The organism is Photorhabdus africana, assembly GCF_035181445.1.
GTDB classification, from domain to species: domain Bacteria; phylum Pseudomonadota; class Gammaproteobacteria; order Enterobacterales; family Enterobacteriaceae; genus Photorhabdus; species Photorhabdus laumondii.
In genome coordinates this window covers 1-57671 of the sequence record NZ_JAXBVE010000030.1, presented here as the reverse complement: position 1 = coordinate 57671, position 57671 = coordinate 1, and the positions used below count along the sequence as shown (strand labels likewise).

The window sequence follows — 57671 nt, the reverse complement described above, 5'->3', positions numbered from 1 at the left end:
GATAATAATCTTGAGTTGCCTTTATCATGGCTTGTGGTTTGAGAGCAGTGGCTGCACTATCCAGAAATACCGTCTGTTGTTGTGATGGAAATTGCTGTGATGGTAATTGTTGTAGCGCTGGAAATTGCTGGCGGAACTGTTCCGGTTCGAACTTTTTCATAGATGTATTAATTTTTTGTTATGGTTATGTATTTGTTGTTTTGGTGGTGATGGTGTTTAACCATTTGTTTCTAGCTGAAAATGGATATACCTGTCATCTTTCAAGTTGCCTCTTTGTTGGCTGCACTCTCTCACCCCGGTCACATCGTTATCTATGCTCCCGGGGATTCGCTCCCTTGCCGCCGCGATGCATCTTGAAATCCATAGGGTATATAGGTTATTACATTGAATAATATTGCCATGTTCCGGCCTTTATGCCAAAAAAAAGCACCGCAACTGCGGTGCATTAAAAAATCACTATGGACAGACAGGGTAAATGTACAGGAAGTGAAAAAAAAACAGTAGCTTGAGCTACAGGGTCTGGTTTCCCAGACAACTTGCAAACACAACATCACAACCATAAAGCCAAAAGTTTCATAGCGTTAAGCTGATTCACTTTTCGTTCCGGCTTAGGAAGTGGCGCCACTATAGGGATTTACTGGTGTATCCTCAATGGACAATTTATAATGATTCGGATTACAAAAACTAATAACTAAATATAAAGAGTTACCGGTATCTCCAACATTACATAAGGGCTCACATGTCCAAACGTTTACCTCCACTTAATGCGTTGCGGGTTTTTGATGCCGCAGCGCGCCATTTAAGTTTTACTAAGGCGGCTGAAGAGTTATTTGTGACGCAGGCCGCAGTTAGCCACCAGATGAAAAGTCTGGAAGATTTTCTTGGATTGAAGTTGTTTCGTCGTCGCAACCGATCACTATTGTTGACTGAAGAAGGTCAAAGCTACTATCTGGACATTAAAGAGATATTCACGGCGATAAATGAAGCAACACGTAAACTTCAAGCCAGAAGTGCCAAAGGTGCTTTGACGGTTAGCCTTTCACCTAGCTTTGCTATCCAGTGGTTGGTTCCAAGGCTATCCAGCTTTAATGTAGCTTATCCCGGCATTGATGTCAGGATACAGGCGGTAGACAGAGAAGAAGATAAGCTTGCTGATGATGTTGATGTTGCCATATTTTATGGTCGTGGAAATTGGCCGGGGTTACGCACTGATCGTCTTTACGCAGAATATTTGCTTCCTGTTTGTTCTCCTTCGTTACTGACCGGAGAAAATCCTTTGAAGACCCCCGCGGATTTGGCGCGTCATACGTTGTTACACGATTCTTCTCGTCGTGACTGGCAAGCGTATGTGCGCCAGCTTGATATGCAGCAGCAGATAAATGTTCAGCAAGGACCGATATTTAGCCATAGTGCAATGGTGATCCAGGCCGCTGTTCATGGGCAAGGTATTGCACTGGCAAATAATGTCATGGCTCGGACTGAAATTGATGCGGGGCGCTTAGTTTGCCCATTTAATGATGTGTTAGTGAGTAAGAATGCATTTTACCTTGTTTGTCATGACAATCAGGCTGAATTAGGGAAAATTGCCGCATTCAGACAATGGGTTTTGGCACAGGCAGCCAGTGAGCAGGAGAAATTGGGCTTTATTACCAATGAGTAAGAGCGGAATAAGGCATTCGAGCTGTAAGAGCTCTCAGATAGAAGAAAAAGGAAGATAACAGTGAATAGTCGTTTAATGCTTATCTTTGCTGGCTTAAGTGGGTTTTTCTATGTGGCGTTTGGTGCTGTAGGGTCACATTTATTATCTCCGATGATGGAGAAATATCAGATAAGTTGGATTGATCTCGGTCTGCAATATCAGGGTATTCACACTCTGGCAATGATGGCGATGTCTGCCATGCTAATGCGTAAAGTTGTGCTCTGGTTTTACTGGAGTGGCGTTTTTTTTGCAGTAGGTATTTTGTTGTTTAGTGGCAGTCTCTATTGTATGGCCTTATTGCAGGTTAAATTTTTCGCTTATATTACGCCAGTTGGAGGATTTAGCTTTCTTATCGGCTGGTTTTTAGTATTAATTGGCGCTTTGCGTCTAAGGAAATCGGCGCTTCGCCATGAATAAAATTGCTTTATATTGCCGCCCTGGTTTTGAAAAAGAGTGTGCAGCAGAAATCACCGATAAGGCGGGTCAAAAAGAGATTTACGGTTTTGCCCGGGTGAAAGACAACAGTGGTTATGTCCTGTTTGAGTGTTATCAATATGAAGACGCCGATCGGCTGATTCGTGAGATCCCATTTCGGGAGCTGATTTTTGCCCGCCAGATGTTGGTCGTGGGTGAATTATTGCGAAATTTACCTCCTGAAGATCGGATAAGCCCGATTGTAGGTATGCTGCATGGCGTCATTGAACGTGCAGGTGAGTTACGGGTTGAGGTGCCTGATACTAATGAAAGTAAAGCGTTATTAAAATTCTGTCGAAAATTTACTGTTCCGCTGCGTAATGCTATGCGTCAGGAAAAGATTTTGCTGATTCGGGAAAACGTTAACCGCCCGGTGATACACGTTTTCTTTATCGCTCCGGGTTGCTGTTATGTGGGTTATTCTTACAGTAACAATAATTCGCCATTTTATATGGGTATTCCGCGGTTGAAATTTCCTTCGGATGCACCAAGTCGTTCAACATTAAAACTGGAAGAAGCCTTTCATGTTTTTATTCCAGGTGACGAATGGGAGGAGCGGTTGGCTAGCGGTTTGTATGCGGTTGATTTAGGTGCATGCCCTGGTGGTTGGACTTACCAACTGGTGAAACGTAGTATGATGGTGCATGCGGTAGATAATGGCACGATGTCGAAAAATTTGATGGATACGGGGCAAGTTAAACATCACAAAGTTGATGGTTTTAAGTTTGAGCCTTCGACAAAGAACATTTATTGGCTGGTATGCGACATGGTGGAAAAACCAGCAAAAGTGACGCAGTTAATAGCAGATTGGTTAGTTAATGGTTGGTGCCGGGAAGCTATTTTTAATCTCAAGTTACCCATGAAAAAGCGTTATGAAGAAGTTGCTCATAATTTGCAGAAAATGAACTTGCAATTAAAAGAGGGGGGTATAAATGCACAAATTCAGGCAAAACACCTTTATCATGACAGGGAAGAAATAACGGTTCATGTTCGTCGTATTTGGTCTGCTTATGCAGCTAGCCGGAATGATTACTGATTCACGGCTGTTCGTCATCATTCTGGAATAACGCATAAAATAAGATTTCTTAAATCGCCTCAGCTATACCCTGGGGCGTTTTTTTTCAGTAGTGAATGACATTATTGCATTTTATCTCTTATTACCGTGCGGAGTAAAATGAGTGTATTAGCATGATTTAATTTATTTTCTCAGCTAAGAAAGTATTACATAATACTATATATGGGGTGATTATGATTTAATGTAACAATGAATATTGTATGATTTATGTCGTAAAATTGTTGATTTTTTTACTTCACTTAAGGTAAATAGAAAAATAAATATATTATTATAATCGTTTAATTAAACGTGAAATAATTAAATAAATTAAGATTATAAAATGAAAAATAATGAAATAGATTGTTTTTTTAATTGGTTCAATTAATGTTTTAAATATGGCGTTTAATTATGTCATTAAATGTGAATAATATTTATTTAATATAAATTTAAATTTTTGCTTTATATTTAATATATTTATGAATTAATCAGCTATGTTGATGTTATTATTTTATATTCAAAAACTACAAATATAAATTGATTATATTGTGACAGCGCGTTTTAGAATAAAGGAAATATTAACTACTCTGTGATATATGTTTTTTATTGATTTAATCAAGTTGTTATTAATTTTTTTAATAATATATATACCCTATGGATTTCAAGATTCATCAAGACGGCAAGGGAGTGAATCCCCGGAAGCATAGCTAACTATGTGACTGGGGTGAGCGAGTGCAGCCAACAAAGAGGTAACTTGAAAAATTCATATAACGGCTTGGGATAATCTCCGATTAAAATTATTAAAAATAATGTTATAAATTTTTTAAAGTTTACTTCATGGATAGTTAAATAAATAGATAATTAATTCGTAATAAAATACCGATAAGAAATTAGCGGTATTTTTTTTCGCCTTAAATAGTTATGTTATATAAAACAATCGCTTATTTGTTTTATGTTATTTTTATCACGTTTATATTAAAAAAATATGTTAATTGCTTTTTACATAATTAACTTTAGTGTTACGTTTATGTGAAAGGGATTTTAGTTGTTAATTTGTATGACCAGGGGCGGTCTGTTGTTTTCAGGTTTTATTGACTTGTATTTAATTAAATAAAAAGAGTTTTATATCTAAGTCCTGATTTTATGGAGAAATATATGTCTTTAAAGAAGAAAATTTCACACTCGGAAGACGTTAGCGGTTCAGAAAAGGCAAATGAGTTGCTGAAATGGTTACAGGCTTATATACCCGGTAAAGATTCTAATATTGTCGTTGAGCATGAGCCCAGTAAAGATGCTGCTAAAGAATTAATCCGGGGTGATTATCGTTGGGGGCATCAGGACGACGATAAATCTAAAGCTTTCCAATTAAAGTATACTTTCCTGGAAAGTAAGCCGGATAATATGCCGTGGCATATTTCTGAATTTTCAGCATTTAATGAAAAGCAAAAAGCTGCTGCAAAACTGTCAATACAATCTTGGGCTGATGTTGCTAATATTAATTTCGTTGAAACCACTGATGTCAAAGAGGCAAATGTCACCTTTGGATTCTTTGATGTTAGCTTGACGGGGAGTTATGCGTTTGCTTATCTGCCAACCCCTGAGAAGACCCAGATAGGAACTTGGTATAACGCGAAAAGCCGTACTTTCTTAAACAACGATATTGACGTGAATGGTTATGGCCGTCAGACGTTTACTCATGAGATTGGCCACACTCTAGGGTTGCAACATCCGGCTGATTATAATGCGTCTGACAAGGTAAGCCCGACTTATAAGAACAGTGCGACTTATTTTGAAGATAGCCGTGCTTATACCGTCATGAGTTATTTTGGTGAGAAAAATACCGGTCAGGACTTTAAAGGTATTTATTCTTCTGCACCATTACTCAACGATATTTCTGCCATTCAGGCGGTATATGGCGCGAATAATACCATCCGTGCTGATGACACAGTATATGGTTTTAACTCCAACACAGATCGTGACTTCTACACCGCAAAAGATGAGAACAGCAAACTGTTGTTCACCGCTTGGGATACCGGGGGTAATGATACGTTTGATTTCTCTGGTTTTACTCAGGATCAACGTATCAATCTAAATGAAGCGTCTTTCTCTGATGTCGGTGGGCTGAAAGGCAACGTTTCTATTGCTCGTGGTGTCACGATTGAAAATGCGATTGGTGGCAGTGGTAATGACGTTTTAATCGGGAATGATGCCGCCAATACTCTGAAGGGTGGAGCGGGTGATGACATCATTTACGGTGGCTTGGGAGCCGATAATCTTTGGGGTGGGGAAGGCAAAGATACCTTTGTCTACCTGAGCGCCAAGGAATCACCGCCTCTTGAGCGTGATTGGATCCATGACTTTGTTTCCGGTGAAGACAAGATTGATGTGTCACTGTTTGATTTGGGTGAAGCCGGGAAGGGTGGCGTTAAATTTGTAAGGGAATTCACGGGTGAAGTCGGAGAAGCGGTGCTTCGTTATAACACGGTTGATAAGGTGAATGATTTCGCGATTAACTTGGGTGGCAAATTTTCCTACGATGATTTTTGGGTGAAGATTGTTGGAGAACCCATATTAGAGTCTGATTTCATCCTTTCGTAACACAACAACACAACCGCATCTGACTTAGATGCGGTTATTTGTTTGGAGGCGGCGTGGTTTTTGCGGCTTGGTATCTGAAATTTGCATGCTTTGTTGCTCTGACATTCAGCATTATTGGAGGAAGTATGGCGAGTAGTCTTGATCTCCCACACGCGAGTGAATTGAAAGGCGTGTGGCAATTGTCGGATAAACATCAACAATGCGATGTGTTATTGACTGACCATCCCTTACCAGAGGGATCAATTTGGTCACTTAATGGTGATAACGATTGTTTAGCGTATATGTTTGGCGAAGTGCCTGCCGGTTGGCGGCCAACGCCAGATGGGCTCACAATTACTGATGAACAGGGGAGTGGTTTGGCTTTCTTTGCTCATGAGCCAGATGGTTGGTTTGCCCGCTTTGCCGATGGTCGGGAATTAATGATGAAGCCCAATAAGACTAATAAGAAAAATGAATAAGAAAGGAAAAAATTAACATCAGATAGTTATATTTTTAAAAAAATAAAAATAAGGAAATAGTGTGAAATTACTGCTCCCGAAGGATGAAATTACTGATGTCATTCGTGCTCGTAGCCGGGTATTTTGGGCTATCGGGTTGTTCACTGCTTTTATTAACCTGCTGATGTTAGTTCCGTCTGTTTATATGTTGCAGGTTTATGACAGAGTATTGCCGTCGGGCAATGAAATCACTTTGCTGATGTTGACTCTGATTACCCTTGGCATGTTTGCCATGATGGGAATGCTGGAATATATCCGTAGCATGATTGTTATCCGTATTGGCAGCCAGCTTGATATGAAGCTGAATAACCGGGTTTATACTGCATCTTATGAATCGAATCTGAAAAATGGCACGACTGATGCCGGTCAGATGCTCAATGACTTGGCCAATATCCGCCAGTTTTTGACGGGTAACGCCTTGTTTGCCTTCTTTGATGCCCCTTGGTTTCCAATCTATTTGCTGGTTATTTTTCTTTTTAACCCCTGGCTTGGTCTGTTGTCACTGGGCGGTGCACTGGTATTGATTGCCTTGGCTGTGTTGAATCAGTGGTTATCAAGTCAGCCGTTATCCGAAGCCAGTAAGCTCTCTCTACGTTCAGCAAGTCTTGCCAGCACTAATTTACGTAATGCCGAAGTCATAGAAGCGTTAGGTATGTTGCCAGTGCTACGTCGGAGATGGTTTGGATTACATGAGCGTTTTCTCGATTTCCAGCGCATTGCGAGTGAGCGGGCTTCAGTGATTAATTCAGTCACTAAAACAGTGCGTTTGGCCTTGCAGTCACTGATCCTGGGGTTAGGGGGCTGGTTAGCGATTGATGGGCATATTACGCCGGGCATGATGATTGCGGCTTCAATTTTGATGGGACGTGCACTTTCACCGATTGAACAACTGATTCAAGCCTGGAAAGGCTGGAGTGGTGCTCGTTTGTCATGGCAACGGTTAACTAACTTGTTGGAACAACAACCGGAACGCAAACCGGGCATGTCATTGCCTGCGCCAAAAGGAAATTTAGCCGTGGATAAAGTTTCCGCCGCGCCGCCGGGAAGAAACAATAAGGTTGTTTTACAGGATATTAGCTTTTCGTTGGATGCCGGTGATGTGATGGGATTAATTGGTCCCAGTGCGTCTGGGAAATCGACGCTTGCCCGGTTACTGGTCGGAATATGGCCGACACAGGAAGGCGTTGTTCGTCTGGATAATGCCGATATTTATCAGTGGAATAAAGATGAACTGGGCTCCTCAATCGGTTATTTACCGCAAGATATTGAGTTGTTTGGTGGCACTATCGCTGAAAATATTGCTCGTTTTAATGAAGTTGAACCCGAAAAAGTGGTGCGGGCGGCAAAGAAAGCGGGCGTTCATGAGCTGATATTAGCATTTGATAAGGGCTATGACACCGTGATTGGTGCTGGCGGAGTGGGATTATCGGGTGGGCAGAAGCAGCGAATTGGCCTTGCTCGTGCGCTATATGACGAGCCGTCATTGGTCGTGTTGGATGAGCCTAATTCCAGCCTGGATGAGGCGGGGGAAAGAGCATTGAATGAGGCGATTTCTCAGTTAAAGGCACAAGGAAAGACAGTGATTGTGATTACTCACCGCACCTCATTGCTATCACAGACAAACAAAATATTGTTACTGGTTCAAGGGAAAATGAAGATGTTCGGTTCATCTCAACAGGTGATGGCCGCTTTATCACAAAGGAATAATAGTCAGGAACATTCCGCGACCAAGGCAGTCGCACAGGCATCATAGATAAATGTGCATTTAATTATAATAATATCAAATAGCTGAGACGGAGATTTCTGTCCGGGAGTGGATATGTCTGATCAGATTACGCCGGTAAGAGATGAAAAAGGATTGCTGCCTTTGGAAGAAAGGCATTTTTTACGACTAGGATGGTTAGTGATTGGTGTGGGGATTCTGGGATTTCTCATTTGGGCCGCGTTAGCACCGTTGGATAAAGGGGTGGCATCTTCAGGTGTGGTGGTGGTGGATGGTAATCGTAAAACAGTTCAGGCCCCGGCAAGCGGTATTATCAGCCAGATTAAGGTTGTTGAAGGCGAAACAGTAAAAGCGGGTCAGACACTCGTCCAGCTCAGTCAGGTGCAGGCAAAGGCACAGGTCGATGCACTTCAAGATCAACTGTATACCACGCTGGCAACGGAAGCCCGTTTATTAGCCGAGCAGCATGGTGATGAAGCGTTAATTTTCCCCGACCTATTACAGCAATTACACTCTGAACCGCGGGTGAATGAGATTATTGAACTGCAAAAGCAACTGTTTGTATCACGCCGTGACGTGCTGAGAAGCGACTTGGCAGGGCTTGAGCAGTCTGTCGAAGGAATAGATTTCCAAATTAAAGGGCTGAAATCTTCTTTTCTCAATAAACGCATGCAGCAGGCGGCGCTTAAAGAGCAAATAACTAATCTGAAATCTTTAGCGGATGAGGGCTATTTTCCGCGTAATCGTTATCTGGAACTTCTGCGTGAACAGGCTGAGCTCAACAGCAGCATAGCGGAAATGGAAGGACGAGCCGGTCAGCTTGAAAAACAATTACAGGAAACACAGCAGCGTATTATTCAGCGCAAAGCAGACTATCAGCGGGAAGTGCGCACACAATTGGCAGAGGTGCAGGTCTCTGCCAGTGAATATAGAAATAAGCTGGATACAGCACAGTTTGAACTGACTCATACCTCAATTGTTGCGCCGGTTGACGGCACTGTTGTGGGATTAAATATTTTTACCCAAGGTGGGGTTGTTGCTCCCGGCGAAAAACTGATGGAAATTCTGCCGGACCAGATGGCATTTGAAGTAGAAACTCGTGTTGCGGTTAATTTGGCGGATAAGATTAGTAAAGGGTTGAATGTGGATCTGATGTTCACCGCTTTTAACCAGAATCGGACGCCAAAAGTTGAAGGAAAAGTTGCCGTGATTTCCGCAGATAGGTTGGTCGATCCCGCGACTAGTCAACCTTATTATCAGATGAGAGTGGTTGTCTCTCCTGAGGGAATGGAAAAACTGAAAGGGTTGGATATCAGGCCAGGGATGCCGGTTGAGGTCTTTGTCAAAACGGGTTCCCGCTCTCTGTTAAGTTATCTGTTTAAGCCATTGTTGGATCGGGCTTCAACATCGTTGATAGAGGAGTAATGATGAAACTGAATAATGCTTCTTTATCAATGGGTTTGCTGATTTTTTTCTGTGTCAGTTTGTTCTCTTTTCCTGCATGGGCATTGAGTTTGACTGAAGCCTATGCGCTGGCGTTAGAAAATGATCCCACTTTTCTTGCCGCCGTGAAAGAGCGGGAAGGCGGTGAAGAGTATGAAAAGCTCGGCAGGGCAGAATTGTTACCTAAAGTAATCATGTCTTATCAGAATTCACCGCGGAATTGGCAACATATGGAGTCTGTTGGGTATGACCTCTGGGGCAGGAAGACAACTAGCAGCCGGGATCGCCAATATAGCAGTTATAACGCGGCTGTTGTGTTGACTCAGCCGTTGATCGATTTTGAAATATGGGCGCGTTATAAAGCCAGCCAGGCTCACACTTTGATGAGCAATGAGCGTTTTCGGGCAGATTTTCAGCAACTGGCTGTTCGGGTCGTGAATGCTTACGTAGATGTGGCTTATGCTCAGGATCAGATTGATTTAGTCATACGGCAGAAAATGGCTTATGAAAAACAACTGGAACTGAATAAGAAATTGTTTACTTCTGGTGAAGGGACGCGCACTGATGTGGTAGAAACACAATCGCGTTACAGTCAGGCGATTGCCGATGAGATAGCGGCCAAAGATGATTTGGATGCAGCAATCCGAAATTTACAGCTCATTGTGGGGGTTTCTCTCCCGGTTGATTTACCGGTGCAACGGTTATCAAATAAAAAACGATTCCAGATATTGAAGTTGTTACCTGAACGTTATGAGGCGTGGGAAGAGTTGGCATTAGCCAACAATCCGCTTCTGGCCGCTTCGCGTCAGGAAGTGAAAGCCGCGTACCATGAAGTGCAACGTAACCGGGCGGGCTATTTACCCAGGCTAGAGTTGTACGCTTCCCACTCTGAAAACGAATCCAGCAGCGATAATACCATCGATCAAAAGTATCGAACCGATACCATTGGTTTGCGGATGAGCATGAATATCTATAATGGTGGTGCTACGTCTGCCGCTGTACGTCAGGCGGCGGCCCACTATGGCAGGACTAAATATGATCTTGATGCTCAGGCGGGAGAAATCCTTAATGCATTACGCCGCAATTATAATCAGTACTTAAATAGTGAAAAACGAATTAGTGCTTATGAAATGGCGGTTGAATCAGCTAGCTTACAGGTAGACGCAACCAGTAAAAGCGTTGCGCTTGGGCAGCGGGTTAATGTGGATGTCTTGAATGCTGAACAGCAGTTATATACTGCCCGACGTGATCTCTCACAAGCAAAATATAATTATATTAAGGCTTGGATCGGCCTGCTGAGTGAGGCCGGAGAATTAAAAGGCGAACATCTGGATAAGATAGCGAAGTATTTTCGTTAGGTTGCTATTGTCAGCCGGAGTTGTTGCAAATTACCCTTTAAAGCCAGATCGGTACGTAATGACGCAACATCCCGGCTGATAAACGCCATTTCTTGATTTGACTCTAGTTTATTGCGCCATTTATCGGGTTGTTGGTCGAGGTTCTGAAAGAGGTTATCTAGTGTGCTGGCCTGTTGCAATAAAATGGCGGCGGTTTTAGGCCCAATCCCCTGAACTCCTGGGATTTTACTGCTACTGATCCCTGCCAGACCCCAATAATCAGGCAATTGCTTTGGTAAAACCCCAAATTCTTGTTGAACAAAGGGCATATCCAACCAGCGTTTCTGGAAGTAGTCGCGGATACGGATATTGGGTGAAAGTAACTGGCAATACCCTTTATCAGTAGAAACAATCGTCACGTTGTGACCAACAGAAGCTACCTTCACGGCTAGTGTTGCTGCCAGATCATCAGCTTCATGCCCTTTGGCATGCCAGCAGGTAACCCCTTGTTGCTCAAATGAGGCTCTAATTTGCGGCATTTCTTGTTGCAGATTGTCAGGCATGGGCGAACGGCCAGCTTTGTAGTCAGGTAATATCTGATGACGCCAACTGTGACTGCGATTCTCTTCATCGAATACTGCGACGGCATGTGTGGGATGAGAATGTTGGATAAGTTGCCTTAGCGCATGTTCACAAGCAGGAATGCATGGGCTGCCCTGTACAGCATGAATGCGTCGGATAAGGTTAAGAGCATCAACAATAAGCAGGTGTATCATATGGGATCACTTTAAATAACATAATGCTCCATCCGTGGAGCGTGGATATTTTTTCAGATAATTTTATTTGATGATTTCGTAGCAAGGTTCGTAGGCAGTACCTCCCGGTAGTTTCATTCGGTGCTGTTCCACAAAGTCTTTCAGTAGCTTATCCATATGGCGCATTATTTTAATATCCCCGTGGATTTTGAATGGACCTTGTTGTTCAATCGCTTGAATACCCACCTCTTTTACATTGCCTGCAACAATTCCGGAAAAAGCCCGGCGCAGTGACGCTGCCAGTTTTTCAGGTGGTTGATCAGGATAGAGATTAAGATTAGCCATGTTTTCATGGGATGGTTCAAACGGTTGTTGCAAATCATAATTGATCTTCATTGACCAATTAAAACTGTATGCATCACCGGTACTGTGGCGGCTATCTCTCACTAATGGCATCGCTTCTTTCATTATTCTGGCAACTTCAGGCGCATTATCAATGATGATGTGATAGTAGCGTCGCATATCTTCGCCCAATGTATGAACAATAAATTCGTCCAGAACTTGAAAATAGGCCTCACTCTGCTTCGGTCCGGTAAGAATCAATGGCAGTATTTGCTCCTGATTTTCTGGATTCATTAGAATACCTAGCAAATAAAGCAATTCTTCTGCTGTACCGACACCTCCTGGGAAAATAACGATACCATGAGCAATACGAACAAAAGCTTCCAGACGTTTTTCGATGTCTGGCATGATAATCAGCTCGTTCACTAATGGATTTGGGGGTTCAGCCGCAATGATTGATGGCTCGGTAATACCAATAAAACGGCTATTTTTATAATTCTGTTGGGCATGGCCGACAGCCGCACCTTTCATTGGTGCTTCCATTGCTCCGGGGCCACAGCCGGTACAGATATTCAGTCCACGTAACCCAAGCTGATTACCGACTTTACGGCCATACTGATACTCTTGCTTACTGATTGAGTGGCCTCCCCAACAGACGATCATGTTGAGATCTTCATCGGTATGCAGCGCTCTGGCGTGGCGCAGAATAGAGAATATTCTGTTGGTGATATGTGCGCTATTCTCTGAATCGGAATAACCCTGTTGTTCTGGATCGGTAATCTGTGTATGAACAAACAAGATATCCCGTAGCACTGCGAACAGGTTAGCTTGTAGTGAATGAATAATTTTTCCATCAACGAATGCATCTTCTGGTGGCTCCACCAGTTCCAGTTTTACCCCGCGCTCACGGCGCAATACGTTAATCTCAAAATCGGTGTATTTAGAGAGCAGCTCTTTGCTATTGTCGGTTTGGCTACCTGAATTGAGTACGGCCAGTGAGCAATTACGGAACAGGCGATACAGATCACTTTTTGCGGTACTCTTTAGCATATCTACTTCAAGTTGAGATAATAAATCCATCGAGCCGAGTGGGTTGATATGTGTGATCAAGAATGACTCCTTGTATACCGTGTATGGATTACATATCAATATCACTAAACTGAATGTATTACATGTCCTATTTCAGCTTATTTTTCACAAATTGCGCTTAGGAAAGCAGATTTAAAATGGATTTATTGACGTGCCAATCTGCCTGCTGCTGGAACAAAGCCTTCACTATTTGTACGCCACGGATTGATATCTAGCCCCCCACGACGGGTATAACGAGCGTAGACTGAGAGCTTTTCGGGTGCACATAATTGTTGTAAATCGTTGAAGATACGCTCGACACATTGCTCGTGAAACTCATTGTGATGCCGGAATGATATCAAGTAACGTAACAATGCTTCCCGATTGATTTTTGACCCTTTGTAGTGAATCTGGACAGATCCCCAGTCAGGTTGATGGGTGATCAGACAATTAGATTTCAGCAGATGGCTAACCAAAACTTCTTCTACCTGCGGGCCTTGCGCTGCATTTTGCAGATAATGACGATTGAAATCATATTCAGTCACTTCAATGTCCTGATCATCAATACATTCCCCTGTAAAAGCGGAGATTGGCTGATTATTGAAATGATCTAAGTGATGAAGTGCCACTTCCACCTCACCTTCAGCACAAGCAGCCAGATCGCGCTGTAGTGTTTCTTCGACGGTTTGCCAGTTTTCAAAGCGAGTTTGGTTAAAGCTGTTCAGATAGAGCTTAAAACTTTTAGATTCAATCAGGTTTTTGCTTGCTGCATTTAAACTCACATGCCCGACAGCAACTTGTGGTAAACCACGGCTATTTAGCCATGACAGCTCATACAGTGTCCAGATATCAGCGCCATGAAACGGCAAATTATCAGGGAAAATTTCCAGCGGTTCACGGTTCATATTGCGGGGTACAGCTTGCAATAAGCTGGCATCATATTGGTCACGATATAAAGTGGTTTTACCCAGAGTAAGCTGCTCAAGAGCTTGGTGATCCCGATATAACGACATGTTATTCCTCAAAATCTGATAGTAGTGATTGCTTAAGTTTAGCAAGTTAGCGCGTTTGTCTGAATTTTATTTATGCGCTCAATTCATTATATTTGGTTTACCATGACATGATAATCACCCCTAACAGTTACCGGTTGAAAATAATATGATTTCTAATGTTACAGAAGCGTTGTCTAATTTTACCCGTTGTTATGTTGATTTGTGGCAAAAGGAAACCGGGGCCCCTCCTGCCAGCCGTGAACTTTATGGTGTGCCATCACCTTGTATTACCCAGACTGGTGACAACGAGGTTTATTGGCTTCCTCAGCCTTTTCCTTTGGAGGATAAGCTGGATAGCGTCGAAGTTGCACTGGATATACAATTGCAGCCGGCAATTCATGATTTTTATACATCACAATTGGCTGGTGATATGACGGTAGCGTTTGAAGGTCAACGGTTTAGTTTAATTCAGGTTTGGAGTGAGGATGATTTTATCCGTTTACAGGAAAACCTGATAGGACATTTAGTGACGCAGAAACGGCTGAAACTGTCGCCAACGGCGTTTATTGCGACGATAGAATCAGATGATATGGGTATCATTTCTCTGTGTAATTTGACCGGTGAAGTGATCTTGGAACAGTTTGGCAGTCATAAACGAGAGCGCTTATTTACCGACTTAATTGGGTTTCTTGGCGCGATTGAACCTGTCTTGATGCGTTAGGCCCCGATTTTTAACGCTGCCTTTGTGAGATATCTCTTACACTTCATGTAAGAGATATCATTGTTTACTTTTGTGAGTTTCACATTAGTTTATTATTTTCATTTTATTTCAATAGGCTATAAATAATCACAGATTTTATTCTCTGTTCTGACTTACTGGTTCCATTATGTGTAGCTTGTTTCATCGAATGAATTAATTCATTCTGTCCTCAGCAGGAAAGGAATCATTGCGCACAATTTCTCAAGGATAGATGAGTGATGATGGTCAGGATGACAAATGCATAACAGGATCGTATGCAACATAAATAAAATGATGGGTAACGGATAACCAACGAGGGACAATTTGTCAAGGAGTGAGCAGGGAGCATATTATTAGCGGGATTGCTATAAAATCAACTTAAGGGGAGCGCTTATGCGCTCCCTTCTCTTTATTCGGTGGAACAAGCAAATTTTCAGCTTAAGGGGTATCGATGGTATTCTTGCTAACTTGGTTGTTTTGAGTAAAAACTGAGTCAGGCTGAAAATATGAGTACTGCAAAACAAATTCTGCATAAATTACAGTTAATTGAAGAAGCCATGAGGGAAATTGACCTGTGGCAAGTCCATCCGCCTAAACCGGAAGCTTTCGAAAGTGTTGAGCCGTTTTCCATTGATAGGATGTTAGCTGAAGAGTGGTTGCAGTGGGTATTAATTCCGAGAATGTATACATTGTTGGAGCAGGGATTGGCGTTACCTACGGCATTTGCTATCGCGCCTTACTTTGAGGAGTCTTATAAAGAAGATACTACTGGGCGTTACCAGCAACTGTTTGAACATCTTCGTGCGTTGGATCGCTTATTTATGCAGGATAACGTCTGATATGTTGGAAGTGTTATATCAGGATGATCATATTGTGGCAGTTAACAAGCCAGCGGGGTGGTTAGTTCATCGTAGCTGGTTGGCGCGCCACGAAACGGTCTTTGTTATGCAGACATTGCGTGATCAGATTGGTCAGCATGTTTTTCCTGTACACCGTCTGGATAGACCGACATCAGGCGTATTGCTGATGGCGCTTTCCAGCGATGTTGCCCGCCAGCTCTCCCAACAGTTTGAACATCATCGGTTACAAAAAACTTATCATGCTGTCGTGCGCGGTTATGTGTTGGAATCAGCTATTATTGATTACGCTCTGGTTGAGGAACTGGATAAGATCGCGGATAAATTTGCAGAGGGCGATAAAGAAGCTCAACCCAGTGTGACTTATTACCGACCACTGGCAACGGTGGAATGTCCGGTAGAGATAGGCCGTTATCCTACATCACGTTTTAGCTTGTTGGAATTGACACCGAAAACAGGTCGAAAACATCAATTAAGACGCCATATGGCACATATTCGTCACCCCATTATTGGTGATACAACACATGGCGATTTACGGCAAAACAGAGGCGTTGCTGTTCATTATCAAACCAGCCGGTTAATGCTTCATGCCAGTTATCTTGAGTTGGATCATCCTGTTACGGGGGAGAAATTATCGCTTACGGCAAAATGGGATGCATCATGGCAGCATTTAATACAACAATTTGGCTGGCAAGGTATTATCCCCGATTTGGAGTATGATAGTAATTAGCGAAAGCCGTCGTTGACTCTCTCCACCTCGCCAGTACTACAAGCAAAGCAAGCTCTCTACGGTAGTAACCTAGTCTTGTTTTGTATCCGTAAATAGATATGTTGCTGGCGTAGTAGATGGAATGTTTCACCCTGACAAAACCCGAATTACCTATTGTAAAGTGCAAAGACGAGAAACAAAAGGACGGGTATGGACACACCCGTTTCGACTTCCTTCGATATACCTTTTCAGCCGAGGCTTAGTAAAGCTACAAGAGAAACGATCTGCTCAAAGTATTATTGCGTTGAGTTAGGCGTAAATTTAAGAACCAGTCTGGTGATACTGCTGAAATTCTGGCTTGTATGTGATCTGACTTTGAATATGTTTCGTGCGGAAACAACAAAAAAGCCAGTATTCGCGGCAAACGAAAACAGGCCAACACATGAATAGCGCCTATATGGATAAGGTACTGATAGTTGGTTTTAATACGATGAGTAATAAACAAACACTCAGTTTCTACCTTGTTTAGATTAAAAGTTTCCTAGTGTAATATTACGTTAGTATTTAAATAAAAAATGCATGATTTTTTGAAAAAATGGATTTAAATATTATTTTCGTAAATATTTCGTTCGATTTGAAAAAAGATGTTTTTTCTACAACGATAATTTAAGTTTTTGAAATTTATGAATAAAATAAAATTTTGGAAATAATAAAAATGTAAATAAATGTAAAGTAAATTTTGTTTTAAACTAAAAAAATATAAATTCCCTGAACCAAATTGGTTTTTATTAAATTAACTATATTAGAGTAGGAAGATGACATATATTAAGGAAATTAAACCTGATCATAATGAAAGTAAAGTGATTAAAGGTTTAATAGATCATATTGTTTTTGATGAGAAATTAGATAATCAATATGACTTTCTAGAAAGAGCCCCAATTTTCGCACAAGAGTTGCCTCGTAGTATTAGAGAAGAGTTTTATCATTTTAAGCGGTATGAGAAATATGCTGCTATTCATGTTAAAGATAACCCTGTTTTACTTAATGGTGTTCAACCAACTCCGAGAAAATTAATAGAATTAGAAGATGGATATAAAATTAATGATGCAAAAATATTATTAGGTCTATATGGATCTTTATTGGGAGAAGGTATGGGATTTACCTCCCAACGAAATGGTAGTATATACAATAATATTATCCCTTTCGAAGAATTACAAAATGTCCCTAATTCAAGCAGTGGTTCAAATAAAGATTTTGGGTTTCATGTAGAAGATGCTTTTCACCCAGCAAGAGCTGAATTCTTGGGACTTGTCTGTATGCGAAATGAAGAAAGAGCACCAACAACAATTTCTTGTATTGACGGTATTGAACTTACTGACAAGGAAAAAGAACTGCTTTTTCAGGACAGATTTTATATTTCTCATAATCCAATTCATTCAACTTCAAATATTGTTGATGAAGAAGGCCAAGCAATATTATTTGGTGCAAAAGAAGAGCCTTATGTAAGAATTAATGCTGCTGCTTTGAACCTAGATAATAATTCGTTAGATGAAATAAAAGCAGTCAATAAGGTAATTGATTTTTTTAATAAAAATAAGGAATCAATTATTTTAAATACTTCAGATTGTATATTTGTTGATAACTTTAGATGTGTACACGCTAGGGATGCATATGAACCTTTCTTTGGAGAAAAAGCACGTTGGTTAGCAAGAGTTGTCTTTACAACTGATTTAAAGAAATCTCGAGGAATGCGAGGATCTGTTCAAAGTCGAGCTATCATTGCGTAAGAGGTTTTTATGTTAGTTGAAGATACGATTATTTTAGAAAAAAAAAATATAGAATTTTTCAATTCTAATGGTGATTCTGTAGAAAAAATAAATACCGATACCCCTAGAATATTGATTTTTGATTCGGGAGTTGGTGGTTTATCAGTATCTAAATATGTAGAGAATTTTTTTTTAGGTACTGACGTCGTTTATATTGCTGATAATAAGTTCTATCCTTATGGAAATAAGGATAGAACTTTACTACTAGAAAGAATAGAAGATTTGTTAGAGCAAGCAGTACAAGTATTTAAGCCAATTGGTTTAATTATTGCCTGTAATACAGCATCAACTTTATTGAGTAACAATTTTATAGAAAAACTAAAATTGCCTTGTATTAAAGTGCTTCCTCCTATTTTAGAAGCCTTTCAGATCTCTTCAAAAAAAAATGTTCTTCTGATTGCTACACCTAATACAATTAACAGTGAATATGTTAATAATATATGTGAAAAGTTAATTTATGATAAGTTCATCTTTAAAAAGTTAGGTTTAACAGAGCTGGTTAACTTTTCAGAGATGAAATCAAGAGGAATACTATTAAAAACCAATGACATAGAAAATTTAATACTAAAATCAATGACAAAAGAAGAGATTGATAATGTAGATGTAGTGATTTTAGGGTGCACTCACTTTCCTAATATTAAAGATGAATTAAAGTATATTTTTAAAAATGTTAATGAGTGGGTGGATCCTGCCTATGATGCCGTTAACTCCCTTTATCAAGCGATTAACCAAAGTAACTCTCAAAAGGGAATTCAGAAATTTTTATTCTTAACAGAACAAAGTAAGGCCGATAACTTTACTTTTCCATATTCATATAGTGGTTTTTTATAAAGATCTTCTAGGATAGTTAATTCGTGATAAATCAAAATATTGAAAATTATAAATGGACAGTGTTATTTATAGCTACGATAACTCAGGCATGTGCGTGTTTTTTTGTTCAAGGGATAGGTTCTATCGCTCCACTATTGCAACAACAGATGTCGTTATCTGCATTCCAAATTGGGTTACTAGTATCGTCTGCTCAACTTGCACCATTAGTTGGTTTACTAGTAGCTGGAGAATTACTTGATAGGTTTAATGAAAAGTACGTGGTAAGTATAGGTGTTTTCTTAGTTGGAATGACTCTATGTTTTACCCTATTTTTTGATAACTATTATGCGATTCTCATACTCTTATTTATTCTTGGGATTGGGTATAGTTCTGCGCAACCAGGTGGGGCCAAGTCTGTTTCTAATTGGTTTCCAAAAAGCCAGTTAGGTTTTGCTATGGGGATTAGACAAGCAGGATTACCTCTAGGAGGGGCTTTAGCAAGTTTAATCCTACCATTTTTGGCAATACGTTTTAATTGGCATTTCGCTTTCTTTGCTAGTGGATGCATTGCTATTTTTGGGGCTACACTTTTTTTTATCTTTTATAAAGATAAAGATCCGGAAGCAAAGAAAATACGGTACATTAATATTATATCGACTATCCGAAATAAAATGTTAATGGTTAAAGAGCCTGCGATGTTTAATATTATGTTGTCTGGGGCTTGTTTAACAGCCATTCAATATAGTGTGGTTATTTATCTAATTTCTTATTTTTATGAAGAACTAAAAATTTCTCCATCTATAGGTGCAACTTTATTATTCTCAGCTCTTGTTTCTGGGGTGGTAGGAAGAATAGCCTTAGCTGCTTGGAGTGATAGAACAAAAACAAATAGATATTTTCAAGTATTATGTTGCTTATTTTTCTCTTTAATTGGAATCACGATTTTATTTTTTATTAAAACTGATAGTTATTATTTTTTATTCCCATTAATGATCTTACTTGGTTTCTTTGGAGTAGGTTGGTATGGCCCTTGGGTAGCTTATATAGCAGACACAGCCCCTAAGGATAGGATGGGATTTGCTTTAGGTTTGGCTATGACTGCTAATCAAGTATCTGTGATTGTTATTGCGCCATTAGTAGGGATATTAAGAGATATTACAGGTAGTTATAACTTAAGTTGGATATTACTGATGCTTTTTACTTTCTTTGCTTTACTAACTACTTACTTTAGAAATAAAAAGGTATTAGCAAGCTAGTATAGGGTATAGTTATTGTATCTTTACTGTTTGTCATCAATGGTTGTATAAAAAGCACTTTAGGGTGCTTTTTATCCTTTATGATCACCAAACTGACCATTTGTAATAGAATATCTTTCAATTGTATGATATCTGTACCATCTTCATCACTTGATATAAAATAAATATTTTCTATAAGCATATAAATATTTAAATTTTTTAGATGATATAATTGAAGGCACTGATTGATTGTAGTCTAAAATGATGCAAAAGCATCGTTGAAGATTATGAATGTTTCTTCTATTTAAAAGAGGAAATACGGCTGTATTATTGGTCAGTGCGGCTGATTTGTATTCTGGTAAAATACCCATTATTATTATGTCTCTTCATTGATCCATAAGTGTTTTAATATAATAATTACGCTGGTTTTATTGTTTTTTAGAGTTAATAGTAAAGAGAAAAATTATCGATATAACTATTGAAGAGATAAATAATATTGTAAATCCAGCAATGATTTCTTCAATGCCAACACCTAAATAAATAGTATAAAAAAGGATGATCATAGTGATAAATACATAAATCCCTGATTGCATACCCAAAGTATAAAGAGAGTTTTTTGAATATAATCCTAGATAAGAGAAAAAAACAGGTTGCATAATAGTATTGGCTAAAAATACCATAATTGTGAATAGCAAATAGAGTATGCCAGAATTTACCATAATACTAAGCAAACAGAATCCGAGAGAAAATAATTGCATGATATTACCTATCATGATTCTTTTGGTTAAAAGTGCGGATTTCATGACTTTCATGATGCCAGTTGCACAGGGGAACCATATAATCAGTAATATGATATACATTTAAGTCATGTCAATATGTTCAAAATATTTTGTTCGCATTGCTGGCATAATCATTAGGGATAGAAAAAAGCAAACATTGATGATAACTAAACTGGAAAAGGCAAAGAAAATAACTAATTTATTGGTTGTTTTCACAGAATCTTTAATATCCTGTTTTTGTTTTTTTACATTATGGCTTTTAAAGCCAGTGAAATAGATAATTAAAGCAATAGAATAAATAAAAGCAGCAAAAAAATCTGCTGATGTACGGGAATTTAAACCTAAAAGAGAGAAAATAACGGGAATTAAAAATGGAAGGCTTAATAACGCCAGGCTTAAAATAGAAAAATCACTATTTGTTTTCTTTTCATTTCCTGCGGTTATAAGAATATTTCTTCCCATTATAACAATAAATCCACTTATTACCCCCCATAATATTCTATGCAGAGCATCCAACCAAACTGGAATAAGTGTTATCTCTCTTGCAAAGAGAATGCAGTTTATCGTTGCTAATAATAAGAAGAAGCCAAAAATATTTTTTTCAAAAAAAGCAATATTCATTTTTCGAATAAGGAAGGATATGGTCATACATCCCAGAGATAACCCTAATAAATAGGAAAAAACAGGAATATAAGCGTTTAAAATCATGCTTCCATCTTTAAGCACGGTATCTACCCAAATCATCAGGCCAGATGAGCCGGTAATATTTGCGGCACTTAATAGTATACTTAGCACAACAGCTCTATTGTTAAACATGGTGATGGTTTTCCTTATTTAGTGCTTATTTTTGCCATTCTATTAATCTCATTATGCTATTATTGATCTTGAAGAAAAGGATATAGTCATTTTTCATATTAATATCATCAACTAAAGTTGTTTAAAAAAGTGATTTTAACACTGAATTATTATTGATTAAATAACTTGATTTAAGACGACGTCTTTACGGCGGGGAGCAGTCACGATCCTGTTTACATGACAGAGTGAACTTAATAGTGGCAATATTTGATTTGATACGACGACTTAGCTGGTAAAGGTAATTATCCCTGATTTGGGAAGGGTTGAGTTTTCTGCTGTTGCCAGCGAGGATAACTAATAATTCCTTTAAAAAGAGATAATAAGTTATGGCAAAGATAGGTATTTTTGTTGGTACTGTTTATGGTAACGCGCTTGCTGTTGCAGAAGAAGCACAGCAGATCCTTGAACAACAAGGTCATGATGTAGAAGTCTTTGAAGAAGGGGAGCTGGAACAGTGGCAATCCTATCTTGATCAAATGGTTTTAGTTATCACTTCAACTACCGGGCAAGGGGATTTGCCCGATAATATTCAACCTCTTTATTATGCCTTGCGAGATGCACTGGGTTATCAGCCAGAATTACGCTATGGCGTGATCGCCTTGGGTGATAGCAGTTACGAAAATTTTTGTGGTGGTGGTCGCACTTTTGATGAGTTGCTACAAGAGCAAGGAGCAATAAGAATCGGTGAAGTTTTGATGGTGGATGCAGTGGAAGAAGCTGAACCGGAAGTTTTTGCTCAGCCTTGGATCAGGCAATGGGGAGAATTAATTGAATAATTACAATACACCGCTTATACCGAATAGGATATAAGCGGTGTAATTAATAGAACTGTTTTATTTACGGGTTAGTTTTTCCAGATCGGCTTCAATCTCAGCAATTTTGTTGGCAACAACGTGTTCAAGATGACGTAGGTCATCGAGGATTTTGTGTTTCAAATCGATTTCTACTTGGTCACGTTTGCAAATCTGATCCAACTCTTCAATCACATAACGCAGGTTGGTATTGATTTCGTTGATCTCTTTGTATCCTTGCTCTGCATTGTTTGCAGTCACAGTTTTGCGCTGGCGCGGATATTTGAATTTCACGCTTTTAGCAAAGAATTCACCTTTATCCTTACGAAAATAGATTTTCAGAATATCGTTGTTAGCTTCTTGACGCAGACTATAGCGGTCAATTTCTTCGGGATATGTGATCCCCAGACTCTTTAAGTTATCGTACATGGCACCACCTTAAGGGTATTTTTCCCAGTAGGTTATTCTATATGTCATTTTGAATCCGGATCGTCTCCGAATGCCTTACGTACTCTGTGTACGTTTCGGAGCGTGCACGTTGTCCGTATTCAGACTGCCTATATTAATAACACTAACTGAGGTCGGTAATGATGATAAAAAGCAAAAAAATAGCGGACTGATTTATTATCCGCTATTTTAAAGTTTAATCTATCGATCTGAGTAGTTCATTAATGCCCACTTTTCCTTGTGTTTTGGCATCCACTTTTTTGACAATGACAGCACAATACAGGCTGTAACTACCATCTTTTGATGGGAGGTTGCCAGAGACAACAACAGAACCCGCAGGGACTCGACCATAATGGATTTCTCCTGTTTCACGATCATAGATTTTGGTGCTTTGACCGATATAAACACCCATTGAAATCACTGAACCCTCTTCGACAATCACACCTTCTACAATTTCAGAACGGGCACCAATAAAGCAGTTGTCTTCAATGATGGTTGGGTTCGCTTGCAATGGTTCTAATACGCCGCCGATGCCGACACCACCAGATAAATGGACATTTTTACCAATTTGGGCACAGGAGCCGACGGTTGTCCAAGTATCTACCATTGTTCCTTCATCAACATAAGCGCCGATGTTGACATAGGAAGGCATCAGTACGCAGTTACGGGCAATAAAGGCCCCTTGACGTGCTGCCGCAGGAGGCACTACACGAAAGCCCTCTTTTTCAAATCTTGCCTGATCATAGTCAGAAAATTTCATCGGAACTTTATCGAAATAACGGCTTTCTGTGCCATCAATGATCTGATTTTCATTAATACGGAAAGAGAGCAGTACAGCCATTTTTAGCCATTGATGAGTGACCCACTGACCGTCAATTTTCTCTGCAACGCGCAGTTTTCCACGATCCAGCAGGTTGATGACTTGAGTAACAGCATCACGTGTTTCATGGTTGACTGTTGCTGGAGTAAGCGTTGCGCGGTTTTCAAATGCACTTTCGATAATGGATTGTAATTGCTGCATTGCATCGGTTCCTTGGTTATCGTCCGAATCATGGGCTTATACCCGTCATCTTTCAAGTTGCCTCTTTGTTGGCTGCACTCACTCACCCCGGTCACATCGTTCTCTATGCTCCCGGGGATTCGCTCCCTTGCCGCCGCGATGCATCTTGAAATCCATAGGGTATATATTGAGTTATATTTTATCCTTTGGATTTAGGGTTGCTGTCAACCTTTCTGATAATTCTTCTCTGACTTTTTTATTTAATGCTTTATGGTCCTTATCCGCCAGAACGAAAAAATCTTCGACACGTTCACCGATGGTGGTGATATGTGCACCATGCAGTGAAACCCCCATTTCGGCGAAAATATTACCGACCCTTGCCAGCAACCCCGGCTGATCCAGGGCAAATAGTTCCATATAGGTTCGTCGTTCGTTATGGGTAGGTAAGAAGGTGACTTTTGTTGGTACGTTGAAGTGACGCAGTTTGGTTGACAATTTTCGTGTTTTCGGTGTTTTGGTATGGGGAGCCAGAACAACTTGTAAAAGTGCGTTACGTATTATTTCATGGCGATCTGATGCTAAAGGATGACCATTGGGTTCCAGTACCACGAAAGTGTCCATTGTCATACCATCACGATTGGTAAAGATCTGAGCATGATGAACACTCAGGTTACGTCTATCCAGTTCGCCGACAACCGCCGCAAACAGGGAAGGACGATCTACGCTCCAGATAAAAATTTCTGTACCGCCGCGGGTTGGCTTGGTACTTATCAGGATCAGTGACTCTTGAGAATCATGTTGCACGAGATGATGGGCGTGCCAGGAAAGTTGTTTTGGCGTATGGCGAAGAAAATAATCTGCATGACAACGACTCCAAAGCTGATGAAGTTTCTGTTCGTTAATATTATCCTGGCGCAACAGAGCAAGTGCCTGAAAACGGTTATGACGGATGCGTTCCCGAAAATCTGGCGTATTTCCCTGGCGCAATTGATTCTCTGTAGAGAAATAGAGTTCCCGTAACAAACTCTGCTTCCAACTATTCCATAGGTTGACATTGGTGGCGCAGATATCAGCGACTGTCAGGCAGATCAGGTAACGTAACCGGGTTTCATTGAGGATTTGATGGGTAAATTGCTTGATGATTTCTGGGTCTTGAATATCTCGCCGTTGAGCTGTGACTGACATTAATAGATGATGACGAACTAGCCAGGCTACCAAATCAGCTTCTCGTGAGTTAAGCCCATGTTGCAGTGAAAACGCTAGCGCATCGTCAGCGCCAAGTTCAGAATGGTCGCCGGTACGCCCTTTGGCGATATCATGAAATAGTGCAGCAAGATGTAGAAGCTCTGGTTGAGGCAGACGAGGGTATAGCTCAACACAGAGTGGATGGGCTGGACGATTATTCTCATCGGCAAAACTTTCCAGTTTTCTCAGTACGCGGATAGTGTGTTCATCGACGGTATAGGCGTGAAACAGATCAAACTGCATCTGACCGACGATATTGCCCCAAAGCGGTGTGTAAGCGCCAAGGACACTGTGACGATGCATGGGCACAAATGCGCTTTCAACCGCCCTTGGGTGACGTAGGATATCCATAAAGATTTGGCGAGCTTCCGGTAATTCACATAATGGCTGAGACAGGTTGCGGCGTGCATAACGGAGGTGGCGTAATGTAGTAGAATAAATACCTTGAACTTCTTCATGTTCCGCCATGCGATAAAACATGCGCATAATAGCTGCGGGTTCTTTGATAAACAGGGTTTCATCGATGAGATCAATAAGTTGCCCCCGTAGCTGAAATTCACTATCCAGCGAGCGGGATTTTTCATTGGTTTCCAATGCCAGAATGGCTTCATCAAACAGTTGCAGTAGCATATTGTTAAGTTCGCTAACGCGGCGTGTCATCCGGTAGAAATCTTTCATCATTCGTTCTACCGGTTGATTACGTTCTCCGCGATAGCCTAGTAATTGAGCAATACTGAACTGGCGATCAAATAACAGGCGATTATCATAACGATTGACTACCAGATGAAGAGCAAAGCGGATACGCCAGAGGAAGCTTTGGCATTCATTTAATTCATTACGTTCTTCTACTGTCAGGAAACCAAAGTCGACCATTTCATCTATGGAGGTTGCACCAAAATGGCGGCGGGCAACCCATAGCAAGGTATGAATGTCTCGCAATCCTCCGGGGCTGCTTTTGATATCAGGTTCCAGGTTATAACTGGTGCTGTGATAGCGCTGATGGCGTTCGTGTTGTTCGACAATTTTGGCATCAAAGAATTCAGTGGAAGGCCAAAAACTATCACTGAAGGTATGTCGCTGTAATTGAAGAAAAATGGAGGGATCGCCACAAATTAACCGTGATTCGATTAAATTTGTCGCAATAGTCAGATCTGATAACCCTTCCAGCAAACACTCTTCAAGTGTGCGAACACTGTGGCCGACTTCTAGTCGGATATCCCATAGTAAAGTGATAAATTGCCCGACATTCTGAGCTTGAGGCGGTGTGAGTGGTTGTTCACTGAGTATCAGCACGTCAATGTCAGATAGCGGATGCAGTTCCCGCCGGCCATATCCGCCGACGGCAATCAATGAAAGTGATGAAATTTTATCAAATCCATAGGCATACCATAATTGCTGTAACAACTGGTCTATGTAATCACTGCGTGCAGAAATCAAGGCTTCTGCGGAAATACCCGCTTTAAATGCATGTTCCAGCCAAAGCTGAAATTCTTCGAGGTGCTGTTTCAACACGGGGTAGCGAAGATCTTCACTAGAAAAATCAGCGGGAGAAAGTGGTGGAATAGGGGCTTGAATTGTGGCGATATCTGCTGACATAAGTATAAACCTATGAGAAAGGCGAATCATAACAGTCAGATTACTGAGAAAGTAGGGTGTTGAACAAGGAGATATTGCGAGAGGAGATTAGGAGCCTTGTATGATTTCAACAAGGCTTCATCGTTTACTGTTTTAATTATTCATTTACTAATACTGAAGAAAGCGTTGGCTCTTCTTCTTTACGCAATGTCATGATTTCGCAGCCGTTATCAGTAACAACAATCGTATGTTCATACTGTGCAGACAGGCTGCGGTCCTTGGTTTTGACTGTCCAGCCATCTTTCATGGTACGGATGTGGTAGTCACCGGTGTTAACCATTGGCTCAATAGTGAAAGCCATCCCTTTTTGCAGAACAACACCACTATCATCTGCATCATAGTGCAGTACTTGTGGTTCCTCGTGGAAGCCTGCGCCGATGCCGTGACCGCAATATTCACGGACCACAGAAAAATCGTTGGCTTCAACAAATTGTTGGATGGCTCTACCAAGGGTGCGCAGACGAATGCCGGGTTTCACCATTTTCAAGGCTAGATAGAGGCTTTCCTGAGTGATGCGACACAGGCGCTCACCCTGAATGGTTGGTTTACCAACTATGAACATTTTTGATGTATCACCGTGGAAGCCCTCTTTGATGACAGTCACATCGATATTAACAATATCGCCATCTTTCAAGGTCTTATCATCACTTGGGATACCATGACACACTACGTCATTAACAGAGATACAAACAGATTTTGGGAAACCGTGATAGCCAAGGCAGGCAGAGACAGCCTGTTGTTTATTGGTAATGTGATCGTGACAGATACGATCTAATTCACCTGTTGTTACACCGGGTTTGACGTAAGGTTCAATAATTTCCAATACTTCTGCCGCCAGTCGACCGGCGACGCGCATTTTTTCAATATCTTCAGAGGTTTTAATTGAGATTGCCATGAAACTTGTCCATTCAAAGCCAGCGAATCTGCTGGTTGTCTGTTTTTCAACAAGGAAAAAATTATTGAACTAATGGTATCAGCCTACAGAATATCTGCCAATAACAGTTGGCAGCCCTATTTCCCTCGTTACCTTTATTTACCCATCAAGAATACCGTTCGTAACCGGGCTTTTCTTTTCACATTGAGCTATCAGAAAATGGCAACAAAGGTTGGTGTCTTAGGCGGGTTTATGGTATAAAGCGCGCCGGCGTTCTGTGTATTTGTCACTGAGGCAAAACAGAGTGGCGTTAAATATACTCACTGTGTAATAACACACACGGGTCGGCACATACACCGGGGTGCTCTCATGCAAAACATGCAGCTAAAGAGTCGGTGTTATGGGGCTCGTGGAGGCATAACCCCAACTTAATATTTTACAGAGGTTTACAATGGCAACTGTTTCCATGCGCGATATGCTGCAAGCGGGCGTTCACTTCGGTCACCAGACTCGTTACTGGAACCCAAAAATGAAACCATTCATCTTTGGTGCTCGTAACAAAGTGCATATCATCAACCTGGAAAAAACTGTTCCAATGTTCAACGATGCGTTAGCTGAATTGAACAAAATTGCTTCACGCAAAGGCAAAATTCTGTTTGTTGGTACTAAGCGTGCTGCGAGCGAAGCGGTTAAAGAATCAGCTCAGAACTGTGATCAATTCTTCGTTAATCACCGTTGGTTGGGCGGTATGCTGACTAACTGGAAAACCGTTCGTCAATCCATCAAACGTTTGAAAGATTTAGAAGCACAGTCTCAGGACGGTACTTTTGACAAACTGACCAAGAAAGAAGCGTTAATTCGTTCTCGTGAACTTGGTAAGTTAGAAAATAGTCTGGGCGGTATCAAAGATATGGGCGGCTTACCTGATGCTCTGTTTGTTATCGATGCTGAACATGAACACATTGCTATCAAAGAAGCAAACAATCTGGGTATCCCAGTATTCGCTGTTGTTGATACTAACTCTGATCCAGATGGTGTTGATTTCATCATCCCTGGTAATGATGACGCAATTCGTGCAGTAAAACTGTATCTAGGTGCTGTTGCTACTGCTGTTCGTGAAGGTCGTTCTCAAGATCTGGCTGTTCAGGCAGAAGAAAGCTTTGTAGAAGCTGAATAATAAGGCAAGCTCATTATTGAGCCCTTATTAACCAGGTATTGAAATATATTGGTTAGGGGGGCCTGTTATGGCCCCCTTTTACGTATCTGATATAAGCACTATCCATGCGGAATACTCTCTTCCTGCGGGATACATCGAGGAATAAAACAAATGTCTGGAATTACCGCTGCTTTGGTAAAAGAACTGCGTGAGCGTACTGGCGCAGGTATGATGGAATGTAAAAAAGCGCTGGTTGAAGCTAATGGTGATATCGAATTAGCGATTGACAACATGCGTAAATCAGGTCAAGCGAAAGCGGCTAAGAAAGCCGGCCGTGTTGCTGCTGAAGGTATCATCCTGGCGGAAGTGGCTGCTGATGGCAAATTCGGTGTTCTGGTTGAGCTGAACTGTGAAACTGACTTTGTTGCCAAAGATGCGGGTTTTATCGCTTTCGGTAAAGAAGTTATGGCAACAGTATTGGCTGATAAAATCTCTGATATTGAAATTCTGAAAGCTAAGTTTGAAGAGCAACGTACTACACTGGTTGCTAAAATCGGTGAAAACATTAACATTCGTCGCGTTTCTGTATTAGAAGGTGAACAACTGGGTACTTACCTGCATGGTGCACGTATCGGTGTTCTGGTTGCGGCTGAAGGCGCTAATGAAGAGCTGATTAAGCATGTGGCTATGCACATCGCTGCAAGCAAGCCAGAATATGTTAACCCAAGTGATGTACCGGCTGATGTTGTTGATCGTGAGCACCAAATCCAACTGGATATCGCAATGCAGTCTGGTAAGCCACGCGAAATCGCAGAGAAAATGGTTTCTGGCCGTATGAATAAATTCACCGGTGAGATTTCTCTGACAGGTCAGAATTTCGTGATGGATCCAAGCAAAACAGTTGGCGATCTGTTGAAAGAAAACAATGCTACAGTGACCAGTTTCATCCGTTATGAAGTGGGTGAAGGTATTGAGAAAGTTGAGACTGATTTCGCAGCAGAAGTTGCTGCAATGAGTAAATAGTCTTAATTTTTACAAACAGGGCCGCCAAATGGCGGTTCTGTTTTATCTAATCTAAACCGCCTATCCCAGTAGGTGTTGAGTTTTTGCATCTGGCCAGAATGGCCCGGATGTATGTAAATCCCCCAATATACTTTTCTGCTTAGGACAGAACATCATGGCAACCAATGCAAAACCCGTATATCAGCGTATCCTGCTTAAACTCAGTGGAGAAGCCCTGCAAGGTGCAGAAGGTTTTGGTATAGATGCCAGCGTGTTAGATCGCATGGCTCAGGAGGTCAAAGAACTGGTTGAGTTAGGCGTAGAAGTCGGTGTCGTCATTGGCGGTGGTAATCTGTTTCGTGGTGCTGGCTTGGCAGAAGCAGGGATGAACCGTGTAGTCGGCGACCACATGGGCATGTTGGCAACAGTGATGAATGGTCTGGCAATGCGGGATGCATTACATCGCGCCTATGTGAACGCCCGTCTAATGTCTGCGATTCCTTTAAATGGCGTTTGCGATAACTATAGTTGGGCAGAAGCAATTAGTTTATTACGTCATGGTCGTGTTGTTATTTTCTCTGCGGGTACCGGCAATCCGTTCTTTACTACAGATTCGGCAGCGTGTTTGCGTGGTATTGAGATTGAAGCAGATGTTGTGCTAAAAGCAACTAAAGTAGATGGTGTTTACTCGGCTGATCCGGCTAAAGATTCGGAAGCGGTATTGTTCGATAAGCTCTCTTATCAGCAGGTATTAGAGCGTGAATTGAAAGTGATGGATTTGGCGGCATTCACGTTGGCTCGTGATCACAGCTTACCCATTCGTGTATTTAACATGAATAAGCCGGGAGCGTTGCGTCGTGTGGTCATGGGGGAAAATGAAGGCACCCTGATTTTTCACGAGTAATGTTCAAAGACACCAGAGGTGTTTGGCGGTATGATGAGTCGCCTGATACGCCAAATTTAACAAACATGGCCATAATAGCTTATGGCTTTAAAACAACCAGTTCCCAAGGGTTTGTAACGTGATTAATGAAATCAAAAAAGACGCACAAGACCGTATGGAAAAGAGCGTCGAAGCACTTAAAAACCAAATCAGTAAGGTTCGTACTGGCCGAGCTTCTCCTAGTCTGCTGGATGGTATCATTGTTGAGTATTATGGTGCACCAACGCCTTTGCGTCAGCTTGCTAACGTCATCGCTGAGGATGCACGTACCTTGGCTATCACGGTATTTGATCGTACTATGACGCCGGCGATTGAAAAGGCAATCATGGCTTCTGATTTAGGGCTGAATCCATCTTCTGCGGGGACAACAATCCGTGTTCCTTTGCCACCATTGACAGAAGAGCGCCGTAAGGATCTGATTAAGGTAGTTCGTGGCGAAGCTGAGCAGGGGCGTGTCTCTGTGCGTAATATTCGTCGTGACGCTAACGACAAAATCAAAGCACTGCTGAAAGACAAAGAGATCAGTGAAGATGATGAGCGTCGTGCGCAGGATGATATTCAAAAGCTGACGGATAATTTCATCAAAAAAGTTGATGAAGCTTTAACGAAGAAAGAAGAAGAACTGATGGAGTTCTAATCTCTTTCATGAGATACATCAAGCGCTGCTGTCGTGCGGCGCTATTTTTATTCGGCATTTCTCTGAAGTCATGGGCGTTCATAGCCAGGCAAATCAGACAAGTATCAATACACATCAAATAAAACAATTCAGAGCATCAGTATGAAAAGGTTGACCATCCTTGGTTCCACAGGTTCCGTGGGCAAAAGTACACTTACTGTAGTTCGCAATAATCCTGATAAATTCAAAGTAACAGCGCTTGCCGCTGGAAAAAATATCCAGGTTATGACTGAGCAATGTCTGGAGTTTCGGCCTCAATATGTTGCAATGGCGGACGAAGTTTCTGCAAAAGAGTTGCGTCAGTTGCTTATTGAACAAGGTTGTAAAACCGAGGTATTTTTCGGGGAACAGGCTGCGTGTGATTTGGCTGCTTTGAATGATATTGATCAGGTTATGTCTGGGATTGTTGGTGTGGCTGGTTTATTGCCAACACTGGCAGCCATCCGGGCGGGTAAACAGATTTTACTTGCTAATAAAGAGTCGCTGATCACCAGCGGTCGGTTTTTTATGGATGCGGTGGCGAAACATAATGCTCAATTATTACCCATTGACAGTGAGCATAATGCTATTTTCCAGAGCTTACCTGAGGTAATACAACGAAACCTTGGGCGCGGAGATCTAAAACAACATGGAATTGCTAATATCATTCTGACAGGATCTGGTGGGCCTTTTCGTCATACCCCTTTGGAGCAATTAGCTTTTGTAACACCGGACCAGGCTTGTGCTCATCCGAATTGGTCGATGGGGCGTAAGATTTCGGTAGATTCTGCGACAATGATGAATAAGGGCCTGGAATATATTGAGGCGTGTTGTCTGTTCAATGCATCTGGTGCGGAAATGGAAGTGGTAGTCCATCCTCAGTCAGTCATTCACTCTATGGTCCGTTATCAGGATGGCAGCGTTATTGCTCAATTAGGAACACCGGATATGTGTACACCAATTGCCTATGCAATGGCATACCCAAATCGTATTGCTTCTGGTGTTGAACCTCTTGATTTTTATTCTTTAGGTACACTGACGTTCTCGAAACCAGATTATGAACGGTATCCATGTTTGAAACTGGCTATTGAAGCTTGCCACGCAGGTCAGGCTGCAACGACGGCGTTGAATGCAGCGAATGAAGAAATCGTTAAGATTTTTTTACAAAATGGAATCTCTTTCACAGATATTGCAATTATAAACCGGCAGGTTGTAGAAAAACTAAATTTGCCGGAACCTCAGAGCATTGAGGAAGTCTTACAGATTGATAAGCTCGCGAGAGATTTAGCGATAAAGACTATTCGTTCATTTATCAGATAGTCTTTGATTGGCAAATGGGTATTTGTCCGCATTTTTACCTGATGGTATAGTTTGCGTATAACTGTTGGTTGATATAATTAACGGTTCAGATTTTGGAAGTTCTCTTCCAGATAATTAGGCTTTTACCCAGGCCGTGGATACCAGACACGGCTTTTTTATGTTTGGATGCCCGAACTTGTAAGAGAATTACCCTGACCAGCAAAGGATTAATTGAGTGATATTATCCAGCGATCATCATCAGAACGATTTATCGTCATTATTACCTAAACATGTTGCCATTATTATGGATGGTAACGGCCGTTGGGCAAAGAAACGAGGGAAATTAAGAGTCTTTGGTCATCGTGCAGGGATTAAAGCGGTACGTAGTGCGGTGAGTTTCTCGGCTAAACATAAAATTGAGTCACTGACGTTGTACGCTTTCAGTAGTGAAAACTGGAATCGGCCGGAACAAGAAGTCAGCTCTTTAATGGAATTATTTATTTTTGCACTAGATAGCGAAATCAAAAGTTTACATAAGCATAATATTAGATTATCTGTTATTGGTGATATCAGCCGGTTCAGTGAGCGTTTACAGGATCGAATCCATCGCTCAGTTAAGTTGACCGCTAATAATACGGGTCTGCAACTTAATATTGCTGCAAATTATGGTGGTCGTTGGGATATTGTTCAAAGTGTTCAAAAAATTGCTCAGCAGATTAAGGATAATTCCCTTGAGCCACAGGATATTACTGAAGAATTAGTTAATAATTATATGAATCTAAGCCAGCAGCCTCAGGTTGATTTGGTCATCAGAACCGGAGGTGAACATCGTATCAGTAATTTTTTGTTATGGCAGATAGCTTATGCAGAATTCTATTTTACCGATATACTCTGGCCTGATTTTGATGAAAACGTTTTTGAAGGTGCAATTAATGCCTTTGCCAAAAGAGAACGCCGGTTTGGCGGAACAATACCAGACGATGCCGATGTGGGATCATAGGAGGAACTCTTGCTGAAGTACCGCCTTATAACGGCTGTGATATTAATCCCTCTTGTAATTGCCGCTCTGTTTTTGCTGCCACCAGTAGCGTTTGGGCTGGTGATTATTGCTGTTTCAGTCCTTGCTGCATGGGAATGGGGGCAATTCGCTGGCTTATTTAGCCAAAAGAAACGGGTTATTTTGGCAGTTCTGTTTGCTATTGGTTTATTGGCTTTACAATATACTCTGCCAGATTTCACTGATTTGATTGGACAACCACAAATCACTTTTATCCTATGGGGGGGAATGATTTGGTGGATTGTCGCGACGCTTTTGGTTGTTACCTATCCTTCTTCCGCTGCAATTTGGACGAGATCCATTTTATTGCGCCTTTTGTTTGGTGTCCTGACATTAGTGCCGTTTTATTGTGGAATGATGGTGTTACGGACTCAGGGATATGATGATAATTCATATTATGGTGCATGGTGGTTACTGTATGTCATGTTGCTAGTATGGGGAGCGGATTCTGGTGCTTATCTCTTCGGACGTACTTTAGGTAAACGTAAAATGGCACCGAAAGTTTCTCCAGGAAAAACGCTGGAAGGATTAATGGGGGGGTTAATGACAGCGGCCATTATTTCATGGTTGTTTGGGGAATATGCTCCAGTACCTGCAATGCCTGAAAAACTCATGTTGTGTTCTGCTATTGTTGTTATCGCTTCTGTATTTGGTGATTTGACTGAGAGTATGTTCAAACGTGAATCGGGTATTAAGGATAGCAGCCAGCTAATTCCGGGACATGGCGGTGTTATGGATCGTATTGATAGCCTGACGGCTGCGATCCCTGTTTTTACTGGCCTAATATTGCTGGTATTTTGATCTCTATGTTTGACGGCGTTTGAAGAATATGATGGGAATTCTCTGGAATTTGGCGGCTTTTATTATTGCGCTAGGGATATTGATCACTGTGCATGAGTTTGGTCATTTTTGGGTGGCCAGAAAGTGTGGTATTCACGTTGAACGTTTCTCCATTGGTTTTGGTAAAGCTCTATGGCGGCGTACAGATCGTCAAGGAACTGAATATGTTATAGCCCTTATTCCACTGGGGGGATATGTGAAAATGCTTGATGAGCGTGTTTCACCTGTTTCTCCTGAACATTGTCATATGGCATTCAATAATAAAACACTTGGTCAGCGTGCTGCGGTGGTCAGTGCCGGGCCAATTGCTAACTTTTTATTGGCGGCGGTGGTTTATTGGTTGGTGTTTATTATTGGTGTGCCGGCAATACGTCCTGTTGTTGCGGATATCAAACCAGACTCTATCGCTGCGCAAGCAAATATTTCATCAGGAATGGAACTAAAATTCATAGATGGTATCGAAACGCCTGATTGGAATGCAGTTCGTTTTGCTCTGGTAGGCAAGATAGGTGACGATAACATGACCGTTCAGGTTATTTCTCCAGGCTCATCACATCCGGTGGAGAAAATTCTGGATTTGCAGCAATGGAGCTTTGATCCGGATAAGCAGGATCCTGTGTTGTCACTAGGGATTATGCCTGTCGGTCCTCGTTTGGATTCTCTGGTGGAAAAAGTTATCCCTGGCTCCGCAGCAGAAAAAGCGGGTTTGCAAAAGGGGGATAGGATAGTTAAAGTCGGTGACCAGGAAATAGATGCTTGGCATACTTTTACATCCTTTGTCAGCAATAATCCGAATGTCCCGCTGGAACTTTCCGTGGATCGGGATGGTCATATTATTTCTCGCTCTATGACGCCGGAAGCAAGACAACAATCTGGTGGCAGGAAAGTTGGTTTTGCCGGTGTGGAACTGCGAGTTGTGCCATTAGCCGATGAATATAGAATCGTTCAGCAATATGGGCCTTTCTCTGCAATGTATCAGGCAGGAGATAAGACTTGGCAACTGATGCGATTAACTGTCAGTATGATTGGTAAGCTGATCGTTGGTGATGTGAAAATTAACAACCTGAGTGGGCCGATCTCTATCGCTAAAGGGGCGGGGGTGTCGGCAGATTCCGGCTTGGTGTATTATTTGATGTTTTTGGCGCTAATAAGTGTCAATCTTGGGGTTATTAATTTGATCCCATTACCCGTGTTAGATGGTGGACACTTGCTCTTCTTGTTTATCGAAAAGATAAAAGGTGGGCCAGTTTCCGAGCGTGTACAAGACTTCAGCTATCGCATTGGTACCATAGTACTGGTGTTATTGATGGGGCTTGCACTTTTCAATGATTTCTCCCGTTTTTAAAGCGGAAGACTAGTTAGGAAGACGCATTACAACGATGGCGATGAAAAAGTTACTCATAGCGTCGCTGCTGTTTGGCAGCGCCACTGCATACGGTGCAGACGGATTCGTAGTTCAGGACATTCATTTTGAGGGTCTTCAACGCGTCGCCGTAGGTGCAGCATTACTGAATATGCCAGTTCGCGTAGGTGATACGGTCAGCGATGAAGATATTGGTCGAACCATTCATGCACTATTTGCTACTGGTAACTTTGAAGACGTTCGTGTCCTGCGTGATGGCAATACACTTATTGTTCAGGTAAAAGAACGGCCGACTATTGCTAGCATCACTTTCTCCGGCAATAAATCGGTGAAAGATGACATGTTGAAACAAAATCTTGAGGCATCTCATGTTCGGATCGGAGAAGCCCTTGACCGCACGATGTTGTCCAATATCGAAAGAGGATTGGAGGATTTCTATTACAGTGTGGGTAAATACAACGCCAGTGTAAAAGCGGTTGTTACGCCACTTCCACGTAACCGTGTCGATTTAAAATTGGTTTTCGCTGAAGGTGTTTCGGCAAAAATCCAGCAAATTAACATTGTTGGTAATAAATCATTTTCTTCTGATGAGTTATTGAATCGTTTCCAACTTAGAGATGATGTGCCGTGGTGGAATCTGACCGCCGATCAGAAATATCAGAAACAAAAATTGACTGGTGACCTTGAAGCATTGCGCAGTTTTTACCTTGATCGCGGTTATGCCCGTTTTAACATTGATTCGACTCAGGTCAGTTTGACGCCAGATAAAAAAGGTATTTATGTCACGATAAATATAACTGAAGGTGATCAATACAAAATATCAGGTATTGACCTGAACGGTAATATGGCGGGTTATCAGTCTGAAATTACTAAACTGGCTGCCATTGAGCCTGGATCCCTGTATAACGGGACTCAGGTGACTAAAATGGAGAATGACATCAAGAATTTGCTTGGTCGCTATGGTTATGCTTACCCACGAGTGATGACGCAACCTGAAATCAATGATCAAGACAAGACAGTAAAACTGCATGTCAATATTGATGCAGGTAACCGTTTCTATGTTCGTAAAATTCGTTTCTCTGGTAATGACACGACTAAAGATTCCGTTCTGCGTCGTGAAATGCGTCAGATGGAAAGATCATGGTTAGGAAGTGATCTGATTGAACTGGGTAAAGAGCGCCTTAACCGTTTGGGTTATTTCGAAACGGTAGATGTTGAAACTCAGCGTGTACCAGGCAGCCCTGATCAGGTAGATGTTGTTTATAAAGTTAAAGAACGTAATACCGGCTCTTTGAACTTTGGTGTTGGTTTTGGTACAGAAAGTGGCGTGAGTTTCCAGATTGGTGCTCAGCAAGATAACTGGCTAGGTACAGGTAATTCTGTGGGGGTTAATGCTAGTAAGAACGATTATTCAACCTATGCAGAGCTTTCCTTCACTGATCCGTACTTCACGGTTAATGGTGTGAGTCTTGGTGGTCGGGTATTCTACAACGATTTCAGGGCTGATGATGCTGAATTATCCGGCTATACTAACCAAAGCTACGGTATAGATGGTTTCCTCGGTTTTCCGATTAATGAAAATAACTCTCTGCGTTTTGGATTAAATTATGTTCATAATTCGCTGTCTGATATGCTTCCGCAGGCTGCAATGTGGCGTTATCTGAATTCCATGGGAGAGAAACCAGATTATAAAAGTAAAGCTGAGTTCAAAGCAGATGATTTTGCTTTAAGTATGGGATGGACATATAACAACCTTGACCGTGGCTTCTTCCCAACATCCGGTGTGAAATCGACTCTGAATGGTAAAGTGACTATTCCTGGTTCGGATAACGAATTCTATAAAGTGACTTTTGATACCTCTGCGTATTATCCGATTAATGACGATCGTACTTGGGTGATTTTGGGGCGCAGTCGTTTAGGTTATGGTGATGGATTAGGTGGTAAAGAGTTACCATTCTATGAAAACTTTTATGCAGGTGGCTCCAGTACGGTTCGTGGTTTCCGTTCTAACAATATCGGTCCTAAAGCGATTTATATGAATGGAAAAGATGACCCTAAGAAAGATAGCCCATCTCGTGATGCCGTGGGGGGGAACGCAATGGCGGTAGCCAGCCTTGAGTTGATTACGCCGACGCCATTCCTTGATAGTAAGTATTTGAATTCTGTCCGAACTTCATTCTTTATTGATTCAGGTACGGTTTGGGATACCAATTGGAATGATTCTGCTGCGATGAAGAGCAGAGGTATACCTGATTACGGTAAACCAGGTAATATCCGTGTTTCGGCGGGTATTGCATTGCAATGGATGTCTCCTTTAGGTCCGCTGGTGTTCTCTTATGCTAAGCCGATCAAAGACTACGAAGGTGATAGATCGGAGCAATTCCAATTTAATATTGGCAAAACCTGGTGATAATGTGTTTTTATCTTATTATTGATAGAGCAATCTCTGAAATCGTAGGTTTCAGAGCATTAACTAAGTTTTCCAATAGGTTACAGATAGCGTGGTTTAAGGAGTTTATAGTGAAAAAATTGTTGTGTGCAGCAAGCTTTGGTATTGCATTAGCTTTCTCTGTTGGTGCTCAGGCAGCAGACAAAATTGCCGTTGTAAATGTTGGTGAGATTTTCCAGCAGCTGCCAGCCCGCGAAGCTGTTGTGAAGCAGTTAGAAAATGAGTTTAAAAACCGCGCATCTGAATTGCAACGGATGGAAACTGACTTGCAGTCCAAGATCCAAAAATTACAGCGTGATGGCTCCACTATGAAATCCAGTGAGCGTACTAATCTGGAAAAAGAGGTGATGGCTAAGCGTGAAGAATTTGCCAAAAAAGCCCAAGCTTTTGAACAAGATCATCGTCGTCGCGAGATGGAAGAACGCAACAAAATTCTAAGTCGTATTCAGGACGCAATCAAAGTCGTTGCTGGCAAAGAAGGCTATGATGTTGTTATTGATGCGAATGCTGTTGCTTATTCAGTATCTGGCAAAAATATTACTGTAAGTGTATTGAAACAGGTTAAATAATAGATGTTTTCAATTCGATTGGCTGATTTAGCTCAGCGGTTGAATGCACAATTACATGGTGATGGCGATATTGTTATCACCAGTATTGCACCAATGCATTCGGCCAATAGCGAACAGATCACTTTTTTGTCTGACAGTCGTTACCGTGAACGTTTAAGTGAATGTCAGGCTGCCGCCGTTGTTCTCCAGGCGTCAGATCTTCCTTATTGCAATATTCCAGCGTTGGTTGTCGCCAATCCTTATCTGGCATATGCCTATATGGCTCAGATTATGGATACAACACCAGTTCCCGCACAAGATATTCACCCTTCTGCGGTGATTTCACCTCAGGCAATTTTGGGTAAAAACGTTGCTATCGGAGCCAATGCGGTTATCGAATCTGGCGTTGTTCTTGGCGACAATGTTGTTATCGGTGCAGGCTGCTTTATTGGTAAAAATACGCGTATTGGCGCGGGAAGTCGTCTTTGGGCTAACGTCTCTGTTTATCATAATGTTGAAATGGGTGAACAGTGTTTGATTCAGTCAGGAGCAGTGATCGGGTCTGATGGTTTTGGCTATGCGAATGATCGTGGCAAGTGGGTTAAAATCCCTCAATTAGGTTCAGTCATTATTGGTGACCGAGTTGAGATTGGTGCCTGTACAACTATCGATCGAGGAGCTTTGGATAATACCATTATTGGTCATGGCGTCATTATCGATAACCAGTGTCAGATTGCTCATAATGTTATCATTGGTGACAATACGGCGGTTGCTGGCGGTGTGATCATGGCCGGTAGTCTGAAAATTGGTTGTTACTGTATGATTGGTGGCGCCAGTGTAATTAATGGACATATGGAAATCTGTGATAAGGTAACAGTCACGGGGATGAGTATGGTGATGCGTCCTATCACTGAACCTGGTGTATACTCTTCTGGAATTCCGGCACAACCAAATAAAGTTTGGCGTAAGACGGCAGCTTTAGTCATGAATATCAATGAAATGAATAAACGTCTTAAGTCAATGGAGAGTAAGCTGGAAGACGAAAACGAGTAATTGCACTATATTTAATTGTACTATATTTAATTGCACTATATTTTTGGTTGTGTCTTATTTTTGCGGCCTGCCTGGGAACTCTGGATTTGGGGTTTAAGCGGGCCGTGTCGTTAATACAATTAGTCCTTTTGACAGGAAGAGTATTTAGATGAGTGATAATCATACTCTGCACATTGAAGAAATTTTAGATCTACTTCCACATCGTTATCCGTTTTTATTAGTGGATCGCGTGCTTGATTTTGAGGAAGGTAAATTCTTACGTGCAGTAAAAAACGTATCTTTTAACGAACCCTTCTTTCAGGGGCATTTTCCTGGCAAACCTATTTTCCCAGGCGTTCTGATCCTTGAAGCTATGGCACAGGCCACCGGAATTCTGGCATTTAGGAGTGTGGGCAAGCTAGAGCCAAATGAGCTCTATTATTTTGCCGCTATCGATGGTGCTCGCTTTAAACGCCCGGTAGTGCCTGGGGATCAAATGATATTAGAAGTAGAATTTATTAAGGAGCGTCGAGGGGTTGCGCGCTGTAGAGGCGTAGCGAAAGTCGATGGAGAAATAGCTTGCGAAGCAGAAATGATGTGTGCTCGCCGTCGTGAGGTTTAGTCCATGATTGATGAAACCGCTTATATACATCCTAGCACTATTGTAGAAGATGGTGCGGTTATTGGTGCCAATGTTCGTATTGGGCCGTTTTGCTGTATTGGCTCTCAGGTTGAAATTGGCGAAGGTACAGAGCTGAAGTCTCATGTTGTTGTCAATGGAATAACCAAAATCGGCCGTGATAACCAGATTTTTCAATTTGCTTCTATTGGCGAAATGAATCAGGACTTGAAATATCACGGTGAACCAACCCGAGTTGAAATTGGTGATCGTAATCGTATTCGAGAAAGTGTCACCATTCATCGAGGCACTGTGCAGGGTGGCGGTGTAACAAAAATCGGTAATGATAATTTGTTGATGATTAATGCCCATATTGCTCATGACTGTATTGTCGGTGATCGTTGTGTCATTGCTAATAATGGTACTTTGGGGGGGCATGTTATCCTGGGTGATTATGTTATCATTGGTGGTATGAGTGCGATTCATCAGTTTTGTCAGATTGGCTCTCATGCTATGGTGGGCGGGTGTTCCGGTGTGGTACAGGATATTCCGCCATACGTTATTGCTCAGGGGAATCATGCAACACCTTTTGGCACTAATGTTGAAGGCCTGAAACGCCGTGGTTTTGATAAAGATTCATTGAATGCAATTAGAAATGCGTACAAGATTTTGTATCGTAACGGAAAAACGTTAGAAGAAGCACAACAAGAAATTGCTGAGCTGGCTGAAAATAATCAGCATGTAAAAATCTTCAGCGATTTTCTGGCAAATTCTACCCGTGGCATTGTCCGTTAAGTAGATGAAGGATACCCCTTTGGCTACCATTTCTTCTATTGATAGTCTGCGTCCGTTGACTATTGGATTAATCACCGGAGAGACCTCCGGTGATATCCTTGGTGCAGGTTTAATTCGTGCATTAAAAGCTAAAGTACCTAATGCCCGTTTTGTTGGTGTGGCAGGCCCTCTTATGCAGGCTGAAGGTTGTGAAGTCTGGTATGAGATGGAAGAGCTAGCAGTAATGGGGGTTGTCGAAGTTCTCGAACGTTTGCCTCGTTTACTGAAAATACGTAAGGATCTGACAACCCGTTTCACGGAGCTGAAACCTGATGTGTTTGTGGGCATCGATGCACCGGATTTCAATATTACCTTGGAAGGTCGGTTAAAACAGCGAGGCATCCGCACCATTCATTATGTTAGTCCGTCGGTATGGGCTTGGCGCCAGAAACGCGTTTTCAAAATTGGTAAAGCCACAGATATGGTTCTGGCTTTCTTACCTTTTGAAAAAGCGTTTTACGATAAGTTTAATGTTCCGTGCCGGTTTATTGGACATACCATGGCGGATGCTATGCCATTGCAACCCAATAAAGCGGCGGCACGTGAACTATTAGGTATTCTGCCAGAGTCTGTTTGCTTGGCTTTATTACCGGGGAGTCGCCATTCTGAGGTTGAGATGCTGAGTGCGGATTTTCTTAAAACTGCTCAGTTATTGAAGCGAAACATACCTGAACTGCATGTATTTGTGCCGTTGGTGAATGCTAAACGGCGTGAACAATTTGAGCGCATTAAGCAAGAAGTTGCGCCAGAGCTGAATGTTCATCTTGTGGATGGCAAAGCGAGAGAAATCATGATCGCAAGTGATGCCGCACTTTTGGCCTCTGGTACTGCTGCTCTGGAATGTATGCTGGCAAAATGTCCAATGGTAGTTGGTTATCGGATGAAGCCATTGACTTTCTGGTTGGCAAAACGCTTGGTAAAAACGCCTTATGTTTCATTGCCTAACTTATTATCCGGTGAAGAGTTAGTTAAAGAATTATTGCAGGAAAAATGTCAACCGCAAAAACTTGCAGATGAGTTGTTGCCGTTACTACAAGGCAGTGAAAAAGTTGAAGCATTGAAACAGACATTTTTACATTTGCATGAAAGCATTCGTTGTAATGCTGACGAACAGGCAGCACAAGCCGTGTTGGAATTGGCAGGAAAATGATGGAATTTATATATCCTCAGGCAAGTCTGATTGCTGGAGTTGATGAAGTTGGTCGAGGTCCATTAGTGGGTGCGGTTGTGACTGCGGCTGTTATTTTAGATCCATTACAGCCGATAGTTGGTTTGACTGATTCTAAAAAACTTAGTGAAAAACGCCGCGAAGCACTTTATCTGGAGATCACAGAAAAAGCATTGTGCTGGAGCTTGGGGCGTGCAGAACCGGCAGAAATTGATCAATTGAATATCCTGCATGCAACTATGCTTGCGATGCAAAGGGCTGTGGCTAATTTGCCTATTTCTCCTGAATATGTGCTGATTGATGGTAACCGTTGCCCTAAATTACCTATGCCGGCACAAGCGGTGATAAAAGGTGATGGACTGGTTGCTGAAATCAGTGCCGCTTCTATTGTGGCGAAAGTTACCAGAGATCGGGAAATGGCTGAACTTGATCAACTGTTTCCTGAATATGGATTTGCGAAGCATAAAGGCTACCCGACGGCATTTCATTTAGAAAAGTTGGTTCAGTTGGGAGCGACAGAACATCATCGTAAAAGTTTTGCGCCGGTTAAGAGAGCAATTGGCTTTAAATAAACTTGTTGACTGAATACAGCAATTCTTCAAATTAATATCATCTGGATAAATATATGGCCGAACCCCGTTTTGTGCACTTACGTGTTCACAGCGACTATTCAATGATTGATGGCTTAGCCAAAACCAGCCCTTTAGTGAAAAAGGTTGCGCAATTAGGTATGCCGACTTTTGCGATCACTGATTTTACTAATTTGTGTGGGCTGGTGAGATTTTACGGCAGTGCTCATGGAGCAGGAATAAAACCGATTATTGGTGCTGATTTTTATGTAGAAAGTGAACTGCTTGGTGATGAGCACGCTAGCCTGACCATTCTTGCGCGCAATAATACGGGTTATCATAACTTGACATTGCTGATATCAGAGGCTTATCAGAAGGGATATGGTGCGATTGGTCCGACAATTAAACAGGAATGGCTGATAAACCATAAAGAAGGACTAATTCTGCTCTCCGGTGGTCGTATGGGGGATGTGGGTAAATTCCTGCTACGTGGTAATCAGGTTATGGTGGACCAATGCCTTGAATTTTATCAGGAACATTTTCCCGGCTGTTATTATTTGGAGCTGATCCGTACTGGCCGTGCAGATGAAGAAAGTTATCTTCATGCGGCGGTTGCATTGGCAACGGAAAAAAGCCTGCCTGTTGTTGCAACTAATGACGTTTGTTTCATTGATAGCGAAGATTTCGATGCTCATGAGATTCGCGTAGCGATTCATGATGGCTATACCTTGGCTGACCCTAAACGTCCGAAAAATTACAGTCCTCAGCAATATTTGCGTAGTGAACAGGAAATGTGTGAGCTATTCGCTGATATTCCTGAAGCGCTGGAAAACAGTGTAGAAATTGCTAAGCGCTGTAATGTCACTATTCGCCTTGGTGAATATTTCCTGCCGCAATTCCCCACGGGAGAAATGAGTACCGAAGATTATCTGATAGATAGATCTAAACAAGGGTTGGAAGAACGTTTAGCATTTCTCTATCCGGATCCTAAAGTACGCGCAGAAAAACGTCCTGAATATGATGAGAGACTCGATATTGAACTTCGGGTTATCAACCAGATGGGATTCCCGGGCTACTTCCTGATTGTGATGGAATTCATTCAGTGGTCGAAAGACAACGGTGTTCCTGTTGGTCCTGGACGTGGTTCGGGAGCAGGTTCTCTGGTGGCTTATGCCTTAAAAATAACCGATCTCGATCCTTTGGAATTTGATCTGCTCTTTGAACGATTCCTTAACCCTGAACGTGTTTCCATGCCCGATTTTGACGTCGATTTTTGTATGGAAAAACGCGATCTAGTGATTGATCATGTGGCTGATATGTATGGTCGTAATGCCGTATCTCAGATCATTACATTCGGTACAATGGCAGCGAAAGCGGTAATTCGGGATGTTGGCCGTGTGCTAGGACATCCATACGGATTTGTTGATAGGATTTCCAAATTGATACCGCTTGATCCCGGTATGACGTTGGAAAAAGCATTTGCCGCGGAGCCACAACTTCCTGAAATCTATGAAGCGGATGAGGAAGTTAAAGCACTGATAGATATGGCGCGTAAATTGGAAGGTGTCACTCGTAATGCAGGGAAACACGCGGGTGGGGTGGTTATCGCTCCAACTAAGATCACCGATTTTTCGCCTCTCTATTGTGACCCGGAAGGTTTGAACCCGGTTACTCAGTTTGATAAAAACGATGTGGAATATGCAGGGTTGGTGAAATTTGACTTCCTCGGACTGAGGACACTGACCATTATCAACTGGGCATTGGAGATGATCAACGCGCGTAGAGCGAAGAAAGGTCTAGAGCCGATTGATATTGCAGCGATTCCGCTAAACGATGTTAAAAGCTTTGATATGTTGCAACGTGCTGAAACAACAGCGGTATTTCAGCTTGAATCCCGTGGTATGAAGGATCTGATTAAACGTCTGCGTCCCGATTGCTTCGAAGATATGATCGCGCTTGTCGCTTTATTCCGTCCAGGTCCCTTGCAATCAGGCATGGTGGATAACTTCATTGACCGCAAACATGGCCGGGAAGAGCTCTCATACCCAGATATACAGTGGCAGCACGAATCTTTACAGCCTGTGTTGGAGCCAACTTACGGCATCATCCTTTATCAAGAACAAGTGATGCAGATTGCTCAGGTGCTGGCGGGATATACTCTCGGTGGTGCAGATATGCTCCGACGGGCGATGGGTAAGAAAAAGCCGGAGGAGATGGCTAAGCAGCGTTCTGTCTTTGAAGAAGGTGCAAAGAAACTGGGTGTTAATGGCGAACTGGCAATGAAAATCTTTGACCTGGTAGAGAAGTTTGCCGGTTATGGATTTAACAAATCTCACTCTGCTGCGTATGCCTTGGTTTCTTATCAGACTTTATGGTTGAAAGCGCATTACCCGGCTGAATTCATGGCTGCGGTAATGACTGCTGATATGGATAATACAGAAAAAGTCGTTGGGTTGATTGATGAATGCTGGCGCATGGGGCTGAAAATCTTACCACCTGATATTAATAGTGGCTTGTATCATTTCCACGTTAATGATGACGGGGAGATCGTATATGGAATCGGCGCAATTAAAGGGGTAGGTGAAGGGCCGATTGAAGCGATCATCGAAGCTCGTCAGAAAGAGGGTTATTTTAGAGAACTGTTTGATTTATGTGCCCGCGTTGACACCAAGAAGTTAAATCGCCGAGTGATGGAAAAACTGATCATGTCAGGGGCATTTGACCGTTTAGGGCCGCACCGTGCAGCACTGATGTCCTCGTTGGAAGATGCGCTAAAAGCGGCAGATCAACATGCCAAAGCAGAAGCTACTGGTCAGACTGATATGTTTGGTGTATTAGCTGAAGCGCCAGAAGAAGTGGAACGTTCTTATGCCAATATTTCTCAATGGCCGGAACAGATTGTTCTTGATGGTGAACGGGAAACGCTAGGTCTCTATTTAACTGGGCATCCTATCACCCGTTATTTAAAAGAAATTGAGCGCTATACTAATGGATTGCGGTTAAAAGATGTGAATCCAACCCCGCGCGGTCAAGTAACGACTGTGATAGGTTTGGTGCTAGCATCCAAAGTGATTATAACCAAACGAGGTAACCGGATTGGTATTTGTACTTTAGATGATCGTTCAGGACGTCTAGAAGTTATGTTATTTTCCGATGCCTTGGAGAAATATCGGCATTTGCTAGAACAAGACCGGATATTAATCGCTACAGGTCAGGTCAGTTTTGATGATTTCAATGGCGGTCTTAAAATGACAGCCCGTGAATTAATGGATATTAGTGAAGCGCGTGAAAAATATGCGCGTGGGCTTGCTATCTCGCTGTCAGACAGGCAAATTGATGATCAATTGTTGAGCCGTCTTCGTAGTGCATTGGAACCACATCGTTCGGGAACGATACCGGTTCATCTTTATTACCAGAGGGAAGACGCCCGCGCCCGTTTAAGATTTGGCGCGACGTGGAGGGTAACGCCAACGGATAACCTTCTGACAGATTTGCGAACTCTGCTGGGTAATGAGCAGGTAGAATTAGAATTTGACTAAAATTAGGAATGTTATGAGTCTGAATTTTCTTGAATTTGAACAGCCGATTGCCGAGCTGGAAGCGAAAATTGATTCGCTAACCGCAGTTAGCCGTCAAGGTGAAAAATTAGATATAAATCTGGATGAAGAAGTACAACGTTTGCGGGAAAAAAGTCTGGAATTGACTCGCAAAATCTTTTCAGATTTAGGTGCCTGGCAGATTGCTCAGCTTGCTCGTCACCCACGTCGTCCTTATACGTTGGACTATATTCAACATATTTTTACTGATTTTGAAGAGCTTGCTGGTGATCGTGCTTATGCTGATGACAAAGCAATTGTGGGTGGTTTGGCTCGTATTGATGGACGTCCAGTGATGGTGATTGGTCACCAAAAAGGCCGTGAAACCAAAGAAAAAATTCGCCGTAATTTCGGTATGCCAGCGCCAGAAGGTTATCGTAAAGCTTTGCGTCTGATGGAAATGGCAGAGCGTTTTAAACTGCCAATTATTACTTTCATTGATACTCCAGGCGCATATCCTGGGGTTGGTGCAGAAGAGCGTGGTCAATCTGAGGCGATAGCTCGCAACTTGCGTGAAATGTCCCGCCTGTCTGTGCCTGTTATCTGTACTGTGATTGGTGAAGGTGGCTCTGGTGGTGCATTGGCGATTGGTGTTGGTGATAAAGTGAATATGCTGCAATATAGTACTTATTCTGTTATCTCCCCTGAAGGTTGTGCCTCAATTTTGTGGAAAAGCGCGGAAAAAGCACCTTTGGCGGCAGAAGCGATGGGGATTACCGCCCCTCGTTTGAAAGAGTTGGAATTGATCGATACTCTGATCTCAGAGCCATTAGGTGGCGCTCATCGTGACTATGAAACAATATCCACGTCGTTGAAAGCTCAGTTGTTGATTGACTTGGCAGAGCTTGATCATTTGACATCTGAAGAGTTAGTCAATCGCCGATATCAGCGCTTGATGCAATATGGTTATTGCTGATATCTGAGTTCATTGTTTGAATGGAGGGATGGAAATGATTGTAACTGATAAATTTCAGCTACTTCCATCCCCTACTGTTTCTGCTTCATTTATTTTGTATTTTTAATGAAAGTGACGGAAAGCGTTATTAACGGGCAGTGATCTTAAACTGAATAAAATAGGCGATAACAAATTCATATTATTGCACATTAGAGAACGCTTGAATCTGTAATGACAAACATTAATGAGCGACTATTTGTCACTTTGGCTAAACAGCTTAGTGAATATAAGAAAATCTTGGTTGGATTCAGTGGTGGGCTAGATTCCTCTGTTTTGCTTCATTTGCTAGTTAATTGGCGTAATCAACATAATCAGGAAATTCAACTAAGAGCAATGCATGTTCACCACGGCTTAAACCGAAAAGCAGATCAATGGGTTGAACATTGCCAGCAAATTTGTGATGACTGGCAAGTGGCGTTTCATTTTGCAAGAGTCTCGATAGATGCTCGTCAAAAGGGGATTGAGGCTGCGGCTCGCGATGCTCGATATCAGGTATTCAAGCGCGAATTACAAAAAGATGAAGTTTTGGTAACAGCTCAACATCTTGATGATCAGGCGGAGACTTTTTTACTGGCATTAAAGCGAGGTAGTGGTCCGGCGGGTCTTGCTTCTATGCCTTCAATCGCTGTATTTGCTGATACATTATTGTTACGTCCGTTACTTGACTATAGCCGGAATGAATTGGAAATGTATGCCAGTAAACATCGTCTGAATTGGATTGAAGACGACAGTAATCAAGATGATCGTTATGACAGAAATTTTTTGCGCTTACATATCATGCCGTTACTGAATCAACGTTGGCCGCATTTCCCTCAATCTGCTGCTCGTAGTGCAAGTTTATGTGGTGAACAAGAGCAGCTTCTAGATGAATTACTGAATGAGTCTCTGGAAGAGCTGATAACTCAAGATGGTGCTTTGGGTATTTCGTCTTTGGCTGTATGTTCAGAAGCCAAACGAAATGCTTTGTTACGCCGTTGGTTTGGTTACCATGAAATGAAAATGCCTTCACGAGAGCAGCTTAACCGGCTTTGGTATGAGGTAGCTCTTGCTCGTACTGATGCTGAGCCTCGTCTGCAATTTGGTAAATATGATGTACGCCGTTATAAGCAAAAACTCTGGTTGGTTCCTCAGTGGCAATCTTTGAGAGAGGCTATTCTTGAGTGGGATATTTGCAATACTTTGGTATTACCGGATCACTTAGGAGAATTGAATATTGCTGATTGCGGTATTCAAGTAAGGGCCCCGGCTGATAATGAACGAGTGACTATCCGCTTTGGTGTCCAGGGAATGATAAGTATTGTGGGGCGTCAACACTCCCGGCATAGTAAAAAATTGTGGCAAGAGCTTGGGGTTGCTCCGTGGCTTAGAGAGCGAATTCCATTGCTTTATTACAACGAACAATTGATAGCGGCGTTAGGTGTTTTTGTCACCAAGGAAGGTGAAGCGGCAGCAGGAAGAAAGATGTTAACAATGAACTGGCATAAAACGCTGTTAAAATAAAAAGTTAAGCCGCCAAAGGCGGCTGTTTTCTATCAAGATTCAGAGGGTTCAATAATAATAGTACCAATCTTAGGGTGACTGAAACTAGCAATATGATCTAACCGCAATTCATGGGGTTTACCTTCTGTTTCAATTATCAAATATTCAACTTTTTTTCTTAAAACCAAATCACAGGCTTTTCCTTCAATAACGTCTCCACCCCGCAACTTTATGTGGAGGTGGAGCTGATGTTGGCAAGTTGACTCAAGATTGTCGTAGTCGTCACAGTTAATTGGTTGATATTCAGTATTTATAGACATATTTGCTCACCACTATGGTTAGTGGCGGTTATTGCCGCCCGTGGTTGTTAAAAATTGTAACTCAAAAGCACTATTAATGACTATAGCACAGGAAATCAATCGTGATTAATGAATAACTTTGGTTATTCATTCTGAACAGTAAGTAAATAAAAGTCTTATTTCACAGCAATTTCCTGACAGAAGTATTAAAATCGGCCCACGTTATTTTGCTATTATTGAGTAACATCCTTAAGAAGGACAGTATTTACGCTATTAAGCTTGAATAATCGCGATGTTCCTTGTGTTACTTATAAGATGAGAATTATAGAGCTCATTATACTGTGTGGAGATAAATGTGAATAAAAAACTTTTGACAGTGTTAGTTGCTGTGGGCGTATCTGCTTTGATGGGATGTAAAGGTAACTCAGTACAGCAAATGAGTTCACAGCCAGTAGATCAGACTTTTCATGGTACTCTTCCTTGCGCTGATTGTTCTGGTATTGATACCACACTGTTATTGGATAATGACGGTACTTATATTCTGGAACAAACTTATCTTGGCGCTCGTGATGGTGACCAGTCGTTTTTTGAATCCGGTCTATGGGCGAAAGATGGAGAGAAAATTCGCCTGACAAAATCAGACGACCAGAAATCTTATTATCTGTCGAAAGGTGAAAACCTGGTAATGCTGGATATTGAAGGCAATAAAATTGAATCATCATTCAATGATGAACTGCAACGGGTAAAACCGAAGAAACTGTCGGGTGAATACAGTTATATGGCTGATGCTGCTTTGTTTACAGATTGTAGTACAGGTAAGCGGTATGCTGTAACGGAAAGTCTGGATTTGGAGCAAGGCTATCACCAAGTCGGTGTGGAAGGTGGAACGCCGGTTTATGTTGAAGTTGAAGGTTATTACAGCGTCCGTCCTTCAATGGAAGATGGGCAATTTGATCCTGCCCTGATTCAGACGGGTAAAATCCATTTCGATAAATCGAAATCTTGTAATATGAAGAAATAATTCTAGCTTCAGTATGAATGGTGATAATGGGCTAAGCAGCGTAAAATGCTCTGTTGCGATATGACCATTATCACCATACTATTCAATAAGTTACTGGAAAAACCTAATTAACAACCAAGTTGTTGCTTCAGGTAATCAACAACATCGTCTAGTTTCAGCATCTGTTTTTCATCACCGCGACGATGTTTATATTCTACTTCGCCATTATCAAGATTACGGTCACCAATAACGACAGTGTGTGGTACACCGATAAGCTCCATATCGGCAAACATCACGCCTGGGCGTTCCTTGCGATCATCAAAAATAACATCAATACCGCTAGCGCGTAGATCGGCATACAGTTTCTCTGCAACTTCTTTAACACGGTATGACTTGTGCATATTCATTGGCAAAATAGCAACTTGGAATGGTGCAATTGCATCAGGCCAGATGATACCGCGGTCATCGTGATTTTGCTCAATCGCTGCGGCGACAATACGAGTGACGCCAATACCATAACAGCCCATAGTGACTATCTGATTGTGGCCGTCTTCGCCTTGAACAGTCGCTTTCATGGCATCAGAATATTTGGTGCCAAGCTGGAAGATATGGCCCACTTCAATACCACGTTTGATGAGCAATGTCCCTTTACCATCCGGGCTGGCATCACCTTCAACAACATTACGAATATCAGCAACCTCTGGTACAGGTAGATCACGTTCCCAGTTGATACCGAAATAGTGTTTGTCATCGATATTGGCACCTGCGCCAAAGTCACTCATCACTGCCACACTGCGGTCAATAATAACGGGTATTGGCAGATTGACAGGTCCCAATGAACCTGGGCCTGCACCAACAATTGAACGAATCTCTTCTTCGGTAGCAAAAGTCAGTGGGCTGGCAACTAAAGATAATTTCTCTGCTTTGATTTCATTAAGTTCATGGTCGCCGCGAACCAGTAAGGCGATCAATTTATGACTTGCTCCTTCTGCTGCGTGAACCATCAGAGTTTTAACTGTTTTCTCAATTGGCAAATTGAATTGTTCAACCAGTTCAGCAATTGTTTTTGCGTTTGGAGTATCTACCAGATGCATCTCTTCTGTTGGTACTGCGCGATCATGAGTGGGGGCAACAGCTTCGGCTAATTCAATATTGGCTGCGTAATTGGATTCAGTGGAGAAGACGATATCATCTTCTCCACTAGCTGCCAGAACCTGAAATTCATGAGAAGCACTACCACCGATGGAACCGGTATCAGCCAGAACAGCACGAAAATCCAAACCTATACGGGTAAAAATTTTGCTGTAGGCTTCGTACATGTTGTCATAAGTTTCTTGTAATGATGCCTGGGTAGCATGGAAAGAGTAAGCATCTTTCATTAGGAATTCACGGGAGCGCATTACACCAAAACGAGGGCGAACTTCATCGCGAAATTTAGTCTGGATCTGGAATAGAGTCAGTGGTAACTGCTTATATGAGCTGACTTCATTGCGGATCAGATCAGTGATGACCTCTTCATGAGTTGGACCTAGTACAAAAGGACGATCACCTCGGTCAACAAAACGCAGTAACTCTGGACCATATTGTTCCCAGCGGCCGCTTTCTTGCCATAGATCTGCCGGTTGTACGACGGGCATCGATATTTCAATCGCTCCGGTATTGTTCATCTCTTCTCGGACAATTTTTTCGACTTTTTTGAGTACACGGATACCTGTAGGCATCCAATTATACAGACCTGAAGCGAGTTTACGGATCATGCCCGCACGCAGCATCAGCTTATGGCTGACAACTTCCGCATCGGCAGGAGTCTCTTTTAATGTAGAGAGCAGATATTGGCTAGTACGCATTGTTAGGTTCCATTAGAGCAGCAAATTGCTTCTGACTGGCAGAAATTTGCCAGCCAATAAAAAACGAAAATAAGCCTTTAGTCTACCAGTGAGTTTAAGATGCCAAAAGGGTATATGCTGATTTTTAATGGGGATCTATGGAGACCACTTCGGTCAATGTGTTACAGATTTTCCAGCGCACATTAAAATCCAGTAAATGAGCTGCATATTCCCGATTTTCCTGTTCTCCTCTCCGGTAAGCAGGACGAGGGTCCTGGGCTAAAACTTGACTGATAAAACGGCGTAAATTCGGATAAATATTTTGAATTGAGATTAGTTGTTGCTCAGCGGCAGGCGAAAATATTACTTCCATATCGGTAGGAGGGGCTTGCTGTGCAAAACCCGCCACTGCATGTGGCTGACATTCAGCGAACGGTAGATAAGGCTTAATATCGATAACCGGCGTACCATCAACTAAATCCAGGCTACCCAGTTCCAGAATAACTCGACCTTTCCTGTATTCGATTCCTTTAAGTTCAATCAGAGACATGCCAATTGGATTAGGCCGAAAAGTCGAACGGGTTGCGAATACGCCCATTTTTGCATTGCCACCTAAACGAGGAGGACGCACCATTGGCTTCCAGCCGCCTTCTATTGTTTGATGGAAGATGAAAATAACCCACAGATGACTAAATTGTTCCAGACCACGAACTGCATCTGGTTGATTATAGGGAGGAAGAAGTACCAGTTTCCCACCACCATCTTCAATAAGACCGGGTTGGCGGGGAACGGCAAATTTTTCTTTATAAGGGGAGTGGATAACCCCTATCTGCGTGAAATGGAAATCGGTCATTGGGTGATAAGCAAGGCTGAACCTTCACATATTGCTATCTGGTAGCATCCTTGGCCTGATAATATTTCGCATTGATGCAATAAAACAGCGTTAGCATTCAAATAAGCTGCTTTGGTCATCATCTGGTTGCGAGCCACGATGATATTCGCTGGTGGATCCTGTAAGGAACTACGACACGATTGACCAGAAACAATCCCTAAATCTTTAAATGAGACACCTAATAATTCTTCACTTTTGGTATATAACTTTACGGATGAAGAGAAATGTTTTTTTTCTCCGGTTGATAGTTTTGTGTACTTCATATCTGATAACTGGGAAGCGTCAGGAAATGTTGCTTGTTGTACTGAACATCCTGTTATGGACAGTGCTAATAAAGAGGCAAGTAGCCTACGCATGATAGATCCTCGAATTTTTACTGTTAGAGTTAAGCGAGTCGATCAGGTTAACAAAAAATACCGAAAACATGATGCCATAATAAATCAGGCGGACAATCTGTCCGCCTGATTATTCTAATATCGATGAACGTAATATGAAAGATTACCAACCTTTCACTGCACCACCATTAAAGATCTTATTGGCAGCTTCATCAACTTCGTCTGATTGATATGCCTTAACGAATTTCTTAACGTTTTCAGCATCTTTATTATCTTCTCGACTAACCAGTAGGTTTACATATGGAGAATCTTTATCTTCAACAAATAAACCATCTTTTGCTGGCGTCAGACCAATCTGGCTTGCATAGGTTGTATTAATGATGGCGAGAGCAATTTTTTGATCATCCAGTGAACGTGGTAATTGTGGTGCTTCCAATTCGATTAGTTTTAAATTCTTAGGATTTTCAACAACGTCTAGAACCGTTGGTAATAAGCCTATGCCATCTTTCAATTTAATTAAACCTTGTTTCTGCAACAGTAATAAAGAACGGCCTAAGTTCGTTGGATCGTTTGGTAACGCAATTTGGGAACCATCCTGCAATTCATCCAGGGATTTAATTTTTTTGGAATAACCTGCAATTGGATAAACAAAAGAGTTGCCAACTATGACCATTTTATAACCACGATCTTTGATTTGCTGATCCATATAAGGTTTGTGCTGGTATGCATTCAGATCAATATCGCCTTTGCTCAGTGCTTCGTTTGGCAATACAAAATCATTAAAGGTTACCAGTTCTACATCAAGACCATATTTATCTTTAGCAACTTTTTTTGCAATTTCAGCCACTTCCTGCTCTGCACCAACGATGACGCCTACTTTAATATGGTTTGGATCTTGTTTTTCCTGCCCGCAACCAGACAGAATTAATGAACCTAAAAGAGCACTGATAGTTGCGATGGTTTTTAATTTAACAGACATATTTTACCCCTATGGAATACTGATTTATTAGCACCGGCACAGGTACTGTTATTAAAGTAATCTTATTATTTACGTGTTGTGGCCTTGACTAAATGGTCACCACTTAATTGAATTAAATAAACTAAAATAACCAGTAACACTAATACGGTGTTCATTACTGTTGCATTATAGCCGATATATCCGTATTGGTAGCCAATCTGGCCTAATCCGCCTGCACCTACAGCACCTCCCATTGCAGAATAACCGACTAAAGTTATGAGAGTAATTGTGGCTGCATTAAGCAAACCAGGTAATGCTTCAGGTAACAGAATTTTCTTTATAATCTGGAATGGGGTTGCTCCCATTGCTCTAGCAGCTTCAATGAGTCCCGATGGAATTTCTAATAAAGCATTTTCCACCATACGAGCAATAAATGGTGCAGCACCTATGGTTAATGGGACAATGGCAGCTTGTAAACCGATCGATGTCCCCACAATTAGTCTGGTAAAAGGAATCATCCACACTAGTAAAATAATAAATGGGATAGAACGGAAAATATTAACTACCGCTGAAAGAAAACGATAGAGTTTACTATTTTCCATAATTTGACCGGGGCGGGTGACATATAACAATACACCTATCGGCAGCCCGATAATGAAGCCAGAGAAACCAGAAACAAAAGTCATTACTAGAGTTTCCCAGACGCCTTTAATCAGTAATAAAATCATTCCTTCAGACATAACCGAGAACCTCTACTTTCACATGATGATCTTGTAAAAACTTAATCGTTGACTCAACGCCACCATTTTCACCGTGTAATTCAGCTAACATCACACCAAATTTTACGCCACCAGCATAGTCGATTTGAGAACTTAATATATTCATATCAATATCAAAACGGCGTACCGCCATTGAAATCAGTGGGGCATCTACAGACTGACCGGTGAACTCTAATTTCAATAATGGACTAAGATTTGGTGCTGGGTGGCTTTGCATTTTTTGTACATAATCTTCAGGGATATCCAGATGTAAAGTTGACTGAATAAATGCCTGAGCGATAGGTGTCTTGGGATGAGAGAACACTTCACTAACAATGTCTTGTTCAATCAGTTGTCCGCCACTGATAATGGCTACTTGGTCACAAATACGTTTGACGACATCCATTTCATGTGTAATTAACAGAATAGTTAGTCCCAAACGGCGATTAATATCTTTCAATAATTCTAGAATAGAACGAGTTGTTGCAGGATCTAGAGCGCTGGTTGCTTCATCACATAAAAGTACTTTAGGTGAATTAGCTAGAGCACGGGCAATAGCAACACGTTGCTTCTGTCCGCCAGAGAGATTTGCTGGATAGGCATCATGCTTATCTGCAAGACCAACAAGCTCCAATAACTCGTCTACCCGTTTTTTGATTTCGGCCTTTGGAATGTTATCCAATTCTAAAGGTAGAGCTATGTTGCCAAACACCGTTCTTGAAGACAGCAAATTGAAGTGCTGGAAAATCATGCCGATACGACGACGTGCACGAGTTAAATCACTATCAGACAAGATAGTTAAATCCTGACCATTAACCAATACTTGCCCGGAAGTTGGACGCTCAAGCATATTTACACAGCGAATTAGTGTACTTTTACCTGCGCCGGATGAGCCAATAACACCGTAAATTTGCCCTTGCGGAACATGCAGGCTGATATCTGAAAGCGCGTTAATAGAACGGGCACCCTGCTGGAATATTTTATTGATATGAGACAGTTTTATCATTTTTATTCTTATTTATTTTTATAAAAATTTTGAAAATTGATAGCTTGAACATTTTTGAGAAAGCAAACCACCCGTTAAATCGGATGTTAAGGTGTCTAGACGTCTGAGTCAACAGTGAATAAATTAATTGCTGCATTCTCATTCATGGTTAAATCGTGCGATACTGGAGACTTCTTACATTCTTGGAGCAATCGGGTGACACAAGGTATTCCAGCCGTATTTTTAGATCGTGACGGAACAATAAATATCGATCATGGTTATGTACATGAAATAGATGATTTTCAATTTATCGATGGTGTCATTGAAGCCATGATTGAATTGAAAAAGATGGGGTATGCACTGGTATTAGTCACAAACCAGTCAGGTATTGCCCGTGGAATTTTCGATGAAGAGCAGTTTTTGCAACTGACGGAATGGATGGATTGGTCGCTAGCAGACCGTGGTGTAGATTTGGATGGCATCTATTATTGCCCTCATCACCCAGATGCAACTAAAGAGCAATATAAGAAGAGTTGTGACTGCCGTAAACCGCAGCCGGGTATGTTGTTGGATGCGCAGAGGGAGCTTGGTATCGATATGACGGCTTCTTTTATGATTGGTGACAAACTCGAAGATATGCAAGCCGCGACGCTGGCAAAAATTGGCACTAAAGTATTAGTTCGTACAGGTAAACCCGTTAACACTGAAGCTGAACAAGCAGCTAATTTGATAATAAATAGTCTTGCAGACTTACCTAAAGCAATTAAAAGCATCAAAAAATAGGCTTTTTGTTCTTTATATCAACATTTTGTTGAAAAAATCCGCGAATAAAAATTTTTTTCAAATAAATGCTTGCCAGCGCCAAAGAACGCCCTATAATGCGCCACCACTGACCGACACAACGCTGATAAACATTGTGAGGTCGGGCAGAGAAAGCGATAATCAGTGCTTGACTCTGCGGGTGAACAGCGTAGTATACGCAGCCCGGCTGAACGAGAATATTATTTTTTATGTCAGCCTGCTCTTTAACAATTAATCAGACAATCTGTGTGGGCACTCACAAGACCGTATCACAAAAAAATACGTTTTAAAGTCTTGAAGAGTGAACAACAGTTAATTCATTACGAAATAATTAGTCAGAATTCTTTGAGCATCAAACTTAAAATTGAAGAGTTTGATCATGGCTCAGATTGAACGCTGGCGGCAGGCCTAACACATGCAAGTCGGGCGGTAACAGGAAAGCGCTTGCGCTTTTGCTGACGAGCGGCGGACG

52 protein-coding genes and 1 rRNA gene (1 of these 53 running past the window's edge) are annotated in these 57671 nt (G+C 41.8%); 36 read left to right on the top strand and 17 right to left on the bottom strand.

Features of this window, described 5'->3' with window-relative positions; genetic code table 11:
- On the bottom strand, positions 1–160 hold the 5' portion of the coding sequence (csdA, locus tag SLS51_RS16505) for a cysteine desulfurase CsdA (RefSeq protein WP_323839753.1). 1079 nt of this gene lie to the left of the window's left edge; the window shows 160 of its 1239 coding nt (coding positions 1–160); its start codon is at positions 158–160; its stop codon lies beyond the left edge, outside the window.
- A 579-nt stretch (positions 161–739) separates the two neighbouring features.
- Here csdA and SLS51_RS16500 point away from each other — a divergent pair.
- From SLS51_RS16500 to SLS51_RS16465, 8 genes are all read left to right on the top strand, one after another.
- Complete coding sequence (locus tag SLS51_RS16500; protein ID WP_323839752.1) at positions 740–1660, top strand: transcriptional regulator GcvA; 921 nt, start codon at positions 740–742, stop codon at positions 1658–1660.
- A 60-nt stretch (positions 1661–1720) separates the two neighbouring features.
- The gene (locus SLS51_RS16495) at positions 1721–2116 is read left to right on the top strand and encodes a DUF423 domain-containing protein (RefSeq protein WP_011145029.1); all 396 of its coding nucleotides are present in this window, start codon (positions 1721–1723) and stop codon (positions 2114–2116) included.
- Positions 2109–3209 carry a 23S rRNA (cytidine(2498)-2'-O)-methyltransferase RlmM gene (gene rlmM, locus SLS51_RS16490; protein WP_323839751.1) on the top strand — a complete coding sequence of 367 codons (1101 nt, stop codon included), beginning with the start codon at positions 2109–2111 and terminating at the stop codon, positions 3207–3209. Before SLS51_RS16495 ends, rlmM begins: the two co-directional genes overlap by 8 nt.
- A 1158-nt stretch (positions 3210–4367) precedes the next feature.
- The gene (prtA, locus tag SLS51_RS16485) at positions 4368–5822 is read left to right on the top strand and encodes a serralysin (protein WP_323839750.1); all 1455 of its coding nucleotides are present in this window, start codon (positions 4368–4370) and stop codon (positions 5820–5822) included.
- Between the two features lie 53 nt (positions 5823–5875).
- The gene (locus SLS51_RS16480) at positions 5876–6280 is read left to right on the top strand and encodes a protease inhibitor Inh/omp19 family protein (protein ID WP_323839749.1); all 405 of its coding nucleotides are present in this window, start codon (positions 5876–5878) and stop codon (positions 6278–6280) included.
- A gap of 61 nt (positions 6281–6341) precedes the next feature.
- Entirely contained in the window at positions 6342–8072 is a 1731-nt protein-coding gene (locus tag SLS51_RS16475) for a type I secretion system permease/ATPase (protein WP_323839748.1), read from the top strand.
- A 66-nt stretch (positions 8073–8138) separates the two neighbouring features.
- A complete protein-coding gene (locus SLS51_RS16470) occupies positions 8139–9467 on the top strand; it encodes an HlyD family type I secretion periplasmic adaptor subunit (protein ID WP_323839747.1) in 1329 nt (442 codons plus the stop codon).
- On the top strand, positions 9467–10843 hold the full coding sequence (locus SLS51_RS16465; protein WP_323839746.1) for a TolC family outer membrane protein: 1377 nt from the start codon (positions 9467–9469) through the stop codon (positions 10841–10843). Before SLS51_RS16470 ends, SLS51_RS16465 begins: the two co-directional genes overlap by 1 nt.
- Here SLS51_RS16465 and xni read toward each other — a convergent pair.
- The 3 genes from xni to queF all read right to left on the bottom strand — a co-directional run bounded on the left by xni (position 10840) and on the right by queF (position 14000).
- Entirely contained in the window at positions 10840–11598 is a 759-nt protein-coding gene (gene xni / locus SLS51_RS16460) for a flap endonuclease Xni (protein ID WP_323839745.1), read from the bottom strand. The two genes, SLS51_RS16465 and xni, sit on opposite strands and share 4 nt — an antisense overlap.
- Positions 11599–11661: 63 nt before the next feature.
- On the bottom strand, positions 11662–13029 hold the full coding sequence (gene ppnN, locus SLS51_RS16455; protein WP_323839744.1) for a nucleotide 5'-monophosphate nucleosidase PpnN: 1368 nt from the start codon (positions 13027–13029) through the stop codon (positions 11662–11664).
- A 122-nt stretch (positions 13030–13151) separates the two neighbouring features.
- Positions 13152–14000, bottom strand: coding sequence for an NADPH-dependent 7-cyano-7-deazaguanine reductase QueF (queF, locus tag SLS51_RS16450; RefSeq protein ID WP_323839743.1), 849 nt, complete (start codon positions 13998–14000; stop codon positions 13152–13154).
- A 145-nt stretch (positions 14001–14145) separates the two neighbouring features.
- Between queF and syd the strand changes: the two genes are divergently transcribed.
- The 6 genes from syd to SLS51_RS16420 all read left to right on the top strand — a co-directional run bounded on the left by syd (position 14146) and on the right by SLS51_RS16420 (position 20176).
- Positions 14146–14700, top strand: a complete 555-nt coding sequence (gene syd / locus SLS51_RS16445; RefSeq protein WP_323839742.1) for a SecY-interacting protein — start codon at positions 14146–14148, stop codon at positions 14698–14700.
- A 524-nt stretch (positions 14701–15224) separates the two neighbouring features.
- Positions 15225–15557 (top strand): YqcC family protein, encoded by a 333-nt coding sequence (locus SLS51_RS16440; RefSeq protein WP_323839741.1) that lies wholly within the window; start codon positions 15225–15227, stop codon positions 15555–15557.
- Position 15558: 1 nt separating this feature from the next.
- The gene (truC, locus tag SLS51_RS16435) at positions 15559–16305 is read left to right on the top strand and encodes a tRNA pseudouridine(65) synthase TruC (RefSeq protein ID WP_323839740.1); all 747 of its coding nucleotides are present in this window, start codon (positions 15559–15561) and stop codon (positions 16303–16305) included.
- A 794-nt stretch (positions 16306–17099) separates the two neighbouring features.
- Positions 17100–18071 carry a Fe(II)-2OG oxygenase family protein gene (locus SLS51_RS16430; protein ID WP_323839739.1) on the top strand — a complete coding sequence of 324 codons (972 nt, stop codon included), beginning with the start codon at positions 17100–17102 and terminating at the stop codon, positions 18069–18071.
- Positions 18072–18080: 9 nt separating this feature from the next.
- Entirely contained in the window at positions 18081–18941 is an 861-nt protein-coding gene (murI, locus tag SLS51_RS16425) for a glutamate racemase (protein ID WP_323839738.1), read from the top strand.
- A gap of 23 nt (positions 18942–18964) precedes the next feature.
- On the top strand, positions 18965–20176 hold the full coding sequence (locus tag SLS51_RS16420) for an MFS transporter (RefSeq protein ID WP_323839737.1): 1212 nt from the start codon (positions 18965–18967) through the stop codon (positions 20174–20176).
- 407 nt (positions 20177–20583) lie between these two features.
- Here SLS51_RS16420 and SLS51_RS16415 read toward each other — a convergent pair whose 3' ends face one another.
- Positions 20584–20913, bottom strand: coding sequence for a hypothetical protein (locus SLS51_RS16415; protein ID WP_323839736.1), 330 nt, complete (start codon positions 20911–20913; stop codon positions 20584–20586).
- Positions 20914–21015: 102 nt separating this feature from the next.
- Entirely contained in the window at positions 21016–21750 is a 735-nt protein-coding gene (locus SLS51_RS16410; RefSeq protein WP_323839735.1) for a hypothetical protein, read from the bottom strand.
- A 365-nt stretch (positions 21751–22115) separates the two neighbouring features.
- Here SLS51_RS16410 and SLS51_RS16405 point away from each other — a divergent pair, with 365 nt between their 5' ends.
- Entirely contained in the window at positions 22116–22565 is a 450-nt protein-coding gene (locus tag SLS51_RS16405) for a flavodoxin (RefSeq protein ID WP_323839734.1), read from the top strand.
- Positions 22566–22622: 57 nt separating this feature from the next.
- Here SLS51_RS16405 and SLS51_RS16400 read toward each other — a convergent pair whose 3' ends face one another.
- The 4 genes from SLS51_RS16400 to map all read right to left on the bottom strand — a co-directional run bounded on the left by SLS51_RS16400 (position 22623) and on the right by map (position 27802).
- Entirely contained in the window at positions 22623–23009 is a 387-nt protein-coding gene (locus SLS51_RS16400; RefSeq protein WP_011145044.1) for a DUF3461 family protein, read from the bottom strand.
- 214 nt (positions 23010–23223) lie between these two features.
- The gene (dapD, locus tag SLS51_RS16395; RefSeq protein ID WP_323839733.1) at positions 23224–24048 is read right to left on the bottom strand and encodes a 2,3,4,5-tetrahydropyridine-2,6-dicarboxylate N-succinyltransferase; all 825 of its coding nucleotides are present in this window, start codon (positions 24046–24048) and stop codon (positions 23224–23226) included.
- 171 nt (positions 24049–24219) lie between these two features.
- Positions 24220–26868 carry a bifunctional uridylyltransferase/uridylyl-removing protein GlnD gene (gene glnD / locus SLS51_RS16390; protein WP_323839732.1) on the bottom strand — a complete coding sequence of 883 codons (2649 nt, stop codon included), beginning with the start codon at positions 26866–26868 and terminating at the stop codon, positions 24220–24222.
- 136 nt (positions 26869–27004) lie between these two features.
- Positions 27005–27802, bottom strand: a complete 798-nt coding sequence (gene map / locus SLS51_RS16385) for a type I methionyl aminopeptidase (RefSeq protein ID WP_323839731.1) — start codon at positions 27800–27802, stop codon at positions 27005–27007.
- A gap of 430 nt (positions 27803–28232) precedes the next feature.
- Between map and rpsB the strand changes: the two genes are divergently transcribed.
- The 18 genes from rpsB (at position 28233) to tilS (ending at position 49366) form a co-directional block, all read left to right on the top strand.
- Complete coding sequence (gene rpsB / locus SLS51_RS16380) at positions 28233–28958, top strand: 30S ribosomal protein S2 (protein WP_323839730.1); 726 nt, start codon at positions 28233–28235, stop codon at positions 28956–28958.
- A 150-nt stretch (positions 28959–29108) separates the two neighbouring features.
- Positions 29109–29960: a translation elongation factor Ts gene (gene tsf, locus SLS51_RS16375; RefSeq protein WP_323839729.1), complete on the top strand. Its 852-nt coding sequence runs from the start codon at positions 29109–29111 to the stop codon at positions 29958–29960.
- A 154-nt stretch (positions 29961–30114) separates the two neighbouring features.
- Positions 30115–30843 (top strand): UMP kinase, encoded by a 729-nt coding sequence (gene pyrH / locus SLS51_RS16370; protein ID WP_011145050.1) that lies wholly within the window; start codon positions 30115–30117, stop codon positions 30841–30843.
- Between the two features lie 118 nt (positions 30844–30961).
- Positions 30962–31519 (top strand): ribosome recycling factor, encoded by a 558-nt coding sequence (frr, locus tag SLS51_RS16365; protein ID WP_323839728.1) that lies wholly within the window; start codon positions 30962–30964, stop codon positions 31517–31519.
- Between the two features lie 141 nt (positions 31520–31660).
- Entirely contained in the window at positions 31661–32857 is a 1197-nt protein-coding gene (gene ispC, locus SLS51_RS16360) for a 1-deoxy-D-xylulose-5-phosphate reductoisomerase (protein WP_323839727.1), read from the top strand.
- Positions 32858–33140: 283 nt separating this feature from the next.
- Positions 33141–33836, top strand: a complete 696-nt coding sequence (gene ispU, locus SLS51_RS16355) for a (2E,6E)-farnesyl-diphosphate-specific ditrans,polycis-undecaprenyl-diphosphate synthase (RefSeq protein WP_439126890.1) — start codon at positions 33141–33143, stop codon at positions 33834–33836.
- 9 nt (positions 33837–33845) lie between these two features.
- On the top strand, positions 33846–34694 hold the full coding sequence (gene cdsA / locus SLS51_RS16350) for a phosphatidate cytidylyltransferase (protein ID WP_323839725.1): 849 nt from the start codon (positions 33846–33848) through the stop codon (positions 34692–34694).
- 28 nt (positions 34695–34722) lie between these two features.
- On the top strand, positions 34723–36078 hold the full coding sequence (gene rseP / locus SLS51_RS16345; protein ID WP_323839724.1) for a sigma E protease regulator RseP: 1356 nt from the start codon (positions 34723–34725) through the stop codon (positions 36076–36078).
- Between the two features lie 34 nt (positions 36079–36112).
- A complete protein-coding gene (gene bamA / locus SLS51_RS16340) occupies positions 36113–38506 on the top strand; it encodes an outer membrane protein assembly factor BamA (RefSeq protein WP_323839723.1) in 2394 nt (797 codons plus the stop codon).
- Between the two features lie 110 nt (positions 38507–38616).
- A complete protein-coding gene (gene skp, locus SLS51_RS16335; RefSeq protein WP_323839722.1) occupies positions 38617–39114 on the top strand; it encodes a molecular chaperone Skp in 498 nt (165 codons plus the stop codon).
- 3 nt (positions 39115–39117) lie between these two features.
- On the top strand, positions 39118–40146 hold the full coding sequence (gene lpxD / locus SLS51_RS16330; RefSeq protein WP_323839721.1) for a UDP-3-O-(3-hydroxymyristoyl)glucosamine N-acyltransferase: 1029 nt from the start codon (positions 39118–39120) through the stop codon (positions 40144–40146).
- A 148-nt stretch (positions 40147–40294) separates the two neighbouring features.
- On the top strand, positions 40295–40747 hold the full coding sequence (gene fabZ, locus SLS51_RS16325; RefSeq protein WP_011145059.1) for a 3-hydroxyacyl-ACP dehydratase FabZ: 453 nt from the start codon (positions 40295–40297) through the stop codon (positions 40745–40747).
- Between the two features lie 3 nt (positions 40748–40750).
- A complete protein-coding gene (gene lpxA / locus SLS51_RS16320; protein WP_323839720.1) occupies positions 40751–41539 on the top strand; it encodes an acyl-ACP--UDP-N-acetylglucosamine O-acyltransferase in 789 nt (262 codons plus the stop codon).
- A 4-nt stretch (positions 41540–41543) separates the two neighbouring features.
- The gene (lpxB, locus tag SLS51_RS16315) at positions 41544–42728 is read left to right on the top strand and encodes a lipid-A-disaccharide synthase (RefSeq protein ID WP_323839719.1); all 1185 of its coding nucleotides are present in this window, start codon (positions 41544–41546) and stop codon (positions 42726–42728) included.
- Positions 42725–43318, top strand: a complete 594-nt coding sequence (gene rnhB, locus SLS51_RS16310; protein WP_323839718.1) for a ribonuclease HII — start codon at positions 42725–42727, stop codon at positions 43316–43318. Before lpxB ends, rnhB begins: the two co-directional genes overlap by 4 nt.
- 53 nt (positions 43319–43371) lie before the next feature.
- On the top strand, positions 43372–46854 hold the full coding sequence (gene dnaE, locus SLS51_RS16305) for a DNA polymerase III subunit alpha (RefSeq protein WP_323839717.1): 3483 nt from the start codon (positions 43372–43374) through the stop codon (positions 46852–46854).
- A gap of 13 nt (positions 46855–46867) precedes the next feature.
- Positions 46868–47827 carry an acetyl-CoA carboxylase carboxyl transferase subunit alpha gene (gene accA / locus SLS51_RS16300; RefSeq protein WP_323839716.1) on the top strand — a complete coding sequence of 320 codons (960 nt, stop codon included), beginning with the start codon at positions 46868–46870 and terminating at the stop codon, positions 47825–47827.
- A gap of 210 nt (positions 47828–48037) precedes the next feature.
- Positions 48038–49366 carry a tRNA lysidine(34) synthetase TilS gene (tilS, locus tag SLS51_RS16295; protein ID WP_323839715.1) on the top strand — a complete coding sequence of 443 codons (1329 nt, stop codon included), beginning with the start codon at positions 48038–48040 and terminating at the stop codon, positions 49364–49366.
- Between the two features lie 32 nt (positions 49367–49398).
- Here tilS and rof read toward each other — a convergent pair whose 3' ends face one another.
- Positions 49399–49665, bottom strand: coding sequence for a Rho-binding antiterminator (gene rof, locus SLS51_RS16290; protein ID WP_323839714.1), 267 nt, complete (start codon positions 49663–49665; stop codon positions 49399–49401).
- A 334-nt stretch (positions 49666–49999) separates the two neighbouring features.
- Between rof and nlpE the strand changes: the two genes are divergently transcribed.
- Entirely contained in the window at positions 50000–50665 is a 666-nt protein-coding gene (gene nlpE, locus SLS51_RS16285; protein WP_323839713.1) for an envelope stress response activation lipoprotein NlpE, read from the top strand.
- 107 nt (positions 50666–50772) lie between these two features.
- Here the strand turns inward: nlpE and proS are convergent, their stop codons facing one another.
- The 6 genes from proS to metN form a co-directional block, all read right to left on the bottom strand.
- Entirely contained in the window at positions 50773–52491 is a 1719-nt protein-coding gene (gene proS, locus SLS51_RS16280; RefSeq protein WP_323839712.1) for a proline--tRNA ligase, read from the bottom strand.
- A 124-nt stretch (positions 52492–52615) separates the two neighbouring features.
- Complete coding sequence (gene tsaA / locus SLS51_RS16275; protein WP_323839711.1) at positions 52616–53323, bottom strand: tRNA (N6-threonylcarbamoyladenosine(37)-N6)-methyltransferase TrmO; 708 nt, start codon at positions 53321–53323, stop codon at positions 52616–52618.
- Positions 53320–53718 carry an envelope stress sensor lipoprotein RcsF gene (rcsF, locus tag SLS51_RS16270; RefSeq protein ID WP_011145070.1) on the bottom strand — a complete coding sequence of 133 codons (399 nt, stop codon included), beginning with the start codon at positions 53716–53718 and terminating at the stop codon, positions 53320–53322. The genes tsaA and rcsF overlap by 4 nt, the downstream gene beginning before the upstream one ends.
- A gap of 142 nt (positions 53719–53860) precedes the next feature.
- Positions 53861–54676, bottom strand: a complete 816-nt coding sequence (locus SLS51_RS16265; protein ID WP_323839710.1) for a MetQ/NlpA family lipoprotein — start codon at positions 54674–54676, stop codon at positions 53861–53863.
- Between the two features lie 65 nt (positions 54677–54741).
- A complete protein-coding gene (locus SLS51_RS16260) occupies positions 54742–55395 on the bottom strand; it encodes a methionine ABC transporter permease MetI (protein WP_323839709.1) in 654 nt (217 codons plus the stop codon).
- Positions 55388–56419 (bottom strand): methionine ABC transporter ATP-binding protein MetN, encoded by a 1032-nt coding sequence (metN, locus tag SLS51_RS16255; protein WP_323839708.1) that lies wholly within the window; start codon positions 56417–56419, stop codon positions 55388–55390. Before metN ends, SLS51_RS16260 begins: the two co-directional genes overlap by 8 nt.
- A gap of 195 nt (positions 56420–56614) precedes the next feature.
- On the opposite strand from metN, the gene gmhB reads away from it, so the two are divergent.
- Positions 56615–57181: a D-glycero-beta-D-manno-heptose 1,7-bisphosphate 7-phosphatase gene (gene gmhB, locus SLS51_RS16250; protein ID WP_323839707.1), complete on the top strand. Its 567-nt coding sequence runs from the start codon at positions 56615–56617 to the stop codon at positions 57179–57181.
- A gap of 379 nt (positions 57182–57560) precedes the next feature.
- Positions 57561–57671 (top strand): 16S ribosomal RNA (locus SLS51_RS16245); the annotation flags it as partial.

What these genes read in the sequence shown, in the direction of transcription:
- xni (WP_323839745.1), bottom strand. Translation starts at nt 11,598, where the DNA reads ATGATACACCTGCTTATTGTTGATGCTCTTAACCTTATCCGACGCATT.
- proS (WP_323839712.1), bottom strand. Translation starts at nt 52,491, where the DNA reads ATGCGTACTAGCCAATATCTGCTCTCTACATTAAAAGAGACTCCTGCC.
- dapD (WP_323839733.1), bottom strand. Translation starts at nt 24,048, where the DNA reads ATGCAGCAATTACAATCCATTATCGAAAGTGCATTTGAAAACCGCGCA.
- rseP (WP_323839724.1), top strand. Translation starts at nt 34,723, where the DNA reads ATGATGGGAATTCTCTGGAATTTGGCGGCTTTTATTATTGCGCTAGGG.
- rpsB (WP_323839730.1), top strand. Translation starts at nt 28,233, where the DNA reads ATGGCAACTGTTTCCATGCGCGATATGCTGCAAGCGGGCGTTCACTTC.
- SLS51_RS16265 (WP_323839710.1), bottom strand. Translation starts at nt 54,676, where the DNA reads ATGTCTGTTAAATTAAAAACCATCGCAACTATCAGTGCTCTTTTAGGT.
- SLS51_RS16260 (WP_323839709.1), bottom strand. Translation starts at nt 55,395, where the DNA reads ATGTCTGAAGGAATGATTTTATTACTGATTAAAGGCGTCTGGGAAACT.
- lpxD (WP_323839721.1), top strand. Translation starts at nt 39,118, where the DNA reads ATGTTTTCAATTCGATTGGCTGATTTAGCTCAGCGGTTGAATGCACAA.
- rlmM (WP_323839751.1), top strand. Translation starts at nt 2,109, where the DNA reads ATGAATAAAATTGCTTTATATTGCCGCCCTGGTTTTGAAAAAGAGTGT.
- tsf (WP_323839729.1), top strand. Translation starts at nt 29,109, where the DNA reads ATGTCTGGAATTACCGCTGCTTTGGTAAAAGAACTGCGTGAGCGTACT.
- SLS51_RS16415 (WP_323839736.1), bottom strand. Translation starts at nt 20,913, where the DNA reads ATGCAATTATTTTCTCTCGGATTCTGTTTGCTTAGTATTATGGTAAAT.
- SLS51_RS16465 (WP_323839746.1), top strand. Translation starts at nt 9,467, where the DNA reads ATGATGAAACTGAATAATGCTTCTTTATCAATGGGTTTGCTGATTTTT.
- lpxA (WP_323839720.1), top strand. Translation starts at nt 40,751, where the DNA reads ATGATTGATGAAACCGCTTATATACATCCTAGCACTATTGTAGAAGAT.
- syd (WP_323839742.1), top strand. Translation starts at nt 14,146, where the DNA reads ATGATTTCTAATGTTACAGAAGCGTTGTCTAATTTTACCCGTTGTTAT.
- SLS51_RS16440 (WP_323839741.1), top strand. Translation starts at nt 15,225, where the DNA reads ATGAGTACTGCAAAACAAATTCTGCATAAATTACAGTTAATTGAAGAA.
- accA (WP_323839716.1), top strand. Translation starts at nt 46,868, where the DNA reads ATGAGTCTGAATTTTCTTGAATTTGAACAGCCGATTGCCGAGCTGGAA.
- fabZ (WP_011145059.1), top strand. Translation starts at nt 40,295, where the DNA reads ATGAGTGATAATCATACTCTGCACATTGAAGAAATTTTAGATCTACTT.
- queF (WP_323839743.1), bottom strand. Translation starts at nt 14,000, where the DNA reads ATGTCGTTATATCGGGATCACCAAGCTCTTGAGCAGCTTACTCTGGGT.
- rnhB (WP_323839718.1), top strand. Translation starts at nt 42,725, where the DNA reads ATGATGGAATTTATATATCCTCAGGCAAGTCTGATTGCTGGAGTTGAT.
- SLS51_RS16405 (WP_323839734.1), top strand. Translation starts at nt 22,116, where the DNA reads ATGGCAAAGATAGGTATTTTTGTTGGTACTGTTTATGGTAACGCGCTT.
- lpxB (WP_323839719.1), top strand. Translation starts at nt 41,544, where the DNA reads ATGAAGGATACCCCTTTGGCTACCATTTCTTCTATTGATAGTCTGCGT.
- glnD (WP_323839732.1), bottom strand. Translation starts at nt 26,868, where the DNA reads ATGTCAGCAGATATCGCCACAATTCAAGCCCCTATTCCACCACTTTCT.
- rcsF (WP_011145070.1), bottom strand. Translation starts at nt 53,718, where the DNA reads ATGCGTAGGCTACTTGCCTCTTTATTAGCACTGTCCATAACAGGATGT.
- ispU (WP_439126890.1), top strand. Translation starts at nt 33,141, where the DNA reads ATGGATGGTAACGGCCGTTGGGCAAAGAAACGAGGGAAATTAAGAGTC.
- tilS (WP_323839715.1), top strand. Translation starts at nt 48,038, where the DNA reads ATGACAAACATTAATGAGCGACTATTTGTCACTTTGGCTAAACAGCTT.
- bamA (WP_323839723.1), top strand. Translation starts at nt 36,113, where the DNA reads ATGGCGATGAAAAAGTTACTCATAGCGTCGCTGCTGTTTGGCAGCGCC.
- SLS51_RS16430 (WP_323839739.1), top strand. Translation starts at nt 17,100, where the DNA reads ATGACATATATTAAGGAAATTAAACCTGATCATAATGAAAGTAAAGTG.
- SLS51_RS16500 (WP_323839752.1), top strand. Translation starts at nt 740, where the DNA reads ATGTCCAAACGTTTACCTCCACTTAATGCGTTGCGGGTTTTTGATGCC.
- prtA (WP_323839750.1), top strand. Translation starts at nt 4,368, where the DNA reads ATGGAGAAATATATGTCTTTAAAGAAGAAAATTTCACACTCGGAAGAC.
- SLS51_RS16400 (WP_011145044.1), bottom strand. Translation starts at nt 23,009, where the DNA reads ATGTACGATAACTTAAAGAGTCTGGGGATCACATATCCCGAAGAAATT.
- ispC (WP_323839727.1), top strand. Translation starts at nt 31,661, where the DNA reads ATGAAAAGGTTGACCATCCTTGGTTCCACAGGTTCCGTGGGCAAAAGT.
- map (WP_323839731.1), bottom strand. Translation starts at nt 27,802, where the DNA reads ATGGCAATCTCAATTAAAACCTCTGAAGATATTGAAAAAATGCGCGTC.
- tsaA (WP_323839711.1), bottom strand. Translation starts at nt 53,323, where the DNA reads ATGACCGATTTCCATTTCACGCAGATAGGGGTTATCCACTCCCCTTAT.
- SLS51_RS16470 (WP_323839747.1), top strand. Translation starts at nt 8,139, where the DNA reads ATGTCTGATCAGATTACGCCGGTAAGAGATGAAAAAGGATTGCTGCCT.
- murI (WP_323839738.1), top strand. Translation starts at nt 18,081, where the DNA reads ATGTTAGTTGAAGATACGATTATTTTAGAAAAAAAAAATATAGAATTT.
- SLS51_RS16410 (WP_323839735.1), bottom strand. Translation starts at nt 21,750, where the DNA reads ATGTTTAACAATAGAGCTGTTGTGCTAAGTATACTATTAAGTGCCGCA.
- metN (WP_323839708.1), bottom strand. Translation starts at nt 56,419, where the DNA reads ATGATAAAACTGTCTCATATCAATAAAATATTCCAGCAGGGTGCCCGT.
- dnaE (WP_323839717.1), top strand. Translation starts at nt 43,372, where the DNA reads ATGGCCGAACCCCGTTTTGTGCACTTACGTGTTCACAGCGACTATTCA.
- truC (WP_323839740.1), top strand. Translation starts at nt 15,559, where the DNA reads ATGTTGGAAGTGTTATATCAGGATGATCATATTGTGGCAGTTAACAAG.
- rof (WP_323839714.1), bottom strand. Translation starts at nt 49,665, where the DNA reads ATGTCTATAAATACTGAATATCAACCAATTAACTGTGACGACTACGAC.
- pyrH (WP_011145050.1), top strand. Translation starts at nt 30,115, where the DNA reads ATGGCAACCAATGCAAAACCCGTATATCAGCGTATCCTGCTTAAACTC.